The organism is Pseudomonas sivasensis, assembly GCF_013778505.1.
Taxonomy (GTDB): domain Bacteria; phylum Pseudomonadota; class Gammaproteobacteria; order Pseudomonadales; family Pseudomonadaceae; genus Aquipseudomonas; species Aquipseudomonas sivasensis.
The window spans coordinates 1-57671 of record NZ_JAAOWU010000013.1; the positions used below are offsets into that span (position 1 = coordinate 1).

At 57.9% G+C, this 57671-nt stretch carries 45 protein-coding genes and 2 pseudogenes (1 of these 47 running past the window's edge); 23 read left to right on the plus strand and 24 right to left on the minus strand.

Annotated features, from left to right (window positions below):
* The first annotated feature begins 128 nt into the window (after window positions 1-128).
* Genes G9Q84_RS19900 through G9Q84_RS19910 form a run of 3 tightly spaced genes read left to right on the plus strand, consistent with a single transcriptional unit; the run spans window position 129 to window position 1997 of the window.
* Window positions 129-1037 carry a fimbrial protein gene (locus G9Q84_RS19900; protein WP_242461465.1) on the plus strand — a complete coding sequence of 303 codons (909 nt, stop codon included), beginning with the start codon at window positions 129-131 and terminating at the stop codon, window positions 1035-1037.
* A gap of 7 nt (window positions 1038-1044) precedes the next feature.
* Window positions 1045-1512, plus strand: a complete 468-nt coding sequence (locus G9Q84_RS19905) for a fimbrial protein (protein ID WP_181643963.1) — start codon at window positions 1045-1047, stop codon at window positions 1510-1512.
* Window positions 1509-1997: a fimbrial protein gene (locus G9Q84_RS19910; RefSeq protein ID WP_181643964.1), complete on the plus strand. Its 489-nt coding sequence runs from the start codon at window positions 1509-1511 to the stop codon at window positions 1995-1997. The genes G9Q84_RS19905 and G9Q84_RS19910 overlap by 4 nt, the downstream gene beginning before the upstream one ends.
* 5 nt (window positions 1998-2002) lie before the next feature.
* On the opposite strand, the gene G9Q84_RS19915 is transcribed toward G9Q84_RS19910, so the two are convergent.
* The 4 genes from G9Q84_RS19915 to G9Q84_RS19930 all read right to left on the minus strand — a co-directional run bounded on the left by G9Q84_RS19915 (window position 2003) and on the right by G9Q84_RS19930 (window position 9711).
* A complete protein-coding gene (locus tag G9Q84_RS19915) occupies window positions 2003-2650 on the minus strand; it encodes a response regulator (RefSeq protein ID WP_032888855.1) in 648 nt (215 codons plus the stop codon).
* A 28-nt stretch (window positions 2651-2678) separates the two neighbouring features.
* Window positions 2679-5576, minus strand: a complete 2898-nt coding sequence (locus G9Q84_RS19920; RefSeq protein ID WP_181643965.1) for a hybrid sensor histidine kinase/response regulator — start codon at window positions 5574-5576, stop codon at window positions 2679-2681.
* 125 nt (window positions 5577-5701) lie between these two features.
* Entirely contained in the window at window positions 5702-6901 is a 1200-nt protein-coding gene (pvrR, locus tag G9Q84_RS19925) for a response regulator cyclic di-GMP phosphodiesterase PvrR (protein ID WP_032888851.1), read from the minus strand.
* Entirely contained in the window at window positions 6898-9711 is a 2814-nt protein-coding gene (locus tag G9Q84_RS19930; protein WP_099601419.1) for an ATP-binding protein, read from the minus strand. The genes pvrR and G9Q84_RS19930 overlap by 4 nt, the downstream gene beginning before the upstream one ends.
* A gap of 163 nt (window positions 9712-9874) precedes the next feature.
* On the opposite strand from G9Q84_RS19930, the gene G9Q84_RS19935 reads away from it, so the two are divergent.
* The 5 genes from G9Q84_RS19935 (at window position 9875) to G9Q84_RS19955 (ending at window position 20507) form a co-directional block, all read left to right on the plus strand.
* Window positions 9875-11062 (plus strand): MFS transporter, encoded by a 1188-nt coding sequence (locus G9Q84_RS19935; protein WP_032888847.1) that lies wholly within the window; start codon window positions 9875-9877, stop codon window positions 11060-11062.
* Between the two features lie 160 nt (window positions 11063-11222).
* Window positions 11223-12062 carry a lipopolysaccharide kinase InaA family protein gene (locus G9Q84_RS19940; protein WP_122755759.1) on the plus strand — a complete coding sequence of 280 codons (840 nt, stop codon included), beginning with the start codon at window positions 11223-11225 and terminating at the stop codon, window positions 12060-12062.
* A gap of 852 nt (window positions 12063-12914) precedes the next feature.
* The gene (locus G9Q84_RS19945; RefSeq protein WP_181643966.1) at window positions 12915-14243 is read left to right on the plus strand and encodes a hypothetical protein; all 1329 of its coding nucleotides are present in this window, start codon (window positions 12915-12917) and stop codon (window positions 14241-14243) included.
* A 61-nt stretch (window positions 14244-14304) separates the two neighbouring features.
* Window positions 14305-16545, plus strand: coding sequence for a hypothetical protein (locus tag G9Q84_RS19950; protein WP_181643967.1), 2241 nt, complete (start codon window positions 14305-14307; stop codon window positions 16543-16545).
* A gap of 989 nt (window positions 16546-17534) precedes the next feature.
* Window positions 17535-20507 carry a TrlF family AAA-like ATPase gene (locus G9Q84_RS19955; RefSeq protein WP_181644020.1) on the plus strand — a complete coding sequence of 991 codons (2973 nt, stop codon included), beginning with the start codon at window positions 17535-17537 and terminating at the stop codon, window positions 20505-20507.
* Between the two features lie 95 nt (window positions 20508-20602).
* Here G9Q84_RS19955 and G9Q84_RS19960 read toward each other — a convergent pair.
* Window positions 20603-21007 (minus strand): annotated as a pseudogene (locus G9Q84_RS19960) (phage portal protein); the annotation flags it as partial.
* 333 nt (window positions 21008-21340) lie between these two features.
* Window positions 21341-21655 (minus strand): annotated as a pseudogene (locus tag G9Q84_RS19965) (site-specific integrase); the annotation flags it as partial.
* 103 nt (window positions 21656-21758) lie between these two features.
* Here G9Q84_RS19965 and dusA point away from each other — a divergent pair.
* Together dusA and tal are read left to right on the plus strand one after the other, a co-directional pair.
* Window positions 21759-22769, plus strand: coding sequence for a tRNA dihydrouridine(20/20a) synthase DusA (gene dusA / locus G9Q84_RS19970; protein ID WP_181643969.1), 1011 nt, complete (start codon window positions 21759-21761; stop codon window positions 22767-22769).
* Between the two features lie 313 nt (window positions 22770-23082).
* Window positions 23083-24009 (plus strand): transaldolase, encoded by a 927-nt coding sequence (gene tal, locus G9Q84_RS19975; protein WP_032888840.1) that lies wholly within the window; start codon window positions 23083-23085, stop codon window positions 24007-24009.
* A gap of 183 nt (window positions 24010-24192) precedes the next feature.
* Here the strand turns inward: tal and rssC are convergent, their stop codons facing one another.
* Window positions 24193-24675: an anti-sigma factor antagonist RssC gene (gene rssC / locus G9Q84_RS19980; RefSeq protein WP_032888838.1), complete on the minus strand. Its 483-nt coding sequence runs from the start codon at window positions 24673-24675 to the stop codon at window positions 24193-24195.
* The gene (rssB, locus tag G9Q84_RS19985; RefSeq protein WP_181643970.1) at window positions 24675-25856 is read right to left on the minus strand and encodes a two-component system response regulator RssB; all 1182 of its coding nucleotides are present in this window, start codon (window positions 25854-25856) and stop codon (window positions 24675-24677) included. The genes rssC and rssB overlap by 1 nt, the downstream gene beginning before the upstream one ends.
* A gap of 278 nt (window positions 25857-26134) precedes the next feature.
* Here rssB and G9Q84_RS19990 point away from each other — a divergent pair, with 278 nt between their 5' ends.
* Complete coding sequence (locus G9Q84_RS19990) at window positions 26135-26431, plus strand: PilZ domain-containing protein (protein WP_095184124.1); 297 nt, start codon at window positions 26135-26137, stop codon at window positions 26429-26431.
* Between the two features lie 62 nt (window positions 26432-26493).
* Here the strand turns inward: G9Q84_RS19990 and G9Q84_RS19995 are convergent, their stop codons facing one another.
* Window positions 26494-27183 carry an MlaA family lipoprotein gene (locus tag G9Q84_RS19995; RefSeq protein ID WP_032888832.1) on the minus strand — a complete coding sequence of 230 codons (690 nt, stop codon included), beginning with the start codon at window positions 27181-27183 and terminating at the stop codon, window positions 26494-26496.
* A gap of 195 nt (window positions 27184-27378) precedes the next feature.
* Here G9Q84_RS19995 and G9Q84_RS20000 point away from each other — a divergent pair, with 195 nt between their 5' ends.
* Window positions 27379-27987: an HAD superfamily inactivated hydrolase PcrP gene (locus tag G9Q84_RS20000; RefSeq protein ID WP_032888830.1), complete on the plus strand. Its 609-nt coding sequence runs from the start codon at window positions 27379-27381 to the stop codon at window positions 27985-27987.
* A 110-nt stretch (window positions 27988-28097) separates the two neighbouring features.
* A complete protein-coding gene (locus G9Q84_RS20005) occupies window positions 28098-28364 on the plus strand; it encodes a DUF4404 family protein (RefSeq protein ID WP_032888829.1) in 267 nt (88 codons plus the stop codon).
* 125 nt (window positions 28365-28489) lie between these two features.
* On the opposite strand, the gene queF is transcribed toward G9Q84_RS20005, so the two are convergent.
* Both queF and copI read right to left on the minus strand, forming a co-directional pair.
* Window positions 28490-29320 (minus strand): NADPH-dependent 7-cyano-7-deazaguanine reductase QueF, encoded by an 831-nt coding sequence (gene queF, locus G9Q84_RS20010; RefSeq protein ID WP_095184123.1) that lies wholly within the window; start codon window positions 29318-29320, stop codon window positions 28490-28492.
* A 66-nt stretch (window positions 29321-29386) separates the two neighbouring features.
* Window positions 29387-29899: a copper-resistant cuproprotein CopI gene (gene copI / locus G9Q84_RS20015; protein WP_032888825.1), complete on the minus strand. Its 513-nt coding sequence runs from the start codon at window positions 29897-29899 to the stop codon at window positions 29387-29389.
* A gap of 157 nt (window positions 29900-30056) precedes the next feature.
* Between copI and G9Q84_RS20020 the strand changes: the two genes are divergently transcribed.
* Both G9Q84_RS20020 and G9Q84_RS20025 read left to right on the plus strand, forming a co-directional pair.
* Window positions 30057-30737: a heavy metal response regulator transcription factor gene (locus tag G9Q84_RS20020; RefSeq protein ID WP_032888823.1), complete on the plus strand. Its 681-nt coding sequence runs from the start codon at window positions 30057-30059 to the stop codon at window positions 30735-30737.
* Complete coding sequence (locus G9Q84_RS20025; protein ID WP_099601502.1) at window positions 30734-32089, plus strand: heavy metal sensor histidine kinase; 1356 nt, start codon at window positions 30734-30736, stop codon at window positions 32087-32089. The genes G9Q84_RS20020 and G9Q84_RS20025 overlap by 4 nt, the downstream gene beginning before the upstream one ends.
* A 104-nt stretch (window positions 32090-32193) precedes the next feature.
* Here the strand turns inward: G9Q84_RS20025 and G9Q84_RS20030 are convergent, their stop codons facing one another.
* The 3 genes from G9Q84_RS20030 to G9Q84_RS20040 are packed head-to-tail and all read right to left on the minus strand — an operon-like array spanning window position 32194 to window position 35440.
* Window positions 32194-33438, minus strand: a complete 1245-nt coding sequence (locus G9Q84_RS20030) for a lipoprotein-releasing ABC transporter permease subunit (protein WP_032888822.1) — start codon at window positions 33436-33438, stop codon at window positions 32194-32196.
* 60 nt (window positions 33439-33498) lie between these two features.
* Window positions 33499-34182, minus strand: coding sequence for a lipoprotein-releasing ABC transporter ATP-binding protein LolD (lolD, locus tag G9Q84_RS20035; protein WP_024074097.1), 684 nt, complete (start codon window positions 34180-34182; stop codon window positions 33499-33501).
* A 7-nt stretch (window positions 34183-34189) separates the two neighbouring features.
* Window positions 34190-35440 carry a lipoprotein-releasing ABC transporter permease subunit gene (locus G9Q84_RS20040; RefSeq protein ID WP_032888819.1) on the minus strand — a complete coding sequence of 417 codons (1251 nt, stop codon included), beginning with the start codon at window positions 35438-35440 and terminating at the stop codon, window positions 34190-34192.
* Between the two features lie 94 nt (window positions 35441-35534).
* On the opposite strand from G9Q84_RS20040, the gene G9Q84_RS20045 reads away from it, so the two are divergent.
* On the plus strand, window positions 35535-36113 hold the full coding sequence (locus tag G9Q84_RS20045; RefSeq protein WP_032888817.1) for a PilZ domain-containing protein: 579 nt from the start codon (window positions 35535-35537) through the stop codon (window positions 36111-36113).
* Window positions 36114-36157: 44 nt separating this feature from the next.
* Window positions 36158-36880: a glycerophosphodiester phosphodiesterase gene (locus tag G9Q84_RS20050; RefSeq protein ID WP_181643971.1), complete on the plus strand. Its 723-nt coding sequence runs from the start codon at window positions 36158-36160 to the stop codon at window positions 36878-36880.
* A gap of 42 nt (window positions 36881-36922) precedes the next feature.
* On the opposite strand, the gene sthA is transcribed toward G9Q84_RS20050, so the two are convergent.
* Window positions 36923-38317, minus strand: coding sequence for a Si-specific NAD(P)(+) transhydrogenase (gene sthA / locus G9Q84_RS20055; protein ID WP_032888814.1), 1395 nt, complete (start codon window positions 38315-38317; stop codon window positions 36923-36925).
* A gap of 259 nt (window positions 38318-38576) precedes the next feature.
* Here sthA and G9Q84_RS20060 point away from each other — a divergent pair, with 259 nt between their 5' ends.
* The gene (locus G9Q84_RS20060; RefSeq protein ID WP_032888812.1) at window positions 38577-39110 is read left to right on the plus strand and encodes a chalcone isomerase family protein; all 534 of its coding nucleotides are present in this window, start codon (window positions 38577-38579) and stop codon (window positions 39108-39110) included.
* Between the two features lie 194 nt (window positions 39111-39304).
* Here G9Q84_RS20060 and G9Q84_RS20065 read toward each other — a convergent pair whose 3' ends face one another.
* Window positions 39305-40768, minus strand: a complete 1464-nt coding sequence (locus G9Q84_RS20065; protein WP_032888810.1) for a glyceraldehyde-3-phosphate dehydrogenase — start codon at window positions 40766-40768, stop codon at window positions 39305-39307.
* Between the two features lie 340 nt (window positions 40769-41108).
* Between G9Q84_RS20065 and mfd the strand changes: the two genes are divergently transcribed.
* Genes mfd through G9Q84_RS20080 form a run of 3 tightly spaced genes read left to right on the plus strand, consistent with a single transcriptional unit; the run spans window position 41109 to window position 47833 of the window.
* Window positions 41109-44558 (plus strand): transcription-repair coupling factor, encoded by a 3450-nt coding sequence (gene mfd / locus G9Q84_RS20070; RefSeq protein ID WP_032888809.1) that lies wholly within the window; start codon window positions 41109-41111, stop codon window positions 44556-44558.
* A gap of 11 nt (window positions 44559-44569) precedes the next feature.
* Window positions 44570-45136: a CsiV family protein gene (locus G9Q84_RS20075; RefSeq protein WP_032888806.1), complete on the plus strand. Its 567-nt coding sequence runs from the start codon at window positions 44570-44572 to the stop codon at window positions 45134-45136.
* A gap of 9 nt (window positions 45137-45145) precedes the next feature.
* Window positions 45146-47833: a DEAD/DEAH box helicase gene (locus tag G9Q84_RS20080; RefSeq protein WP_181643972.1), complete on the plus strand. Its 2688-nt coding sequence runs from the start codon at window positions 45146-45148 to the stop codon at window positions 47831-47833.
* An 87-nt stretch (window positions 47834-47920) separates the two neighbouring features.
* Here G9Q84_RS20080 and nagZ read toward each other — a convergent pair whose 3' ends face one another.
* Both nagZ and G9Q84_RS20090 read right to left on the minus strand, forming a co-directional pair.
* Window positions 47921-48931 (minus strand): beta-N-acetylhexosaminidase, encoded by a 1011-nt coding sequence (gene nagZ / locus G9Q84_RS20085; RefSeq protein ID WP_032888802.1) that lies wholly within the window; start codon window positions 48929-48931, stop codon window positions 47921-47923.
* Between the two features lie 144 nt (window positions 48932-49075).
* Window positions 49076-49783 (minus strand): TetR/AcrR family transcriptional regulator, encoded by a 708-nt coding sequence (locus tag G9Q84_RS20090; RefSeq protein ID WP_032888800.1) that lies wholly within the window; start codon window positions 49781-49783, stop codon window positions 49076-49078.
* Between the two features lie 263 nt (window positions 49784-50046).
* On the opposite strand from G9Q84_RS20090, the gene lexA reads away from it, so the two are divergent.
* Together lexA and sulA are read left to right on the plus strand one after the other, a co-directional pair.
* Window positions 50047-50655, plus strand: coding sequence for a transcriptional repressor LexA (gene lexA, locus G9Q84_RS20095; RefSeq protein ID WP_003172575.1), 609 nt, complete (start codon window positions 50047-50049; stop codon window positions 50653-50655).
* A 10-nt stretch (window positions 50656-50665) separates the two neighbouring features.
* The gene (sulA, locus tag G9Q84_RS20100) at window positions 50666-51139 is read left to right on the plus strand and encodes an SOS-induced cell division inhibitor SulA (RefSeq protein ID WP_095184114.1); all 474 of its coding nucleotides are present in this window, start codon (window positions 50666-50668) and stop codon (window positions 51137-51139) included.
* 258 nt (window positions 51140-51397) lie between these two features.
* Here the strand turns inward: sulA and G9Q84_RS20105 are convergent, their stop codons facing one another.
* The 6 genes from G9Q84_RS20105 to fadB all read right to left on the minus strand — a co-directional run.
* Window positions 51398-51631, minus strand: a complete 234-nt coding sequence (locus tag G9Q84_RS20105) for a hypothetical protein (RefSeq protein ID WP_032889274.1) — start codon at window positions 51629-51631, stop codon at window positions 51398-51400.
* 118 nt (window positions 51632-51749) lie between these two features.
* Window positions 51750-52271 carry a DUF6586 family protein gene (locus tag G9Q84_RS20110; protein WP_095184113.1) on the minus strand — a complete coding sequence of 174 codons (522 nt, stop codon included), beginning with the start codon at window positions 52269-52271 and terminating at the stop codon, window positions 51750-51752.
* A gap of 127 nt (window positions 52272-52398) precedes the next feature.
* On the minus strand, window positions 52399-55020 hold the full coding sequence (gene topA / locus G9Q84_RS20115; RefSeq protein WP_032888794.1) for a type I DNA topoisomerase: 2622 nt from the start codon (window positions 55018-55020) through the stop codon (window positions 52399-52401).
* Between the two features lie 114 nt (window positions 55021-55134).
* Entirely contained in the window at window positions 55135-55371 is a 237-nt protein-coding gene (locus tag G9Q84_RS20120; RefSeq protein WP_010212074.1) for a DUF1653 domain-containing protein, read from the minus strand.
* 97 nt (window positions 55372-55468) lie between these two features.
* Window positions 55469-56644: an acetyl-CoA C-acyltransferase FadA gene (gene fadA / locus G9Q84_RS20125; protein ID WP_024074080.1), complete on the minus strand. Its 1176-nt coding sequence runs from the start codon at window positions 56642-56644 to the stop codon at window positions 55469-55471.
* Window positions 56645-56673: 29 nt separating this feature from the next.
* A protein-coding gene (fadB, locus tag G9Q84_RS20130) for a fatty acid oxidation complex subunit alpha FadB (protein WP_032888792.1) crosses the window boundary here: on the minus strand, window positions 56674-57671 show its 3' portion. The gene runs 1150 nt beyond the window's last position; the window shows 998 of its 2148 coding nt (coding positions 1151-2148); the start codon falls outside the window, past its right edge — the gene reads right to left on this strand; the stop codon is at window positions 56674-56676.

Below are 57671 nucleotides of genomic sequence, written 5' to 3' on the forward strand. Positions count from 1 at the left end.
ATAACCAGCCGTGGTGCAGCCGCGAATTGAAACTGGACGATAAAGGGCCTGCCGAGGGTGGGATTACACAACTGAACATTCAATGTGAGCGCGCGGCCGGTGGGTCGGGTGCCAAGGATTCGTAAGTAATGATCATGAAAATCAAGCCTGGAAACTGCTTGCTGAAGCTCATGACACTGGTGGTACTGGGTTGGCTGTCGCCTCAAGCACAGGCTTTCATCAGTGGAAGCATAAAATGCTCTCTCTCGGGCTATCCATCCAACGGTTACGAATTCGCCGCCGGAGCCGAGATGAAAGTCCCATTCAGCGGTACCTGCACAGCGGTACGTACCTACCCGTCTGGCGCAGGTACCAATTTGGAAATCACGGCGATTTCCGGAACGTCCCCCGCTAACCTGCAGGTCCTGGACCCCTATAGCAACACCTATATGCTTCAACTGCCGCTGGGCAGTTGGGGAGCCGCATGCTTGGGTGGGACTTGCGCGCCCATACTCGCCGGACGCTCGGTTTCTTACGTGTACTACGTAGTGGGAACCGCCCCGAGTACGCCGGGCCGGCGCACCGCGAGAGTGAAGCTTGGCATGACCTCTACAGGTGGTTGGCAGGCCTATGCGGAATGGTTCCATGAGTGGCTATTCATCTACAACGTCCGCGCCGTCAGTTGCAGCTTGAGTTCTCCGAGCGCCGTCAACTTGAAATTCGGCACTATCAGCAGCGCTAATCTCAGCGCCGTTTCGCAGTCGACCAGCGTGTCACTCAATTGCCCATCGTCGATGCGCGCCAACGTGACCTTGACGCCGAGCCAGTCAGTGGTCAGCGCCAATACCGGTGTGTCACGCACCACGCTTGCGGGGCTGAACATGCAGGCTATCTGGACCGACAGCGGCAACCCGGTGGTTTTTACCAGCCCGCGCGCGATGCAACTGAGGGCCGGCAGCAACAGCGTGAATTTGAGTTTCAAGCCGCAACTGGAGGCTGGGAAATCGCCTGCCGGTGCGTTCCAGAGCCAATACACCCTGAACATCAATTACCAATGAGGCTTTCATGAAAACGTCATTGCTCGCCCTGGTACTGCTCGGCACTGCCGCCCAGGCCGCCGACACCGTGAATATCACCGTAAGCGGCACCCTCACCCGACCGCCCTGCGTACTGACTTCTGGCACCTCCCTCACGGCAGCATTCGGTAATGTGCGCACCGACCAGGTCGCCACCACCGATACCGTAGCGGTTCCCGTGAAAATGACCTGCCCGGCTGGCTCATCGCTGAACGTAAGCTTCGCTTCCAGCAAAGGCACGCACACCGACACGGTGGCCAAGACCACGGTCGACAACCTCGGCGTTTCGCTGTTGTGGGCAGACAATACGGTGGCCAACCTTAAAGGCACCGCCAAGGCCTACAGCAACCTGAGCGGCAACGTCGACATCAGCCTCAAGGCGAAGCTGATCGCACAAGGCACCCTGACGCCGGGCGCGTTCACCTCGTCGATCGTCATGACCATCAACTACCTATGAAAGCGCTTATCTGGATACTGCTGGCGGTGACCGGCACGGCGGTTGCGCAACCGGCGGATGAGGCGAAGATCGATGTCAGCGGCAAGTTGATCGCGCCGCCCTGCACACCACGTTTTCCCACCTCGCAACAGTTGAAACTGGGTGACGCCAACCTCAACCAGTTGGTCGATGACAGCGTCGCCGCTACCGACGTACCGCTGATCTTCGACTGCCAAGCTGACAGCCAGGTGAGCCTGACGTTTTCAGCGGGGTTGGGCAGCGCTGACAACCAGACCCTGCTCACCAATCGCGCTGGTCTGGGACTGCGCCTGGGGCTGTTGAATAAAAGCGCGAAGGCCGATTTCAGTCTGGGAGAAACCAGCAACTGGACGGTGGAAAAAGAACCATTGGAACTGACCCTACGAGTCAAGCCGGTGACCGTGGGCGAACTGCCCGAAGCGGGCAGCTACAGCGCAACGCTGTTGATGCAGATGACGTACCGCTAACCCCCCTACTGAAACTGCCGGGCCTCGATGCAATAGGTCAGCAGCGCCTGATCACTGTCCACATCCAGCTTGCGCATGGCCGAGATCTTCTGTGCGCTGACGGTCTTGTTGCTGCGGCTCAATTGCCTGGCAATGTCGCTGACACTCATCCCCGTGACGAATAAACGCAGCACCTCCATCTCCCGCGGCGACAAGCTCTGGAACCGCTCCTGCACCTGAAACCCGTTGCCCACCACCGACGTCGCCGCCGGCATCGGTGCCCGGTAACTGCGCTGGGCACTGATGGCGCCCAGGGCTTTCTCGATTTCACCGTGCAGGTGGTTCTTCTGGATCACGCCGGCCACGCCCAACTCCTGCAAACGCGTGAGGATCAGGCTGTTGGAGATCATGGTCAGCACCAACACTTGGGTCTCGGGGAAGTGGCGCAGGATGTACTCGATCAACTTCAGGCCATCGCCATAAGTGTCATCGCCGGGCATGTTGAAATCGGTGATCAGCACTTGCGGCCGATGGCTGCGCAACTGCTCGATCAACTGCGTCGAACTGACCGCCTCGCCCACCAGGCGGTAGCGGGCGTCGCGCTGCACGATTTCGCGCACGCCCACCAACACGATGGGATGGTCATCGGCTATGACGACGTTCATGTCTCGCATGGTTCAGCTCTCTTGTAGGGGGCGTTCATCAGGTGGATGACTCGGCCAGCAGGCACTGCGCGACGGCCGTCAAGCGCGCGCACAACACACGGATCTGCGTGGTGGCATGGCTGTCCAACGGGCCATCGTAGAGGGTGTTTTCCCATGTCTGACAGGCGTTGGACAACAGCCCGGCGCGCACGCTGGCCAGCGCGCCGTTGAGGCTGTGCAGGCGTTGGCGCACCCGATCGGAGTCGCCGGCGTCCAGGCCCTGTTCAATGAGTTGCACGTCGACCAGCAGGGTCTCGCCCATCAGTTTGCGCATGGACGGCGACAGCTCGATCCAGCCTTCGCGGTCGCGGTCCGGCGCCGGTGTCGTCAGGGCCGTGGCGCGCCTGCAGTGCGCCATCAACGCCTGGCGCAACATGCTCAGGCTCAGCGGTTTGACCACCCAGGCATTCATGCCCACCGCGAGGCAGCGTTCGCCTTCCTCGCGCAACGCATTGGCGGTGACGCCGATAATCGGCACCTGCACGCCCTGTTCGCGCAAGGCGCGGGCCAGGTCGTAACCATTGAGGCGCGGCATGTTGATGTCGGTGATCACCAGATCAAAAGGCTGCGAGCCCCAGATCTGCAACGCATGCTCGCCGTCCCGCGCCACGGTGGCCTGGGCCCCGAGCGCTTCGAGCTGCTCCTGCAATACCGCCTGGCTGACCGGGTTGTCTTCGGCCACCAGCACCCGCACGTTCAGGCACGGCGCATCCAGACAGGGCGAGGCCAGCGCCGGGCTGATGGCTGAGGGTACAGAAGTGAGAATCGGCAAGGTAATGAACAGCGAAAAACTGCTGCCAAGGCCCGGTTCGCTGACCACGCGCATGCTGCCGCCCATCAATTCACTGAGGCGCGAGCAGATCGACAGCCCAAGGCCCGCGCCATTGCCATCCTGGCCGCCGGCCACTTGGTAGAACGGTTTGAAGAGCTGTTCCACGGCCTTTTCCGGAATGCCCACGCCGGTGTCGGTGACTTGCCATTGCAAGGCGACTTCCTGCTCGAACAGCTGTTGCACGGTGAGGCGCAAACGCACGCGGCCGGAGTCGGTGAACTTGATCGCATTGCCCAACAGGTTGTGCAGGATCTGCCGAATGCGCCCGGCATCGCCGCGCAGTTGCTGTGGCACCTGCGGGTCGATCTCGGCGTCAATCTGCAAGCCTTTGTTGCGCGCCGTGGCGGTGAACGCCAGCACCGACTCGTCCACCAGTTGATGGGGGTCGAAGGCAGCCGCCTCCACCGCCATTTGCCCGGACTCGATCTTCGACACGTCGAGCACGTTGCTGATCAACTGGAACAGCACAGTGGACGAGCCCTGGATGATTTCCAGGTACTGACGCTGGCGCTCGCTCATGTCGGTCAGGGCCATCAGCTCTAGATTGCCCAGCACGCCATATAAGGGGGTGCGGATCTCATGGCTCATGGTCGCGAGGAACACCGTCTTGGCCTCGTTGGCGGCGGTGGCTTCCTGGCGGGCCTGGTTCAGTAATTGGGCTTCGTCCACATGCCGCGTGATGTCGTTGCAGCCGCAGAGAAACACGTCATCGCCCTCGTAGCGCGCGGCCACCACCACAACCTGCAAATAACGGCCGTCCACCGCCAGGCACATTTCGCCGGGGGTGTCGGCGCCGTCGTTGGCCTTGAGTACCGCCAGCAAGGACGCGGTGCCGCCCAATTGCAGGGCGCGCTGGTTCTCCAGCAGCAGTTGCGTGTCGCTGCGCCGCACCACGCACAGCCCGGCCGGGGCGTTGTGGAGCATGATGCGGTTGAACGCTTCGCTCTCGAACAGCCGCTCCTGAGCGCGCTGCGCCGGGATGACGATGCGCGTCTTGTACCAATGATTGATCCACCAACCCAGCAGCATGGCGGCGAGGAACGTGAGGCCGAGACCGAGCAGCGGCCATTTGGCGTAGCGCAGGAAGTCCTGATAGGTGATGGCGTACAAGCCGGTCCAGCGTTCACCGCCCGCGCTGGTCATCTTGAAGCGCAAGCCCTGGCGGCTGAAGCTCAAGCCCATCGGCGCCATCCGTTCGTCGCCGAGGCTGCCGAGCAACACGTCGCCCTCGGGCGCGATCAGGGTGAACTGGTTGTAGACCGACAGTCGCAACACCCGCTCGAACTCATCGACCTGGGACGTATCCACCACCGCCGCCAAGGCCAGCAAGCCCTGGCCTTGAGCAGCCGGCAACACAGCGCCGGGCACATCAAGACCGATCATGGCGACCACGCTGCGGCTGTCGTGATACAGCTGCGACGGCGCGCGCATCCAGCGCACGCGGCTGTCATTGAGCAAGGCGGCCTGACGCTGTTGCAATTCATGCAAGCGCCCGACCACCTCGCGGTACTGTCCGGGCAACAACGGCTGATGCTGGCGTAGGCCGCCAATGCCGGGCACAGCTAGGCTGGTGAGGTTGTCAGGGGTGAGCACGAACAGCTGTGGCGATGCATAAAACGAGCTGGCCCAATATCCGCCGTAGTAGTCGGTCAATTGCACGCCAAATGCCAGCGCGCGCCGTGTGTCATCCGCCGATAAGCCGGGATCATGGGACAAGGTGAACGGCAGCGAGAGCGCAAACCCCTTGGCCTGCAACACCACCTGCCCTGCGTCGCGCTGCACCTCCACCACCGACGTCGATTGCACCGCCGGCAACGGCGGCGAGTTGCGCTGGCTGTAGCCGCTGGCCACATTGCGCAGAAACGCCTCATGCTCATGGATGATTTCCACCACACGGGCAAAGTGAAACTGGATCTTTTCCTGTTCGGCTTCCAACAAACGCGACACTGCCCAATAGCAACTGCTGGACAGCAGCAAGGCGAGCCCGGTGAGCAACAACAGGGCTTTGTTCAGGCGTTGAGAGCTTTGCGCCAGCTTGTCCAGGCGCAGACTTGCATGTTTCATCGTCAGTACCGCGAAAAGCCTGGAATCAGGACGTAGGGCCTATGCTTCATCCGGCATTGACCGATAACACCCGGCTGACCGGATGACCCTTCCTCTGGGCTTCTTGACTGTGTGACCCCGGCCGTTCAGATAAGTGCTGGCGCAGGGCCATCTTCGATCAACAGCGCGCTGAATTTTTCGGCAGCGACGCCGTGGGAAATCAAGAAGCCTTGCACCTGGTCGCAGCGAAAACGCCTCAGCACCGCCAGCTCAGCCTGGGTTTCGGCGCCTTCGGCGATGGTCGTCAGGCCCAGTTTGCGGCCCAGTTCGATGATGCTTTGCAAGGCCGACGCCAGGTGTTCGTTGTCTGCACAACCGTGCACCAGTGAGCGGTCGATCTTGACCTCGTTGAACGGCGTAGACACCAGGTTGAAGTAAGAACTGAAGCCCTTGCCAAAATCATCCTGGGCCAGACCGAAGCCCATCAGGCGCAGGCGACATGCTCCAGCGTAGTAGTTGCTGGCCAACTGTGTGGTGGAGCTTTCCATCAGTTCGAAGGTGATTTGCCGGGGCTCCGCGTCGCGCTGCAGCACTTGGGCCAGCAAGCGATCGACCAGGTCGCACTGGTCGAGCAGATGGGTTGGCAGGTTGATCGATACCGGCAACCGGTAGCCGAGCTGCGCCCACTGGGCCTGGGCGGTCAGGGTCTGGGCGAGGATGCAGGACAGCAGTTGGGTTTCCAGGCCCTGGCGTTCGATCTCGCCGAGAAACTCGGCGGGCATCAGCAGGCCCTCCTGCGGGTGGACCCAGCGAGCCAGGGCTTCGGCGCCGACAATACGCCCGTCGTGCAGGGATTTCTTGGGCTGGAACCAGGCCTGGATCTCACCGTTGGTCAATGCGCGGGCCAGGGTGTCCCGCGCCAGGTTGACGCCGCGATGGCAACACGGCGTGCGCGCCTGTTCAGCCAGCCGGTCGAGGCAATCGCGCAGGCTGCGCACCTGCGGATCGCTGATCGGTTTGGACAGTAATCCAGCCACCGTCAGGCCCAAGTTGCCCGCGACCTCCCCGGCCCCCACCAACATGCGCCGCGAAGCCACACTCATCAGCGCCAACGCGGGCGGCGCCTGCAGGCCGGCCAGTTGCTGGATCAGTTGCACACCGTCCATCCCCGGCATCATCAGGTCGCTGAGCAACAGGTCGTAATGCTGGCTGGCCAGGCGCTGCAACGCGGTGGCGCCATCCCAGACCGCGTCGACGTCAAACCCGCCGATGGCCTGGAACACGTTGATCAGGTACTCATGCTGAAAGGGATGGTCTTCCACGATGAGCACGCGATAGGCACTCAAGGCTCGCTCCTTTGAAAGCGCTGCAGGCACTGATAGAGCGCGCGCAGGGTAAACGGCTTGACCAGGCAGTGGTCCATGCCGGCGCTGAGGCAACGCTCGGCTTCGTCGAGCATCGCGTTGGCCGTGGCGCCGATGATCGGCAGCGAACAGCCCAAGCGGCGAAGTTGTTCGGTGAGTTCGTAGCCGTTCATGCGCGGCATGTTGACGTCGGTGAGAACCATGTCGAACGGGCGTTCGCCCCACAACGACAGCGCTTCGATACCGTCGCCGGCGAGCACCACGGTGCAGCCGAGTTCTTCCAACTGATCGCGCAGGATCAATTGGTTGATCAGGTTGTCTTCAGCCACCAGCAGACGCAGGTTCAGGCTGACCTCGGCGGGCGCCTCGCGGGGGATGGGCGACAGGTGTTCCTCGATGCCCTGGGCGCGGCTGACGGCACGATTGAGCGCGTGCAGGTTGTTCAAGCCGATCTGCCAACACGCGCCCGGTCCCAGCGAGACGCCATGCTCATCAGCCGACGCAACTACCCGTGGGCCCGACCAGCGAAGCCGCGCAGCATCGACCGCGCCAGGATAAAGCTCGACCAGCACCGCGCCGGGGTCTGTGGCGACGGATTCGGGCACGCCCAATTGCGCCCGCGCACCCCAGCGCCGCAACCAGCCGCCGATGCTCTCGGCCAGTTCGCGTACCGGTGACACCACATAGACCCGCTCGCCCAACAACGGCAAGGCCCAGGGTTGATCGTCGGTGACCTGCTCCAACGGCAAGTTGAAGGTAAAACTGCTGCCCAGGCCCGGCTCGCTGACCACACGCAACGTGCCGTTCATCAAGTGCACCAGGCGCTTGCAGATCGACAGCCCGAGCCCGCTGCCCGCCACCACATTGGCGTTGCCGCTGGCCTGGAAGAACGGCTCGAACAAATCGGGCTGGTCGTGCGCCGCAATGCCTTTGCCGGTGTCGACCACCTGCCACTGCAACATGCTGCGCTCGCCCTCACGGCTTTCCAGGCGTAAACGCAGGACGATGCGCCCGCTCTCGGTGAATTTGAGCGCGTTGTTGAGCAGGTTGTTGAGGATCTGCCGAATCCGTGTGACATCGCCGCGCACGCGTTCGGGGGTGTGCGGGTCGAGGCAACTGAACAATTGCAGGCCCTTGCTCTGGGCGGCACCGGCGTAGCCTTGAATCACTTCCTGCACCAGTTCCAGCGGAGAAAACACCGTGAGTTCCAGGGACAACTGCCCGGCTTCGATCTTGGAGACATCCAACACGTCGCAGATCAATTGCAGCAGGTTCGCGGAGGAACCTTCGATGGCATTCAAGTAGCCGCGCTGCTGGTTGTTGAGCTCGGTGCGGGCAAGCAACTCCAAGGTGGCCAGCACGCCATACAACGGCGTGCGGATCTCGTGGCTCATGGTTGCGAGGAACAGGGTCTTGGCCTCGTTGGCCGCATCCGCCAGGGTTCGCGCCTGCTCCAGCGCCAACTCGACCTGTTTGCGCTCGCTGATGTCGCTGAAGGCACAGATCAACACTTCTTCACGTTGGTAACGGGTAGGTGCAAAGCTCAGGAACAGGTGGCGACCATCGGCCATCTGCAACTCGTCGGTGCTGCCGTGTTCGGCGTCATGGAAGGCACGGCGAACCCAGTCGAGACACAGTTGTCGGCGCTCCTGGCCCTTGCCCAGCCATTGGCGCGACAACGGGTTTTCCAGCACCACTTCGCCGTCACTGCGCCGCAGCACGCACAAGGCCACCGGGGCGATCCGAATGACCGCACTGCTGAACGCTTCGCTCTCCACCAACGCTTCGATGCGATTGGCCGCCGGGATGATCAGGCGCTGGTCGATGCGCCGTACCAGGCGCACCATCAGCAGGCTCGCCAGCGCGCACAGCAGCAAGCAGACCAGCAACGGCAGCGCCAGGCTGGGCAACAGCGAGCTCAACTCCAGGCTGTAGACGATCTGCCAGTGCGAATAGCCCAAGTGCTTGCGGATCGCCAGGCGGTCGGGCAACCAGCGGCTGCCTTCCCAGCCGAAACTGGCGGTGGAGTGATACTGGCGCAACACCTGCGCCGCCGCCGGTTGATGGGGCGCGCTGCTGAAAATCAGCTGGCCCGCGCCGTCGAGCAACATGAAGTCGCCGGCCTTCTCATGCTGCAAGGCGTTGATCAGGTCCGGTCCGTCCACCTCTAATCCAAGCCAGCCCGATGAAGGACTGCGCTCGTCCAGGCGCGTAAAAATGTACAGCGATGAATCCAGGCGACTCTGCTCGGTCAGCCACAGCTCATCGCTGACCGACACCTTGCCGGTATCCACCGCCATCAAGCGTTTCAACACCGACTCCGGTACGGCTCCCGGCGCTTCGCCCACGGTAAACAGGCGCTCGACCAGCGGCGTGGCACGCTGCGGCACGTAAATCAGGTTGACCTGGTTGGCCTGCAAGTAATCAAGCATGCGTCGGGTCAGCCACAGGCTCCAGATATTGCCTGCTTCACCGAGGGTGATATGCACTTCTTCGGCCGGCACTTCATTGAGATTGCCCACAGGCGGCGTCTTATGGCTGACGGTGGACAGGCCGAGGCTCTTCAACAGCGTCTGGCGGCTGACGAAAAAACTCTGTGCGTCGGAAATCGCCTCGTTCATATAACTGCGCCGCAGCGAAATTTCCTCGCTGAATGCCGCACGCAGATAACTGTAAGCCCCCACATAAACGCCGAGCACCAACGCAAAGGCAAACAAACGCAACAACTTGCGGGCTGCCTTGGGCGTCGAGAAGGTTGAATCGAGGGGTTGCAGGAAATGTTTGAGTTTCATCGCCCAAAGGTTAGGGATGAGCAGGAGCCGGGTGAATAAGACGGATCTCAAAGGCCGGCGCCGCGATGGGATGGAACTCAGGCGTAATCCGCTGTTCTAGACTCCTTCGTGGCCGCCTCGTTAGGATCGGCGGCTCGTCTTTCCCTCCTGCACAGAGCGATCCATGTCTATCCAGCAAACACCCGGGCACGTATTGCCCGCGCGCAGCGCCGCCAAAATGGAAGCCGCCATGGCCGTGGGCGCTTTCGCGATCGGTACCGGCGAATTCGCGATCATGGGCCTGATGCCCGACATCGCCCAGAACCTGGGGTTGAGCGAACCTCAGGTCGGCCACGCCATCAGCGCCTATGCGCTGGGCGTGATGGTCGGCGCGCCGCTGCTGGCGATCCTCGGCGCCAAGCTGCTGCGCAAACATATGTTGTTGCTGTTGATGGGCTTGTACGCGCTGGGCAACTTCGCCACGGCATTCACGCCCACCTTCGGTTCGCTGGTGGCGTTCCGCTTTATCAGTGGCCTGCCCCACGGCGCCTATTTCGGCATCGCCGCCGTAGTCGCCTCCAGCATGGTGCCGAACGACAAACGCGCCGGTGCCGTCGCCCGCGTCATGATGGGCCTGACCTTGGCCATGCTGCTCGGCAACCCTATCGCCACCTTCCTCGGCCAACACCTGGGCTGGCGCTCGGCGTTCGCGCTGGTCAGCGTGATTGCGCTGTGCACCATCGCCCTCGTCTGGCAATTCGTGCCGCACCGCCATGACGAAGAACGCAGCGACCCACGCAAGGAACTGCGTGCCTTCACCAAACCCCAGGTGTGGATGGCACTGTCCATCGGCGCAATCGGGTTTGCCGGGATGTTCTGCGTGTTCAGCTACCTGGCACCGACCATGCTCGAAGTGACCAAAGTCTCGCCACAGTGGATTCCCTTTGGCCTCGCCGCGTTTGGCGTGGGCGGGATCATCGGCAATATCGCCGGCGGCAAGCTGTTTGATCGCATGCAGTTTCGCGCGGTGGGTTGGATCCTGGTGTGGTCGATTGGCGTATTGCTGTTCTTTCCGTTCGCAGCGGCATCGCTGTGGGGCGTACTGCTGAGCATGGGCCTGGTCGGCACCATGGTGGCGTTGGCTGCACCGTTGCAGATCCGCCTGATGGACATCGCCCACGAAGCGCCAAGCCTGGCGGCAGCATCCAACCACGCGGCATTCAACCTGGCGAACGCGCTGGGCCCGTGGTTTGGCGGCATGGCGATCACGGCCGGGTTGGGCTGGACCAGCACCGGCTATATCGGCGCAGTCACAGCGTTGGCCGGGTTGGGGATCTATCTGATTGCACGACGGATGAAAGGCGGGGAATAAACGAATAGAACTCCTTGAAATCAGGCATCAACGCCAGGAAACGCTCAGATAACCCTACGTGAAAAATATTTCATTTCCAGACAGGTTACGTTCAGGTTGGATCCAATAGATCGTGCATGTAACATGTCTGTAATACTTTTCCGAATGACAAGGATGTGTTTTGAGCTTTCCCGATAGAAATGTGCTTGAGAATTTTCCCGCAACGCTCAATCACGGCAACGCGACGGTGTTCACCACACACACCAGCGACGACGGAGTCCACCAAGCGATTCAGGACCTGATCGACACTCGCCATCAACTCAAAAACCGCATCAGCGCGCCGTTGAAAGGCATGGAGAACGATCTGTTCGCCAAGTCCCAGCCGTTGGACAGCCTGCGTCCTAAACTGCGCGTCACCTTCGGACGCTCCAAACGCGACGGCACATTCGACTGGCCCGTTGAGGAAGTCATCAACACCCTGGGCGCGCAGAAGCGCGGCGCACCGGTCGCCGGACTGCGTGGTTTCGGTTACAGAAAATCTGCGCTTGGCCTAATCCAGGAATTCTTCATCTTCACCGAGATGCTCGACGGTTACCTCAGCGGCCTGGAATGGCTCAAGCAGGAACGCGGCGTCCTAAGCCTGATCACCGCGTCATTCAAATTGCTGCGCGCCCTGCACAGCAAACACATCATCCACATGGACTTCTGGGCCAACAATGTGATGGTCGACCCGCAGCACCCCACGTGCGCCAAGGCGATTGACCTGGAGAACTGCTTCCTCACCCAGACTGACTACCTCACCGAAGTGCTGGCCTTTCAATTCGGCTTCTATTATCGACGCGAGGTCTTCCGCTTTGTGATCGAGCAGGATTACGACCGCATGGTGATGGAAGAACTGGTCAACTATCCCGGTATCGACCGTGCGCGCTTTGACGAGATGTACACACTCAGCAAGCACGAAAACATCAGCCGCCGGGCACGGCGTGAGATTTTCCATAAAGGCACTGTCGAAGTGGGCTGACACAGCCCTGCCTGTAGTAGCAGGCTTGCACAGGGCCGGGCGAGAACGTGTGGGAAATTTCCTGAGGGATTTAGCGGTCTGAGCTGCACAGCCGCCTCAATCTGTATTTACTGAATTCCCAACTCTGTCGAAGGGCCCACTGTGAAATTCATTTGCGCATTCACGCTTCTATTGCTCGCCCAGGCTGCCTATGCGGCCGATTCCCCCGCGAACCCTGATCCCTACGGCGGCCCTGATAAACGCCCAGAGAACAGTGAAAATGTCACAACGTACTTGAACGAAGATGGCTCCTCCACCACCTCGGCAGTGATGGTTTATGGCGATGGCCATAAGGAACACTGCATTATCCAAATGGCACCGCCTGCAGCGACACATCGGCTACCGAAAGTCACCAGCAAGACGTGTAAAAGGATTCACTCGTACTTTAAATAGCGGGCTCGCTGACAACGCTCAGCTTGGTAAAGGCAAGCCAGGCGCTGCGGGTTGGGTCATGCCTGGCCGACAGCTGAGATACATCCCTGATAATCTGCGCGCCATTCGCCTCGTTGGCTCAGATTTCCATGTTGTTACAAATCGCTCTACTTACCCGCCGTTTTTCCGTTGTTCTGATGATGGATTGGAATTACTAATCCTACAGGCCTTGCATTACGTGCATCACAGAGCAGCAATTAAAATCGGGTACCACATTCGTACCATCGGCGCATGAACATTGGCTGGCTTCCTCTTCCATTCACCTAGCCGTGATGGCATCTTGCCTATTTGTGATAGATCTGTAGCGGCGAAATTGGCCCTTTGGAGCCTATCAAGGATTAAATCGGCCACACCACAACAACTCGAATGGATTCATTAGCAATGAAAATGCTTGAAGATATAATTTCTTCCATCACTGGAAACACTAAAACGAGAATTCACGACCCACTAATCGGTGCATTCTTAATTTCCTGGATCACTTGCAACTGGAATCATCTAGCAATTTTAATATGGGGCGAAGGAAAATTATCGGATAGGGTTAATATATTTCATCTTTTTCTATCCGAGAGCAGATTTTTTGAATTAAATACGCTGTTCTTCATTCCCGCGCTTTTAACTACCTTCTATCTTTTTGCGCTTCCTTGGATATCACTCCTGTCAAAATCATCACTAGAGTTTGTCAACAGCAAATTACACAACCAAGCAGTCCATGCAGAACTTAATCAAATAAACTCTCAAAAACAACTCGATGAAGTCAAACTATTATCAAATCCAAACAAACCTTTTTTAGAGGAAAGCGTCAAGCTTAGCTTGAAACGCAGGTTCGAAATTATTGAAAATATTAAAGAACGGAGAATTCGGCTTGCAGCTAAAGCCGCCGCAGCAAAGTCTTCATCGGAAGAAGCCGCGGCCAGAGCGGCAGAAATGGCAAGCAAAGCGAAAATCACTCAGTTAGAAGAGGCTAATAAAACTCGTCAAATAGATTTAGAGCTCAGTCGATTTCAGGTGGAGAGTACAAGATTGAGAGCCCTGCAGGAGTCTCACCGATTCCCCTCGGCATATTTATATATGTCAATGCTTGAAAGCGCCATGAAACTAGACAAAATCTACTTATCTTTAACTACATCAGCAGAAATAGTTGCAGCCATATTCAACTACGAAAACTTTGAAGAGCTAATTAGAGATCAAAGCTTTAACAACGAAGACCTTTCGAAAGTCGAATATTTACTTTGCGACCAAAAGAACTTTGCACTGAAACTGCAGGACATTATAGCTGAAGAACCGACTAAGAATGACGCTCTAACTTCGGACGCTATTTTTGAATATACCAAGCGAATGCTCGATAAATTATCAATAGAATTCGTAACCATTGAAAGCATGGCAGAAAAATGCGTTGATTTTTTTGAAACCAACAAAGATGAACTACTTGCAAACGACGAACTCTCTTCGGAAATTTCAATTTCAAATACAGTCTACGAAGAGATTGAGCTCGAAGACATAGAATTCATAACACATTCAAAAGGTATTACTTCCCTCATCAACGCAATGGCTCGCGGCACGCATTATAAACACGAAGGTGGTCAAGGCCAAAATTTACGAATTTCAGCGGAGGTTAAAAGCGAAGCTGTTGTTGGCAAGAATGCACTGGGAGTTCTCAGCTTTGGAAGCATAGCCGGCAAGTTAGTTGATAGCTATGCAGAAGAGTATTAAGATCCTTTCTCCGATGCAGGGGGAAAACGACTATATGCCTCTAAATTCCAGGTATTAAGGGATGAACATATCAACGCTGCACACCCGATACAAGAAGATTTACGCAGCGAATGTGCTGCGTTTTTTTCGGGTCAAGATTCAATTCGTACAATGGCGAATGCGTCATGGTTTCAAGCTAATGACGCTTTGCTTGCTGGCCGCAGCGCTTTTTACTGTGTTATTGACGCCACACCTGCAGCGCATGACCGGAGACTACTTCAGTCATGAAGACAATTTCGCCGCACTGAGGTCCCTACTTGGCGGCACAGGCGCAGCGCTGATCGGTGCAGCAGCTATTGCATTCTCCCTCATCGTTTTCGCGATGCAAACCAATGTCGAGCGCATGCCACATGGTTTGTTCACGCAACTGAGCTCCGACAAAAGGTTGCTCAGTTCGTTTCTCGGATCATTCCTAAGCGCAATAGCCGTCGCTGGGATGTCACTTATCCCAGATGGAAGCTGGGGCGTTCCCGCAATAGTTGCTGCTATTTGGGGGATCACGCTGATAGTACTGTTGTTTCTGTTTGCATACCGGCGAGCGCTCCAACTCATCAATCCGATCGAGCAACTCGCCATAATGTCGATGACAGCCCAACAGGACTTGCAAAGATGGAGCAGGCTGGCAGATAACGCTGCTCTCCTTTTGGCGGAACTGCTGCCCTCTCCCATCGTTGCAGCTGGAGCGGAACTACCTTTAAACACCGCCAAGGCCAAGTTCTACAAAATCAACTCCAATTGGAATAACAAAGCCAGACAGGCAATCCCTTACGCGATTTCTTACGCCAAGCGCTTCGCGGAACAGGGCGACTATGAGGTAACGGATCATGCCTTCTTGCACCTAAAACTTATAAATACAGCCTATTGCGAAGCGAAACACGGCACCTTCGCCGGAAGCAATCCCCTCTTCGATATACATGGCACCACCGACGGTTTCATCAATACCTCACTAGAACAACTTAGGCAGACTATGAAAGCCGCATTGGCTAAGGGGGACGAACGATTGGCAGAGAGCACGCTGCGTGCAATTGGAGGGCTCTATGAGGTGTACCTAGAGATTGATTATCGAGGGCCCAACAAAAGTAAGCACCATGCGTTAATTGCGTCTAGCTACATGGTATCGGCTGTTAAGACCATAATCCCGCACAACATGCCTGACCTTATGATGGAAGGCATTCGTCTGATGGGTCGCGCATCGAGAATTGCTCTAGACCACACCAGTCCGACCGAAATTATCAGCATTGCTCAAGCAATCGCTACTCTTTCCTACATCGGCGCTGCAAATCCCAGCCATCAGCCCGTAACACTGACTGCATTCGAGCAGCTCGCAGACCTTACGTACGACCTTTTGATAAAGGGAAAGCACGACATTCACGACCCTATCCTTCAACTGCGTTCGGCTGTAACAGAGGCTGCGAAAATGTTTCTGAATACACCCGATACCCCGCTAAGCTCTATGCACCGTAGCACTCTCGGTCCGTACTTTTCGTGTACTAGCGGTTCTTCATTCCGTGGAAAATTCACCCTACTAGTCAAACAACTGCTGGGGGCTCCTGTAGAAGATGCGCACGCCAGCGAAATTATCGACAATATCGAAACGTGGGCAGAGCAGATCTATATCCCGCAGAAAGAACTCTTACTTATTGCTATAGATAAACGATCGTCCTTTACCTTTGATGCCATCGATTGGGTTATTGGGGTGGCTCAAATGCTAAATGAACTATCGAATGCACCCGCTTGTTCAGAGCACGCTCAGGACAAACTGAGAACGCACGCTGTCTGGCTTGTTTCGACGTTGTCATGGCTACCGGACGAGAGGGAATCCGTAATATTTACTCAAAACCACAATCTCTCCGAAGGCCTTTTTGAGGCAGCGTTGGACGGATATCGACAGAATTTCTTAGCGTTCTACGAGGCATGTAAAGAGCTCTTGATGGGATGGGCAAAGAAGGGTGGAAAATACGAAACAGGTTGGGGAGTTCTCGAGACCACAGTCGAAGCGCTGATCGCCTTAGCGATTGAAGAGGGAACCCCTGAGGCCATGGCTACGCTCAAGATAAAACTCCGTCAAATGCTCGCAAGCGAAGGCGCGCCGTCTCTGGAAATACGTACCCGAGCCGCAACCAATTTGGTGGATAACGCCAATAAATTGAGGCGCGCGAGTGGTTTTTGGTCGATCGATCGTACTCTCGCACGTCAGGACAATGTCACAGTGCGCGAAGCGCTGATTGAGATGGCAGGCATTATCAATGTTGAACAGCCCTGACTAAAGGGAACCACATTGAGGACGTTAACTTACGGTCGCTTATCACCGACGCTGGATCGGAACTGCTAATTCTGCGGGCTTTGCACTCCGGTCATTACTGAGCCGCACAGAAAATCCCGTACCACTTTCGTACCCACCCTCGAAACTGGCTCTTCACACCCATCCGCGCACACCACCACGCTGACGTCGTGCCTCAAGGTTCTGTCGCTCCAACCCCAGCACTACTGACAAGCGCATCCTGGCGGCCACAGCCATGTGAGCAAGAGCATCCGCGCGTGCCGGTTATGATTGCATAGAGAAGCTCGCGCAGGCGCCGCGTGCATAGCGACTGCGTTTTTTGGGTTCGTCATCGGAAAAAGGTAAGAGAAGAAATTTCAGCAACTAAATCGGCCATAGGCCTTTATTTCTGCGGTTTTGAGAATAAAGCGGAAAGGTAATATCTAAGTAATAAACAGATTATATAATTACCTCTTATCAAGGTAATATCAATAAATAATAAAAACCTTTAAAATCAACAACCTGATGAAAAATTACTTGAACTATTACTAAAAATAACTAACCCAAGTAATTCACAACCCCCAATGAATCCGGGGCTCACAGGCAACTGCCCAAATCCACATTTCCTAATTACTTTTTTCCGACGTATTTCCTGAAAACGCTTACAGACATCACCAACCCCCTTCAGTTATTCCGCTACCATCGCAGGATTCCGCAGGTTCTCACCCCTCCCAAAACGCCAAGCAAACGCCCAGCCTGATACGCCTGGAGTGGTCCGCGGGCGCGCAGAAAAAACGACCCATTTAGCCCGCAGGCGAGGTGGGGGGACGACGGCGCGCGCCAAGTGCCACTCGAATAACACAATCGTGATGGCTAAGAAAAATCAAAGCGTCCACAACCGAGCGGTGAGTGCTTTGAATGGGATTTCAGTTTCAGTTGCACACCTGCTAGTGGCACATCAGAATCAGTTCTTTTTCAACAAGGATGTCAAAATGCAGGACATACCAGCACCTCCTCTGAGCTCCGGATCCCGATGGCTACGTTGGGATCCACACGTGCATGCTCCTGGCACCTTGTTCAATGATCAATTCAAAGGTGACTGGGGGGCTTATCTAACGGCTCTCGAAACAGCTACTCCGACCATTAGTAGCATCGCTGTTACTGATTACTACCTACTCGATACCTACCGTACGGTTCAAGAGCACAAATCGAAAGGCAGACTGCCCAATTGCCATCTAGTTTTCCCAAACGTTGAACTACGGCTCAGCGTTGGAACGGCGAAATCTTGGGTAAATGTTCACTTACTTGTAAGCCCCGAACAGGCGAATCATGTAAGCGAAATCGAACGATTCCTTTCCGGACTAACATTTAAAGCCCATCAGGATGAGTTCAGGTGTAATCCAGCAGATCTCACTCGTCTCGGATACAGAGCCAACGCAGAGATAGTGGACGATCGCACCGCACTGAAACACGGAGCGGAACAATTTAAAGTTTCGTTTGATGAGCTAAAGTCAAAGTACGAAGCCAGCGCTTGGGCGCAAAACAATGTTCTTGTCGCAATCGCCGCTAAGCAAAATGATGGTACATCCGCATTGCGTGACAGTGCGGATGAGACTCTTCGGCAGGAACTGGAGCGTTTCGCTCACATAATGTTCGCAGCCAACCCCAACCAACGAGAGTTCTGGTTGGGTCGAAAAGGTCTTTCCCAAGAAGTCATAAAAGAGCGTTATAACGGCCTGAAACCTTGCCTGCATGGCTGCGACGCGCATAGCGTTCCCAAGACAGGTATACCTGATGGCGACCGCTTTAGCTGGGTCAAGGGTGCCCCAACGTTTGATACGTTACGTCAAGCATGTATAGATCCTGAGGGACGTGCATTTGTGGGTGAAGAACCGCCACCGTCAGCAATGTCTTCGGAAACCCTCTCTCGAATTTCTATCAACAATGCACCATGGTTGAAGACACCCTATATCAATCTAAACCCAGGGCTGATCGCGATTATTGGTGCGAGAGGATCAGGAAAAACAGCATTAGCCGACATGATTGCTGCCGCATGTGATGCGCATGCAGGGCATGTCACGAAACAATCATTTCTTGTGAGAGCACGAGAACATCTTGAAGGTGGTTCCGCTGATATAACATGGCAAAACGGCGATGTAGAAAGTAGGGACTTCACGGAAGCACTTCAGCTTAAAAGTGAATCTTACCCGCGAGCCCGATACCTATCTCAACAATTTGTAGAGCAACTTTGTTCATCTGACGGCATGACAGATGGTCTACTATCTGAAGTTGAACGTGTTATTTTCGACTCCCACACTGTCACTGAAAGAGAAGGAGCTGTGAATTTTGCAGACCTTCGCGAAATAAAATCTTCTCGACATGTGCAAGCCAGAAAACACGGTGAAGAATCACTTTCCATTCTTTCCGAGCGTATCAGCATAGAGCTTGAAAAACGTAGTCTTGTTGAGACACTCAAGACCCAAACTCAAGAAAAAGAGCAGCTTTTAAATCGTTTGATCGAGGACAGATCGAAACTTGTTGCCAAGGGCTCACAGCATCGCGCATTAAGATTAGAAGAGTTAAGCAAAGCGGCTGAAACAGTCGGAGGCTATGTTCGCTATTACACAAACCAAGAAAACCAAATATTGCTCATGCAGGACGAAGTTTCAAACGTACGCAACATTATTGCCCCTGAAGATTTACGAAAAATCAAAGAGCGGCATGCGGCGAGCAAAATGGGAGAGGAAGAATGGAAAATCTTCTTTAGAGACTACAAAGGAAACGTCGATGAAGTATTAGAAAAAATGCTCACCACTGCACAATATAATAAAAACTGGTGGATAGGAACGCCTCCACCGCCGAGCGACGATCCCTCAGTGCAGTTCGTTGTCGATAATGCAGAATTATTGAAGTTACCACTCGCACAAATTCAAGCTGAAATCCGGCGCCTACAACAACAAATCAGCATTGACAAGGAAACATCTACCCGTTTTACAGCAGCTTCAACGAAGATTACGGCAGAAACCGAACTTCTGCGCGCAATTAAGGAGAAGCTAGCCGACTATGAAGGAGCGGCCCTTCGTCTCGAAAGTTTAGTACGAGATAGGGAAACAGCCTACCAGCAGGTGTTTGCTGCAATTCTTTCTGGACAGCAGATATTAGCTGAACTATACGCCCCGATTAGAGCCAAGCTTGAAATGGCATCTGGCACGTTGAAAAAACTTTCATTTTCTATCACGCGCACGGTGGATATTGACTCTTGGGCAACTGACGGCGAAGCGCTTTTAAATCTGACAAAAAAGGGTCCTTTTCGAGGGAAAGGTACCCTCAGAGAAATTGTTGGTGCTTATTTTCAAAAGCCATGGATGGAAGGCAATGAACTAGAAGTATTAGAAGCGATGCGCGCATTTAAGGACGCTTTTCAAAAAGATTTTCAAGCTCATTCCCCTGTAGTCTCAACGGACCCAGCTGAATACCGACGTTGGACAAAGAAACTTGCTCAATGGTTATATGGAACAGACCATATAAACATCCAATATGCAGTCAATTACGACGGAATAGATATTCAGAAGCTCTCTCCTGGAACACGTGGAATCGTGCTACTACTTCTTTACCTATCTCTTGACAACTCAGACACCAGACCTCTAATAATTGACCAGCCCGAAGAAAACTTGGATCCCAAGTCAATTTACGATGATTTAGTATCACTATTCTTAGCAGCTAAGACTTCACGCCAAGTAATAATGGTAACGCACAATGCGAATCTCGTAATAAATACCGATGCTGATCAAATCATCGTGGCGAGCTCCGGCCCGCACGCATCGGGTGGCTTACCTCCCATCACCTATGTGTCAGGGGGGTTAGAAGACAAGAAAATTAGAGAGATGGTGTGCGAAATACTTGAAGGGGGAGAAACGGCATTTAAAGAAAGAGCTCGCAGGCTCCGAGTGCGTCTATCGCGCTGACTGTGGCTCATTGGACTTCAATGACGCTACCTGTACGAGCAACAAGCTGGTGTCGAAAGCACCAGCTTATTGTTTTTATTACACGGCAGAACGTTTTATGACTCCCCTGTAATTTCATAGGGTTTGAAGCGTACAACCTCCTCCCCAAGCCAGTCATTCACCTGCGCCATACGCGCCTGAATCGGCTCCAGTTCATTGGCCGCATAAATCTGCGCAGCTTCCCTAATCGACCCAAACCCACCAGCGTTCTGCGGCACGATGCCCATCAATTGCGGCGGAATGCGCAAGCTGGCCAGCACGTCGTCGCGGGTCTGGTTTTTGATCGAGTTGAACTCGTCCTTCGCCGTCACTTCACTGACCGGGATGATCTGCAACCCGTCCTTTTTGCCGTTCGGCGAATACACGAACAAATTGCGGAAGTTGCCAGGCCCCTTGGAGTCCTTCAGCGCCTTACGCAGTGAATCGACGTCCGCTTCGTTCTGCGCGGCGTCGGTCATGTACCCGATCCCGAGTGGGTGCGGCCAACCGTGCCTGTTCCAGATCCCGAGTGGGCTCGGCCAACTGTGCCTGTCCCAGATCCCGAGTGGTTTCCGCCAATGATTTCAGCGCCTAATCCGGCGTGGGTTGCGGGTGAGGAATCAGAGTCTCAATCTGAGCCTGAAACTATTCAGATTATTGATCCTGATGCTGTCCAGCCAACGATTAATGTGCCTGATCCTGACGCTGTCCAGCCAATGATTGAAGTGCCGGATGAGCAAGCCTCGGCCCCGCTCATTACCCTGCCTAACCCCGCGTGCTTGCTTCCACCCGAGTCTGAGCTTGTCGACGTATCGCAGGATGCCGATTTCCATCTTGCCGATCGCTTCGAGCGTGGCCTTTTTGGTTTTGCCTAGCGGGCGGGCCTTCTCCACTTCCACCAGGTACTGATCGATCATGTCTTTGACGGTGACGCCCTTACGGCTCGCCCGCTCGATCGCACCAGGTTCATCCAACTCCGATTCACGCTTGCGCGTCCACGCTTGGGCAGCCTGTTTCCGGGCGAAGGTCTGGCTCTCTTGGTAGACTTGTACTCCGTCACGTTTGATGCGGATTTGAGCCGTGTAGCTCACAGTCCCATCCGCCAGTTTTCTTGCCCTGATAGTCGCCATATCGAAAGTGGTACGCGTCTGTTTTGAGGTGGTACATCGTACCACCGAGCCTCCAAAAACGCCTGAAAACGCCCTAAAACTCGTCAAGAACACGTTGAGTAAAATGCTAGATAAACAAAGCTTTAGCCCAGCAGAATCAAGCCCCGCACTGTCTCGGCGCTTTAGCGTTGCACCCATGATGGATTGGACCGACCGCCACTGCCGGTTCTTCCTGCGCCTGCTCTCCAAACACGCCCTGCTCTACACCGAAATGGTCACCACTGGGGCGATCCTCCATGGCGACCATGAGCGTTTCCTGCGTCACAGCGAGGCCGAGCACCCGCTTGCGCTGCAATTGGGCGGTAGCGTTCCGGCGGATCTGGCGGCCTGTGCGCGCATGGCCGAGGCCGCCGGTTACGACGAAGTGAACTTGAACGTCGGCTGCCCCAGCGATCGGGTGCAGAACAATATGATTGGCGCGATCCTGATGGCTCATCCGGCGCTGGTGGCCGATTGTGTGAAGGCGATGCGTGATGCGGTGTCGATTCCGGTGACGGTGAAGCACCGTATCGGGATCAATGGCCGGGACAGTTATGCGCAGTTGTGTGATTTCGTCGGGACGGTGAAGGACGCCGGTTGCACCAGTTTCACCGTGCATGCGCGGATTGCGATTCTGGAGGGGTTATCGCCTAAGGAGAATCGGGACATTCCGCCCTTGCGCTATGACGTGGCGGCGCAGTTGAAGCAGGACTTCCCTGAGTTGGAGATTGTGCTCAACGGGGGCATCAAGACGCTGGAGCAGTGCCATGAGCACTTGCAGACGTTTGATGGCGTGATGTTGGGGCGGGAGGCTTATCACAATCCGTATTTGCTGGCGGAGGTGGATCAGCAGTTGTTTGGCAGTGCACAGCCAGTGATCAGTCGAGCGGACGCGTTGGCGCAGTTGCGGCCTTACATTGCTGAGCATTTGGCCGGTGGCGGGACGATGCATCATATTACGCGGCATGTGCTGGGACTGGGCACTGGGTTCCCCGGGGCACGCAAGTTCAGGCAGTTGCTGTCGGTGGATATTCATAAGGCCGCGGATCCGTTGGCATTGTTGGATCAGGCTGGGGCTTTGTTGGAAGGGCGTTGATTGGGTGGCTTCCAGGGGAGTCCGTTGATTATTGGCTGAGCTGGCACACCGTCATCGGGGGCAAGCCCCCTCCCACATTTGGTGCGGTGTGTGCCGGGGAAGGCATCAGTAGGCATGAAGGCGATATCCAAGTGTCATCGGGCAGTTGGGTTGAACCTGCTGGCGAATTTGCCCTCCTATTTAGCACCACGGCCGGTCATTCAAACGGCTGTTTTCAGGTTGTTGCCCTCGCAAACGATCGAACGCATTTGCGCCCTTGAGCGCCTCTCGGCGCTCGGGTAATGTCATCAGACCCATAGGACAGAGCACGCTCATGACTTCCAAGCTGGAACAACTCAAGCAATTCACCACTGTCGTAGCCGATACCGGCGATTTTTCCACCCTCGCCAAGCTCAAGCCGCAGGATGCAACCACCAACCCTTCCCTACTGCTCAAGGCCGCGTCGATTCCGGGCTATGCCAAGCTGCTGGACGAGTGCGTGCAGGACTGCAACGGTGATGTGGGCCTGGCCAGCGACCGTTTTGCGGTCGCGGTGGGGCAAGAGATTCTTAAAGTTGTGCCGGGCCGCATTTCCACCGAAGTGGATGCCCGCCTGTCGTTCGACGAGGCCGCCATTCTCAAGCGTGCGCACCGTCTGATCGACCTGTACGAAAAAGCCGGCGTTGGCCGCGACCGTGTACTGGTCAAGATCGCCTCTACCTGGGAAGGCATCCGCGCGGCAGAGAAGCTGGAGAAAGAAGGGATTCAGACCAACCTGACACTGTTGTTCTCCTTTGCCCAGGCTGTGGCGTGTGCTGAGGCAGGGGTATTCCTGATTTCGCCGTTCGTGGGCCGCATATACGATTGGTACAAGAAGGCCAACGGTAACGACTACACCGGCTCCGATGATCCGGGCGTGCAGTCGGTTACGCGCATCTACAACTACTACAAGGCTAATGGTTATAAAACGGTAGTGATGGGTGCGAGCTTCCGTAACCTGAGCCAGATTGAAGAATTGGCCGGGTGTGATCGCCTGACCATCAGCCCGGACCTGCTGGAGAAGCTGGCGGCGGATGAAGGCAAGCTGGAGCGTAAGCTGTCGCCTGGCCATGCCGGTGAAGCGCGAGTGCATATGACTGAAGCGCAGTTCCGTTGGGAGTCCAACGAAGATGCGATGGCGACTGAGAAGCTGGCGGAGGGCATTCGTCAGTTTGCCCGTGACCAGGAAAAACTTGAGGCGCTGTTGTCCGCCAAGCTGTAAACAGCGGGGACGGCAAAAAGGGCGGTACCTGTGAGGGTACCGCCCTTTTTTTGTGTCTCAAACCGATCTCAGTTCAACTGCGGGAGCGGCTGCTCCCGATAGCGGTGAGCCAGTTGTGAATGTACTGACTGACACTGCGCTATCGGGGCTCCTCCGACATTTGGAATGTATTCGACAGAAGGATCAGTGACGCTCGAGGGCGTTGACGAGGTCGTGAAACGCTTCGCGATTGGACTCATTGAGGCCCATCAGGATCTTGTGCGCTTCCAGCACCTTAACCCGCACCATTTCTTCGGACTGATCCTGGGACGGCAGGTCGGTAAGACATTCCGGGCAAGGAATCGGACGATCAACGATGTTGAACACCTGATCAAACCCCATGGACTGCAGCAGCCGGGTGATGTCTTCGTGGGTGGTGACGACGGTCGGCAACAGGCCAACCTTCTGCCGAGACAGAATGGACAACTTGGCTAATAGCCCAAGGGTGGTGCTGTCAATGCTGCGAGTTTCAGTCAGATCGATCACGATCGCCGAGAAGTTCAGCGCAGTGAAGATCCGCTCAATCGTCGCATCCAGCGCCGAACATAAGGTCAGGCGCACTTCACCGACAAACTTCAGGACGAAGGTCCCGTCTTGCTCAGCGAATTGGATTCTTCCGGTACTCATCAAAGATTCCTGCTCAACACCAATAGGGCGATATCATCCGGCATCTCCGCTAGCGTGGCCAATCCAAAAACCTGCCGCAGGCCATCCAGGCTGCCGCCAGCTGCCTTGACCCGTTGGGGCAAGGCGGCTTCTTTCTCTTTGAGTGTAGGCTCTGGAAGAAGGTCCAGGATGCCATCGGACATCAGCGTCAGGCTGAAGGTCGGCGGCAGTTCCAAAATGTGGTCTTCGTAGGTGGCTTCATTGAACAAGCCGACGGGCAGACCACGCCCTTCCAGGTAACGCACACTGTCTGGAGTGTATAAAACAGGCATCGGCAGGTGACCGCCAATGCTGTAGGTCAAAAGACCGGTTTCTTCATCGATCACGCCGCCTACCATCGTCACGTGCTTGCCCAGCTTGCAGCTGATCAGGCCTCGGTTGATGTGGCCCAGCACCTCGGAGGGAGTGAATTCCGGCAAGGTGCCATTGCGCTTGGATTCAAACAACAGCCGTGTGGTCATGAATTTCAACAACACGGTGACAAAAGCAGAGGAAGCACCGTGGCCCGAAACGTCGGCCAGATAGAACGCCACACGTCGCTCATCCACACGGAAGTAGTCCACAAAATCACCCGACAGGTACAGCGAAGGGATGATCTGGTGCGCAAACTTGAACTCGTCGATGGTCCATGGGCTGACCGGCAGCATGTTCATCTGTACCTGGCGACCGGCGTTCTGGTCTTCCTGGAGCAGGTTCAGGCTGGCTTCGAGCTCGCGGTTGGCGGTTTCGAGCTTTTCGCGGTAACGCTGGTTCTCGACCAGTAGACGTGCACGATCCAGCGCGCGGCGCACTGAGTGCTCCAGCACCGCAAGGTCTTCCAGGGGTTTGATCAGGTAGTCGGCGGCGCCCAGGCGCAAGGCCTCAACGGCGTCGTTCATCACGCCGGCACCGGACACAACAATCACCGGAGTCTGCGGGGCAAGCTCAGTCACCTGGCGAATCAGCTCCAGGCCGCCCATCTGGGGCATGCGCAAGTCGCAGATCACGAGGTCGGGCTGGTCGCGCTCGAATACCTGGAGACCCTGTTGGCCATTACTGGCCTGCAGGACGCTGAAGCCACTGTCTTCCAAATAGGCCGCGAGACTCGCGCGCACTACTTCGTCGTCATCGATTATCAGCAGCGTGGCACTGGTTTTTTGCATGTGGGCAAACGGCGCCAGAATTAGGTTGGCGTAGGCAACTCGGCAATGGCCGGGGTCACACTACTGGATTCGCTTTCTAGCCTCTCTGTCCTACAAAAGCGTAGGCGTTTTGCCCACGCACAACTGTAAAGCAGAGGTGCCCTTCTAAGGCGCAGACGGTACTCCCATCCGCCAGGTGTTTCAAGCTCATGCCGATGGTCGCCAGGCGTCTTTACATCGCAAATCACCGGGAGTTATAAGAACAGCCACGACCACAACACAAAGTAAGGATGGAACCCATGAGCGAACACGAGCGCGACTACGCCGAGAAACGCGATTTCATCCGCATGCGAGTGGATGCCGATGTGTCTTTGATCCACGAAGGCCAAGAGATTGCCGGGGTTTGCGTGGATCTTTCCAGCTCCGGAATGCAAGTGCAGGCACCGCGCCAGTTCAACGTAGGAGACCTGCTGACCGTGCGCATTGATTCAGAACATGCGGCCCTTAAAGGCCTGGAGGCAGATACCAAAGTGGTGTGGGCCAAAACGGTGGGCAATGATCAGCAATTGGGCCTCAGCATCCTGAAAATGCGCTGAAACCCGCGCACAAAAAAGGCGATCACTCAGGATCGCCTTTTTTCATTTCAAACGATCACCTCTTAAAAGTCGTCGACGACCTTGCCATCTTTGACCTTGAACTCACGGTTCTGCAGGTAGGCGTTACGAATGAAGGTGTATTTGTCGCCGGTGATCAGCTTCTCACTGTCGAGCAAGCTGGCACGGGCGTCGACGATGCCAAGGCCCATGACGCTGTTGCGCAGGGACACATCATCCATATAGCGATAAGGCTGGGTGTAGCTGTCGACGTACTTGGACGGCGCATCACGCAGGGTGCTTGGACCCAGCAGAGGGATCATCACGTACGGACCGCTGCCAACGCCCCAGTAGCCGAGTGTCTGGCCGAAGTCTTCATCGCTGCGTTGCAGCCCCATTTTGGTGCCTACGTCGATGAAGCCCAGCACACCAAACGTGGTGTTAACCAGCAAACGGGCAGTATCGACACCTGCATTGTGAGGTTTGAGCTGCAGCACATTGTTGGCCAGGTTGCCGACGTCGCCGATGTTGCGGAAGAAGTTGTGGATACCGTCTTCAACAAATTGCGGAGTGATCCATTGATAGCCTTGGGCCAATGGCTTGAGGGCATAGGTATCAACAGTGTCGTTGAAGGTAAAGATCGGGCGGTTGACGCTTTCCCATGGATCATCTTCCGACGCAGCTTGCACAGCGAACGGGGCCAGCAGAACGGTGGCACACACCGACAGCTGAGCGAAGTAGTGGCTCCAGCGCATAGCTTTTGCTCCTTGAATGGTCTGTCATGGGCGCTATGCCCTGAATAAGGTAGCCAGTATATGACGGAAGTGCCCAATTAGGCAGCCGCCGGGAAAACTCATACCGCAAATGGACAAAATTCCTACAATTGAGCCAACTGTCATCGGACTGTCATCCTGCCTCGATAGCGTCACAGCTATTTCAGGGATGTCGACATGCCTCAAGCCGAGATTGCAATCACCAGCGCACCCGCCTTGACCGCCGTGCTGTTTGGCCTGAGTGGCTGCCTAGTGGATTTTGGCTCACAGGCGCGCACCGACTCTCCTTCCCCGGATTCACAAGCCACGCCGGGCGCCCTGAAAATCCTGCGCAACCTCAAAGAGCTGGGCGTGCCCTGCGCTTGGCTGGATGAGCTGCCGCCTGCGGTGACCACTCCTTTGGCCGCCACCTTGCCCACCTGGCTCAAAGCAGCCTCGCCCTCCTCCATCCGCTGGCCCGCCCCCCACGCGTGCTGGCAAGCGCTGATGGAATTGAATATCGAACGCCTTGAAGGCTGCGTCCTGGTCAGCGGCGAGCCGCGCTTGTTGCAATCGGGACTTAACGCCGGGCTGTGGACCATCGGCCTGGCCTCCTGCGGTTCGCTGTGTGGCTTAGCGCCCGAGCAATGGCAGGCACTGAGCGACAAGGAACGCGAACACAAGCGCGGCAAGGCCACCGTGACGCTGTATGGGCTGGGAGTGCATTCTGTGATCGATCACTTAGGCGAACTCGGCACCTGCCTGGCAGACATCAGCCGGCGCCAGCTCAAAGGCGAGAAGCCCTGATCGAGATCATGCACAGTCGGCGCCGGTGGATTAATCTACAGTTCATCCCGTAGACCTTTCTCAGCGTGCCGTGGTCTATGCCAGTGCCTATCGATAAAAGGAAGAACGTCATGCCTGATCGCAAAAAACTGGAAGAACAGGTCAATATCCTGCGCGGGCAATTGGAGCAGGAGCCACCGCTATCGGAAGAAAAACGTGAAGCGCTGGAAGGGTTGATTGCCAAATTCGAAGTGCAACTTGAATTGGAACCGGCCACCCAGACACCGAGCATCGCCGATGATGTGAACCGTGCAGTGGAAGGTTTTGAACTGGACCATCCGGGCATTGCCGGGACACTGCGCAATATCGTGATCACCCTGGGCAACATCGGCATTTAACCCGAACCCAAGCCAGACACAGAACCAGAATGTGGGAGGGGGCTTGCCCCCGATTGCGGAGTGTCAGTCACCGAACCTGTGCCTGAACCTCTGCTATCGGGAGCAAGCCCCCTCCCACATTTGTTTTACTGGCGGGCCAGGCGCACGTTCTGGAACGCCACATCCTCGGTACTGCGATAAGGGTTGATATCCAACCCGCCGCGCCGCACATAGCGCGCATACACCGTCAATTTCTCCGGCTTCAGCAGGCGCTGCAGGTCGAGGAAGATGCGCTCCACACACTGCTCATGGAAGTCCGAGTGCTGGCGAAAGCTCACGATGTATTCCAACAGGCTGGCGTGATCCAACGCTTGACCACGGTACTCCACCACTACGCTGCCCCAGTCCGGCTGACTGGTAACCGGGCAATTGGACTTGAGCAGGTGGCTGTGCACGCTCTCCTCGACAATCCGCGAGTCGTCGCAACGCAACAACTCGGGGCGCGGATGTTCGTAGCTGCTGACGTTAATATCCAGATCGTCAATGCATACGCCCGGCAGTGCCATCACACCCTCGGCCTCGATCTCTGCAAGCCTGCGGATGCGTACGGTCACTGGTTTGCCGGCGGCAGCACTCAGGTCAGCGCGCAGTGTCGACTCAAGGCTTTGCGTATCGGCAAAGGCGGTCTGGTTCAGCGAGTTGAGGTACAGCTTGAATGACTTGGACTCGATGATATTCGGCGAGTCGGCCGGGATACTGAACTCACCAATGGCCACCACCGGCTTGCCCGACGGCAACAGCCAGGACAGTTCGAAGCAGTTCCAGAAATCCACGCCCTTGTAAGGCAGGGTCTCGGCACTCAGGCCCAGCTCGGCCCACTTGGCGGCGCGAGGAATCGGGAACAGCAACGAAGGCGTGTACGTGGAGATGTATTCACTGGACTTGCCCAGCGGCGAATGTTCGGCTGCGGGATGCATGGCGGAAACCTGGCTAAATAAACCGCGCCAGTCTACCAGCCTTTGCCCCCGCCCTTAAGAAACGCCTTACTCAACGGTCAGCTTGCCGACCATGCCTGCCTGGTAATGCCCGGGCAGGTTACAGGCGAACTCCAGGCCGGTGGCCTGGGTGAATGTCCACGTCAGCTCAGCAGTTTTACCGGGCTCGACCAGCACACTGTTCGGGTCATCGTGCTTCATTGCACCATGGCCCATGGCGCTGTGGTCCATCTTGCCCATGCCGGTAGACGTGAGCATGCCGCTGGCCTGCATCTGCAACATTTCCTTCTGATGCGCCGCGTGCATCGCCGCGTCACCGAGGTTGAATTCATGCAGCAACTGGCCCTTGTTGACCAGCACGAAGCGCACCGTCTCACCGGCTTTTACATCCAGGGACTTGGGCGCAAAGGCAATATCCTGCAGCGTCACTTCTACGGTGCGCGTGGCCTTGTCAGCCGCCGCTGGTTGACCAAATGCATAGCTGTGGGATGCATCAGCCATTGCATTGAAACTCAACGCCAACAGGCAACCCGCCAACAACTGGGGTGTACGCAACGTCATCTCTCTTCTCCAAAATGTATAACCGGCTTGAGCCGCACTCTAAGATTACGCCGCTGCCAGCCAACTGACTGCTAGATTACAACTTTGTCAGGTTGCGCCCCGCACCTGGTCCCCACGGTATAAAGCCCCCTCGCCACCCGTTGCCAAGAGCTACCCCATGAAATTGCTGATCGTCGAAGACCAACCGAAAACCGGCCACTATCTGCGTCAAGGCCTGGCCGAGGCTGGCTTTACCACCGAACTGGTGGCCGACGGCACCAGCGGCCAGCACCTGGCGCTGACCGGCGATTATGACCTGCTGATCCTGGATGTAATGCTGCCCGGTCGCGACGGTTGGCAAATCCTGCAAGCGGTGCGCAGTGCCGGTCTGGAGATCCCGGTGCTATTTCTGACCGCCCGGGATGCCGTAGAGGACCGCGTGCATGGCCTGGAATTGGGCGCCGACGATTACCTGATCAAACCCTTCGCCTTCTCCGAATTGCTGGCGCGGGTGCGCAGCCTGTTGCGCCGTGGCAGCAGCACGCCCCAGGAAACCGCCCTGCAAGTGGCCGACCTGCGTTTGGACCTGATCCGCCGCCGCGTCGAGCGCGACGGCCAACGTATCGACCTGACCGCCAAGGAGTTTTCTCTACTGGAACTGCTGCTGCGCCGCCAGGGCGAAGTGCTGCCCAAAACGCTGATCGCCTCCCAGGTGTGGGACATGAATTTCGACAGCGACACCAACATCATCGAAGTAGCGATCCGCCGCCTACGCCTCAAAGTCGATGACAACTTCCCTAATAAGCTGATCCACACCGTTCGCGGCATGGGCTATGTGCTGGAGGAGCGGTGCAATTGATCAAGCGCCTGTCCCTCGCCAGCCGCCTGGCACTATTGTTTGCGGCTTGTACGGCAGTGGTGTCGCTGATTGCAGGCGTGCTGTTCAACCAAGCCAGTGAGGCGCACTTTGTCGAGTTGGACCAGCAGCAACTCGACAGCAAACTTGTGGCGTTGCGCAGCACCTTGCAGGGTGTCGACTCACCTCAAGCGTTCAACCAACGCGAGGCGCAACTGCGCGTCGAACTCAATAGACAGCCCGACCTTGCACTGCGCATCACTTCAGCCGGCCAGCGCTGGCTGGACGATGCGCCGAACGTCGCCCTGCCCACCGCGCCCGGCCTGCATAGCCTACAAAATGCCGGCACCGATTACCGCGTCTACAATGCGCCACTGAACGCTGGCCAAGCTGACTCACCGCAACTGAGCCTGATACTCGACATCACCCACCACCAGCACTTCCTGCAACGCATGCAGCGTTTGATCTGGCTCACCGTTGGCCTCTCTGCCCTCGCCACCGCGCTGCTGGGCGCCTGGGCCGCACGCAGCGGCTTGCGCCCATTGCGGCGCATGGGCGAAGTGGCTGCCAGCGTATCGGCCCACTCCTTGACCCAGCGCCTGCCACAGCAACACATGCCGGCGGAACTGGCTGAACTGGCCCAGGCCTTCAACGCCATGCTGGGACGATTGGACGACGCGTTCCAACGCCTGTCGGCCTTCTCCGCCGACATTGCCCATGAACTGCGCACGCCGCTGTCGAACCTGCTGACCCAGACCCAAGTCATCCTCACCCAGCCACGCCCGCTGGAGGATTACCGCGAGGCGCTGCACAGTAATTTGGAAGAGCTGCAATGGATGGCCCAACTGGTCAACGACATGCTGTACCTGGCCAAGGCGGACCACGGTTTGCTGATGCCCAAGCGTGAGCCATTGGCCCTGGCCGATGAAGTGGAGGCGTTGCTGGAGTTCTTTGCGTTGCTGGCCGAGGACGCGCACGTATCGCTGGTACGAGAAGGCAGCGCTCATACAGCCGGGGATCGCGGCATGTTGCGCCGGGCTTTGTCGAACTTGCTGGATAACGCCCTCAGGTTCACCCCGGCAGGCGGCGAAGTGCGGGTAAGAATAACCGAAGGCGCAATGGGCGTGACGCTAGCGGTGGAGAACACCGGTGAAGGCATCCCCGGGGCGTTGCTACCGAGGCTGTTTGATCGGTTCTATCGGGCCGACCCGGCGCGCCATGAAGGCAGCAGCGAACATGCGGGGCTGGGGCTGGCGATTACCCAGTCGATCGTGCGCGCCCATGGGGGGAGGATTTTTTGTGAGTCCGGGGCTGGATGGACGCGGTTTGTGATTGAGCTGCCAGCTGTAGATTGATGCAAGCTGCACCGGCCCTATCGGGGGCAAGCCCCCTCCCACACTTTGATCTATGAATACCTCAAATGTGGGAGAGGGCTTGCCCCCGATAGCGGTCTCAATAATTACGAGTATCTCAGCGCATGCGCCGGTTCAATCTTCGCCGCCCGATACGCCGGATACAGCGTCGCCAAAAAGCTCAACACAAACCCGGCGGTGCAGATCAACACCACATCGCCACCTTGCAGCTCCGAAGGCAGGTTGCTGACGAAGTACACATCCGAACTAAAGATATGCTGCCCGCTCACCCGCTCGACCCAGCCCACCAACTCGCTCACGTTGAGCGCTGCAATCACCCCCAGTACGCCGCCGATCAAGGTACCGACAATGCCGATCACCGTGCCCTGCACCATGAAGATCGCCATGATCTGCCGGGGCGTGGCGCCGATGGTGCGCAGGATCGCGATGTCCGCGCCTTTGTCATTCACTACCATGATCAAGGTGGCGATGATGTTGAACGCGGCCACGGCGACGATCATCAGCAGCAGCAGGCCGATCATGGTCTTTTCCATTTTCATCGCGCTGAACAGGCTGCCCTGGGTGTGGGTCCAGTCATCTGCCTTGTAGGCCGCGCCGAGGCTGGTGGCAATGTCCGTGGACACCTTGGGCGCTGCGTACAAATCTTTAACCGCCAAGCGCACACTCTGCACCTGGTTCGGCTGCCAATGCTGGATTTCCGCCGCGTCGGCCATGTGTATCAAGGCCATGGAACCATCCAACTCGGCGCCGACCTTGAAAATCCCCACCACGTTCAACCGCTGCATACGCGGGGTGATGCCGCCCGGCGCAGTGCTGATTTCCGGAACGATCAGGGTGAGCTTGTCGCCCACGTTCAAGCGGAAACGCCGGGCGGTGATTTCACCGACCACCACGCCGAACTCGCCGGGCTTCAGGTCGTCCAGTTTGCCCTGAACGATGTGCTGGGCCACGATCGACACCTTGCCTTCTTGGGCCGGGTCGACGCCGCTGATCTCGATCGGCTGCATCGCACCCTTGTAGGAGAACATGCCGTCCATCTGCGTGAACGGTACTGCAGCGGTCACTTGCGGATTCTTCATCGCCGCCGCGGCCACCGGCTGCCAATCATCAATCGGCTTCACGCCGACGATGGTGGCGTGGGGCACCATGCCGAGGATGCGCGAGCTCATTTCGCGCTGGAAGCCGTTCATCACCGACAGCACCACGATCATCGCCAACACGCCCAGGGCGAGGCCGATCATCGAGGTCATCGAGATAAACGAAACAAAACGGTTGCGGCGCTTGGCGCGGGTATAGCGCGTGCCGATGAAAATCGATAACGGTCTGAACATTCGCTTGCACCGCCTGAAAAATTAAAAAAGCCCGACGCCAGGCGCCAGGCTTGAAACGGGTCAGATGGCGACCAGATGACCTTCCTGCAGGTGCAGCACGCGGTCCATCTGGCGGGCCATGCTCATGTCATGGGTCACCACCAGGAATGCAGTGCGCATCTGGGTGCTCAGCTCCAGCATCAAATCCTTGATGCCCTGGGCGGTGTGGGAGTCGAGGTTGCCGGTGGGCTCGTCGAGCATCACCAGGCCTGGGTTGTTCACCAGGGCGCGGGCGATTGCCACACGCTGGCGCTCGCCACCGGACAGTTCGGCCGGCTTGTGCTCAAGGCGATGGCCCAAGCCGACACGCTCCAGCAAGGCCTTGGCACGCTGGCGTGCTTCCGGGATTGCGGTCTTGCCGATCAGCAGCGGCATGCAGACGTTTTCCAGTGCGGTGAATTCCGGCAACAAGTGGTGAAACTGGTACACAAAACCCAACGAACGGTTGCGCAACTGGCCACGGGCCTTTTCATTCAAGGCTGACAATTCTTCGCCAGCCAGCCAGACGCTGCCCTGGGACGGCGTGTCGAGGCCGCCCAACAGGTTCAGCAAGGTACTTTTGCCGGAACCGGAACTGCCGACGATCGCCACGCGTTCGCCCGGATGGAGCTCAAGTTGCAGGTTGGACAGCACCACCACTGACTCAGGGCCTTCCTCGTAGGATTTGCCCAGGTTGCGGCAGCTCAGGATTGCTTTTTCACTCATGCCCGATTCACTCATAACGTAAGGCCTGTGCTGGCTGGGTACGTGCCGCGCGCCAGGCTGGATACAGGGTGGCAAGGAAACTCAGGACCAACGCAGCGCCGCCCACCATCAACACGTCCTGGGCCTGAACCTGGGACGGCAAGTAGTCGATGAAGTAGACGTCTGCATTGAGGAACTTGTGGCCGATCACTTTCTCAAGCAAGGCGATGGCTGCGCTGACGTTAAGCGCGGCCAGGATGCCCACGGCGGTGCCGATCAAGGTACCCACCACGCCGATCACGGTGCCCTGCACCATAAAGATCGCCATGATCTGCCCCGGCGTGGCGCCCAGGGTACGCAGGATGGCGATGTCGCCTTTCTTGTCATTTACCACCATCACCAGCGTGGAGATGATGTTGAACGCGGCCACAGCGACGATCAGCAGTAGCAGCAGGCCGATCATGGCTTTTTCCATGCGGATGGCCTGGTACAGGTTGCCGTGGGTACGGGTCCAGTCACGGGCGTAATACTCGGTTTCACCCAAGTGCTGGGCGATATCCCAGGCACCGCGCGGGGCGTCGAACAAATCGCTGAACTTCAGGCGCAGGCCCTGCACCTGATCCGGCTGCCAGCGCTGGAGGCGGGCCAGATCGGTGAGATTGGTCAGCCCGAGGTAGCCGTCGATTTCGCCGGCGCCCACATGGAAGGTGCCGACCACGGTAAAGCGTTTCATGCGCGGAAACATGCCCGCCGGGGTCACGGTGACTTCCGGCGCGACGAAGGTCAGCTTGTCGCCGAGGCCAACGCCGAGCTTGGCTGCGGCCTTGTCGCCGATCACGATGCCGAAATCGCCAGGCGCCAGATCATCGAGTTTGCCCTGCAACATGAACTTGTCGATGATCGACACGTTGCGTTCCTGGGCGGGGTCGATGCCATTGAGCAAGATCTTCTGCACCTTGCCATCATGGGTCAGCAGCCCCTGCATCTGGGTAAACGGCGCAACGGCCACGACCTTGGGGTTCTGCTTGACCTTGGCGGCCAGGTTTTGCCAATCGTTGATCGGCTCGCCCGACTCGATGGTCGCGTGGGGCACCATGCCCAGCACGCGGGTGCGCATCTCATGATCGAAGCCGTTCATCACCGACAGCACCACAATCATCACGACTACGCCCAAGGCGAGCCCGATCATCGAGGTCAAGGAAATGAACGACACAAAATGATTGCGGCGCTTTGCACGGGTATAACGCGTGCCAATAAATACGAAGAGAGGTCTGAACATGTCGGGGCTTGTTCGGAGGAAAAGAAGACGTCCCGGTGGCGGGGTCTGGTAAGCAGCTTTACACTCTGACCATTACCGTTACCTGGGGTTCGCCATGTCGACATTAGATGAAGAAGAGCGCCGCGAATACTACCGTATCGACGACATGATCGCACTCCAAATCAAAAACCTGTCGGCCCCCGAAGCGGCGAGCAAGGAAGTGTTGCTGGATGATTCACCGCTGTTCAACCTGCTCAGCGAATTGCACCTCAGCGAATTCGAAGCCCAGCACCTGCTGCGCCAACTGAGCGAGAAGGACCGCACCCTCGCCGCCTTCCTGCGCGTGCAGAACAAGCGCGTAGACCTGCTCAGCCAGATCATGGCACGCGGCCTGCTCGATGAGGTGGGCGCACCGCAGCCGGTGATCATCTCCGAAGGCGGTATCGACTTCCAACACCCTACCTCACTGGTCACCGGCGCTCACTTGGCCGTCAAGCTGGTGCTGATGCCCCAGGCGCTCGGCCTGCTGTTGCGGGCGCGGGTCACCCATTGCGATCCCAAGGGCGATGGCTTTGACGTGGGTACGGAATTTGAGTCCATGACCGATACCCAACGCCAACTGCTGGCGCGCTACATCCTGCAAAAGCAGGCCCAGGAACGCCGCCTGGCGCGGGAACAAAGCGACGACATCTGAATTCGTATTCACTACGCCAGCCAGCCTGGCGCAAAGGAGCAACTGTGACCCTGATTTACGGCCACCGCGGTGCCAAAGGCGAAGCACCGGAAAACACCCTGACCAGCTTCCAGGAGTGCCTCAAGCACGGTGTACGCCGCTGCGAACTGGATCTGCACCTGTCCATGGACGGCGAGTTGATGGTCATCCACGACCCGACCCTCAAGCGCACCGCTGACCGGCGCGGCAAGGTCGTCGAGTATTCGGCGGCGGACCTTGTGAAGATGGACGCACGCAAAGGCGGCCCAGGCTGGATCAAACCGTGCCCGATCCCGCGTCTGGAAGAGCTGTTCGAGCATTGCGACTTCGATCACTGGCAACTGGAAGTCAAAAGCGCTTCGCGCACCCGCGCCGCGACCACCGTGCTGGCAATCCGTGAGATGGCGGTACGTTTCGGCCTGATGGACAAAGTCACCGTGACTTCAAGCTCGCGGGAAGTATTGAAAGCGGCGGTTGAACTCACCCCGGACCTGTCACGCGGACTGGTCGCCGAATACGCCTGGCTCGACCCGCTGAAGGTCGCGCAAAACTACGGCTGTGAGTATCTGGCATTGAACTGGACGCTGTGCACCCCGGAGCGTCTGGAAAAAGCCCAGCGCCAGGGTTTGCACGTGTCCGTATGGACGGTCAACGAACCTGCGCTGATGCGCAGGCTCGCCGACTTCGGCGTAGATAGCCTGATTACAGACTTTCCCGGTTTGGCCACTGCCACCCTCGGGAATTACTGAAATCGGTCTCCCCGGCCGGCTCAGGCCACCGGCCGGAGCCGCTCAAAAAAGCCGGTTGAGGCCGTCGTAGGCCGCTACCCGATAGGCTTCAGCCATGGTCGGGTAGTTGAACGTCGTGTTCACAAAGTACTTGAGGGTATTTTGCTCGCCCGGCTGGTTCATGATGGCCTGGCCGATGTGCACGATCTCCGACGCCTGGTAGCCGAAGCAATGCACACCGAGCACCTCAAGGGTCTCGCGGTGGAACAGGATCTTCAGCATGCCTTGGGGCTCACCAGCGATCTGCGCACGCGCCATGCTCTTGAAGAACGCCTTGCCGACTTCATAAGGCACCTTGGCCTTGGTCAGTTCGTGCTCGTTCTTGCCGATCGAGCTGATCTCGGGAATCGTGTAGATCCCGGTCGGCACGTCGTTCACGTAGCGCCAGCTGCCGTTGTCGACGATGCTGCCAGCAGCCGAACGGCCCTGGTCATGCGCCGCACTGGCCAGGCTTGGCCAGCCGATTACGTCACCAGCGCCGTAGATGTTGGTTACACAGGTGCGATAGTTCTCGTCCACCTCGATCTGGCCACGGTTGTTGACCTTGACCCCGATGTTTTCCATGCCCAGCTTGTCGGTGTTGCCGGTACGGCCGTTGCACCACAACAAGGCGTCGGCCTTGATCTTCTTGCCGGACTTGAGGTGCAGGATCACACCGTTGTCCAGGCCTTCGACCCGCTCGTACTCTTCGTTGTGGCGCACGGTGATGTTGTTGTTGCTGAAGTGGTAGCTCAACGCCTGGGAAATTTCCGAGTCGAGGAAGCTCAGCAATTGGTCGCGGTTGTCCACCAGTTCCACCAATACACCCAGGCCGCTGAAGATCGAGGCGTATTCACAGCCGATCACGCCGGCGCCGTAGATGATCAATTTGCGTGGGGTGTGGCCCAGGCTCAGGATGGTGTCGCTATCGTAGATACGCGGATGGTGGAAATCGATATCGGCCGGGCGATACGGGCGCGAACCGGTGGCGATGATGATGTGTTTGGCCACCAGCTTCTCGACCACGCCGTTGGCGCACACCACTTCGACGGTTTGCTCGTCGGCGAAGCTGCCGGTTCCGAAGAACAGGTCGACACGGTTACGGGCGTAGTAGCCGGTACGCGAAGCCACTTGTTTGGAGATAACTTTCTCGGCGCTCTTGAGCACATCCGGGAACGAGAACCAGCGCGGCTCACCAATGGCCCGGAACATCGGGTTGGTGTTGAACTGCATGATCTGGCGGACCGAGTGACGCAAGGCCTTGGACGGGATGGTACCCAGGTGGGTGCAGTTACCGCCGACCTGGCGACGGCTATCGACCATCGCCACCTTGCGCCCTGCCTTCGCGGCGTTCATCGCCGCACCTTCTCCAGCCGGGCCGGAACCCAGTACCACCACGTCGTAGTTGTAGACAGCCATGCGTACTCCTCAGAACAGGCCAGGCGTACGGTTGGACGCCTGGCTAAATCATGCCGCGGCCAGCGGTCATGAAGGACAATTTGGCTCAAGTGTGTGAACCGGGGCACAGTCTATATAAGGCTCAACGCCGCGCACATTAACCCTTGGTCGCGTCGTAGGCCAGTATTGCCTTTACTACACGGCGCATTACCGCTAAATCCTGACACGGCCAGAAATTGAATTACCCTGTAGGCACGTACGTTTTTCAGGACGGGGCATTATGCGACATATAGTTATCTGTTTGATGATGATGCTGTCGATCACGGCGCATGCTAATGAGGCGGATCGATTGAAGCAGGCCGATTTCCCGGCACAGTCCCAGGAACTGGTCCTGAAAAACCAGGCGGTGCTCACGTACCTCTGGGCGGACGTGTACGCGGCGGCGCTATATGCCCCTGCGACGCTGAGCGCCAGACAGGCCTGGGACCAGCAAAAGGCGCTGCGCCTGGTGCTTTATTACTATCGCGACATCGACCGCTCCGACGTAATCAAGGCCGCCACCGCTACGCTGGAGCGCCAGCAAGCCAGCGCACGCTTGAAGCCCGAGCTGGATCAACTGCATGCCAGCTTTCGCAACATACGCAAAGGTGATCGATATGCCTTGGACTTTCATCCAGGGCGCGGCTTGAACCTTGAGATCAATGGCCAAGTGGTGTTCAGCAGCCGTAATGAGGCACTGGCCAGGGCTTACCTGGGTATCTGGCTGGCGCCCAAAGGGCTGTCTGATGAGTTGCGCGGCAAATTGTTGAAATGAAAATGGCCTGCCGTGGGGTATGCATCCACTGAACGACCGCTATCGGGGGCAAGTCCCCTCCCACATGTCGATTTGTGAGTACATTCAAATGTGGGAGGTAGCTTGCTCCCGGTGAGGCCCTGATCGACAACACAAAACCTGCAGCCATAAAAAAGCCCCGAACCAGTCGGGGCTTTTTCATTCAACGCAGAGGCTTAGCGCGGAAACGCAGGCGGGTTAACCCCAGCCATGTCTTCCATCACGCGAACCACCTGGCAGCTGTAGCCGAACTCGTTGTCGTACCACACGTACAGCACAACACGGTTGTCCTGGGTAATGGTCGCTTCCGCGTCCACCACACCGGCGTGGCGCGAGCCAACGAAGTCGGTGGACACCACTTCCTGGGAATTGACGTAGTCGATTTGCTTGTGCAGATCGGAGTGCAGCGCCATGTAGCGCAGGTACTCGTTCATCTCTTCACGGGTGGCGGCTTTCTCAAGGTTCAGGTTGAGAATCGCCATCGACACGTTAGGCGTCGGCACACGGATCGCGTTACCGGTCAGCTTGCCGGCCAGCTCAGGCAAAGCTTTGGCAGCAGCGGTGGCAGCACCAGTCTCGGTGATAACCATGTTCAGCGCGGCGCTACGACCACGGCGATCGCCTTTGTGGAAGTTGTCGATCAGGTTCTGGTCGTTGGTGTACGAGTGAACGGTTTCAACGTGGCCGTTAACGATGCCGAACTTGTCGTTCACAGCTTTCAGCACCGGCACGATGGCATTGGTGGTGCAGGAAGCGGCGGACACGATCTTGTCGTCAGCAGTGATTTCACCGTGGTTGATGCCGTGCACGATGTTCTTCAGCTTGCCTTTGCCAGGTGCGGTCAGAACAACACGGTCGACACCCGGGCAGGCCAGGTGCTGGCCCAGGCCTTCGGCATCACGCCATACGCCGGTGTTATCCACCAGCAGAGCGTCCTTGATGCCGTACTGGGTGTAATCCACCTCAGACGGGTTCTTCGCGTAGATCACCTGGATCAGGTTACCGTTGGCGGTGATGGTGTTGTTTTCTTCGTCGATGACGATGGTGCCGTTGAACGGACCGTGTACCGAATCGCGACGCAGCAGGCTGGCGCGTTTGGTCAGGTCGTTGTCGGCGCCTTTGCGCACGACAATGGCACGCAGGCGCAGGCCGTCGCCGCCACCGGTTTTTTCGATCAGGATGCGTGCCAGCAGGCGGCCGATACGACCGAAGCCGTACAGAACCACATCAGTGCCTTTGCGGGCAGCGGCGTTTTGCTGGCCAACCACATCGGCCATTTCTTCACGCACGAACTGCTCGGCAGTGCGGCCCGCGCCTTCTTTGCGGAATTTGTACGCCAACTTGCCCAGATCTACCGAGGCCGCACCGAGCTTGAGCTCGCTCATGGCCTTGAGCAGTGGGAATGTTTCGTGGACGGAGAGTTCGCTGTCGTCGGCAGAGCGATGGCGCGCAAAACGGTGCGCCTTGAGAATCGCGATGACGGACTGGTTGATCAGGCTGCGGCCATAGATCGAGCTCACCACATTGTTATTGCGGTACAGCTGACCGATAAGCGGGATCATCGCTTCTGCGAGTGCTTCACGGTCGATCCATTCACCAAGACACTGGTCGGGCTTCTGAGTCACGGGAACCTTCCACATGTAGGGGCTGAAAAAAGGGGCTACATTATGCCGCCCGACTGTCCTCGTCGCAATGCGCGCCAGGCAACAAAAAGTCCTTGCTAAAAAATACCGCCCCGCTGCAGCCCAGTAAATACGCGGGTTCCAGAAGGCCACTAGTTCAACGAGTCGGCCGACTTGTCCGTAACCCTCCTAAACATTCACGCTTTTTGGCACTACATATTGAGTCAAAACACGCCATTGTTTGTCTTAGCCACTACATTTCCTACAAACCGTAATAGGCTCAGTCAGCAACTGACAGGCGGCACCTCGGGCCGTTACAATTACCGACTTTGTCGCAACGCTTGGAGCTCAACCTTCCGTGCCCGTTCTGCGTCTACCGCTACTCCCTGCCGCGGCAGGTAAACAGCACTGGGGCAACCTGCCCGGTGCCGCCCTGAGCCTGGCCATTGCCGAGGCTGCCAGCGCAGCCAAGCGCTTTACCCTGCTGCTCACCGCCGACAGCCAAAGCGCCGAACGGTTGGAGCAGGAGCTGAGCTTCTTCGCCCCCGATTTGCCGGTGCTGCATTTTCCCGACTGGGAAACCCTGCCCTACGACCTGTTCTCGCCGCATCAGGACATCATTTCACAGCGCATCGCCAGCCTGTACCGCTTGCCGGAACTGGCCCACGGTGTGCTCGTGGTGCCGATCACAACGGCCCTGCACCGTCTGGCACCGACCAAGTTCCTGCTGGGCAGCAGCCTGGTGCTGGATATCGGCCAGAAACTCGATGTGGAACAAATGCGCACGCGCCTGGAAGCCAGCGGCTACCGCTGCGTCGATACGGTGTATGAGCACGGTGAATTCGCGGTGCGCGGCGCCCTGATTGACCTGTTCCCGATGGGCAGCAAGTTGCCGTACCGCATCGACCTGTTCGATGACGAAATCGAAACCCTGCGCACCTTCGATCCGGAGAACCAGCGCTCTATCGACAAGGTCGACTCGGTCAAGCTGCTACCCGCGCGGGAATTCCCGCTGCAAAAAGACGCGGTGACCCGCTTCAAGGCGCGCTTCCGCGAACGCTTCGATGTCGACTTCCGTCGCTGCCCGATCTTCCAGGACTTGAGCAGTGGGATTACCCCCGCCGGTATCGAGTACTACCTGCCGCTCTTTTTCGACGAAACCTCCACGCTGTTCGATTACCTGCCCCAGGACACCCAGGTGTTCTCGCTGCCGGGTATCGAGCAAGCCGCGGAAAACTTCTGGAACGACGTGCGCAACCGCTACGAAGAGCGCCGCGTCGACCCGTCCCGTCCTTTATTGCCACCCGCCGAGCTGTTCCTGCCGGTGGAAGACTGTTTCGCGCGCCTGAAAAACTGGCCGCGCGTTGTCGCCAGCCAGCAGGACGTGGACGCCGGCAGCGGCCGCGAACGCTTCCCAGCCGGAACGCTGCCGGATTTGGCGATTCAAGCCAAAGCCACGCAGCCCCTGGAGGCTTTGTCCAACTTCCTCGGCGACTTCCCCGGCCGCGTGCTGTTTACCGCCGAATCCGCCGGCCGTCGCGAAGTGCTGCTGGAATTGTTGGAACGTCTGAAACTGCGGCCAAAAACCGTCGACAGTTGGCCGGACTTTGTGAAAAGCAAAGAACGCCTGGCGATCACCATCGCACCGCTCGACGAAGGCCTGCTTCTGGATGATCCGGCCCTGGCACTGATCGCCGAGAGCCCCCTGTTCGGCCAGCGCGTGATGCAGCGGCGCCGTCGCGAAAAACGCGCCGACGCCAACAACGACGCCGTGATCAAGAACCTCACCGAGCTGCGCGAAGGCGCGCCGGTGGTGCATATCGACCACGGCGTGGGTCGCTACCTCGGTCTGCAGACGCTGGAGATCGATAACCAGGCCGCCGAATTCCTCACCATGGAGTACGCCGAGGGCGCGAAGCTCTATGTGCCGGTTGCCAGCCTGCACCTGATCGCCCGCTACACCGGCAGCGACGACGCACTGGCGCCGTTGCACCGCCTGGGGTCCGAGACGTGGCAGAAAGCCAAGCGCAAGGCCGCCGAACAGGTGCGCGATGTCGCCGCTGAACTGCTCGACATTTACGCCCGTCGCGCCGCCCGCGAAGGCTATGCCTTTGCCGACCCGAAAGCCGACTACGCCACCTTCAGCGCCGGCTTTGCCTTCGAAGAAACGCCGGACCAGCAAACCACCATCGAAGCCGTGCGCGCCGATATGCTCGCGCCAAAGCCGATGGACCGCCTGGTGTGCGGCGACGTGGGTTTCGGCAAGACCGAAGTGGCGATGCGCGCAGCCTTCATTGCCGTCCACGGCGGCCGACAAGTCGCGATCCTGGTCCCGACCACCCTGCTCGCCCAGCAGCACTACAACAGCTTCCGCGACCGCTTTGCCGACTGGCCGGTAACCGTCGAAGTGATGAGCCGCTTCAAGTCCGCCAAGGAAGTGAACGCCGCGATCGCCGACCTGGCCGAAGGCAAGATCGACATCGTGATCGGCACGCACAAGCTGCTGTCGGACGATGTGAAGATCAAGAACCTGGGTTTGGTGATCATCGACGAAGAACACCGCTTCGGCGTGCGTCAAAAGGAACAGCTCAAGGCCCTGCGCAGCGAAGTCGACATTCTTACGCTCACTGCGACGCCGATCCCCCGCACCCTGAACATGGCGGTGTCGGGCATGCGCGATCTGTCGATCATCGCCACGCCGCCGGCACGCCGGCTGTCGGTGCGCACCTTCGTGATGGAGCAGAACAAAAGCACGGTCAAAGAAGCACTGCTGCGTGAGCTGCTCCGTGGTGGCCAGGTGTACTACCTGCACAACGACGTAAAAACCATCGAGAAATGCGCCGCCGACCTCGCCGAACTGGTACCGGAAGCACGCATTGCCATCGGCCACGGTCAGATGCGCGAGCGTGAACTCGAACAGGTGATGAGCGACTTCTACCACAAGCGCTTCAACGTACTGATCGCCTCGACCATCATCGAGACTGGCATCGACGTACCGAGCGCCAACACCATCATCATCGAGCGCGCTGATAAGTTCGGCCTGGCGCAGTTGCACCAACTGCGTGGCCGCGTCGGCCGTAGTCACCACCAGGCTTACGCCTACCTGCTGACTCCGCCGCGCCAACAGATCACTTCCGACGCCGAGAAGCGCCTGGAAGCCATTGCTAACACCCAGGACCTGGGCGCCGGATTTGTGCTGGCCACCAACGACCTGGAAATCCGTGGCGCCGGCGAACTGCTGGGCGACGGCCAGAGCGGGCAGATCCAGGCCGTCGGCTTCACCTTGTATATGGAGATGCTTGAACGCGCGGTGAAAGCTATCCGCAAGGGCGAGCAGCCGAACCTCGATCAACCCCTGGGCGGCGGCCCGGAAATCAACCTGCGCTTGCCGGCCTTGATTCCCGAAGATTACCTGCCGGATGTGCACGCACGGTTGATCCTGTACAAACGCATCGCCTCGGCCACCGACGAAGAAGGCCTCAAGGATTTGCAGGTTGAAATGATCGACCGCTTCGGCCTGCTGCCGGAACCGACCAAGAACCTGGTGCGCCTGACCTTGCTTAAATTGCAGGCCGAGCAGCTGGGTATTAAGAAAGTCGACGCAGGGCCACAGGGCGGACGCATCGAGTTCGAAGCGCAAACGCCGGTAGACCCGTTGGTGCTGATCAAGCTGATCCAGGGCCAACCCAACCGCTATAAGTTCGAAGGGGCTACGCTGTTCAAATTCATGGTGCCGATGGAACGTGCCGAAGAACGCTTTAATACCCTGGAGGCGCTGTTTGAGCGCCTCATCCCGAAATCTGTTTGAAGGACGCCCCAATGCGCCTGTTCCGCATTTTGAGCTTGTTGTTGGTGGTACTGGCGCCTTCGGCATTTGCCGACAGCCCGTACCAGGTAGAAATGATCCTGGTGCGCCAAAACGCAGAGCCGGTGATCAACAGCCGCGCCGCGCCGGAAAACTGGGATGCCGGGGCTGTGCGCCTGGGCGACAAGATGAGCCCGCCGCGCCTGAACAATATCGTCGACAAGCTCAGGGCCGATAACAGTTACACCGTGTTGGCGCACAAGGCGTGGGAACAGAACCTCGGTGAACAGCCGGTCAAAATCGCGATCACCGACGGCGAGGAGCAGTTCGGCCAGTTCCCTATCGAGGGCACGCTGAACCTGCAACTGGGGCGCTTTACCGATATCGATGCGCAATTCTGGATCAATCAGTTCGACAGCAAGGGCAGCGTGATTGCCAGCGAGCACCTGAACCAGACCGACGTGCGCACCAAGAACAACCAACTCAACTATCTGGACGGCGGCCATCTGGCACTGCTGATCAAGATCACTTCGCTGACCGCCAAGCCACCCAGCGCACCACCGCCCGACATTCAGGACTGATCCAGCGCCATGCCCCTGACATCGTCGCTGACCAAACCCCTGGCCCCTTCGTGGGCCAATCGCTTCAAAGAGCAGAGCCTGGAGCGCGGGCGACGTTACGCGCTGGAGAACCGGGTGCGCATCGTCGAATCCGGTGACAGCACCATCATCGCCAGTTGCGAAGGCTCGGGCGGCAACGTTTACCGACAAACCATCTCGCTGCGCGAATCGGCCAAGGGCTCGCTGATTCTGGTAGACAGCCGCTGCACCTGCCCGGTGCACACCAATTGCAAACACATCGCTGCCGTTTTGCTCAAGGTCCAGGAAACACTGGCGTATCCGGCAGCCGCACAGGACGCCGAATTGCTGGAAAAACTCCAGGCCGTACTGGATAACCGTGTGGTGTTGCCGCAGGTGGTGATGGAGGACGTGCCGCCGGTCCCGCGCCTGTGGCTGGCGAGTGTCGAGTTCAGTGCGTTCGAACCGCGCAATGGCAAGATGCAGCGCTATATCCAGCACCGTGCCGCGCTCTCGTTCAATTACTTGGGCAACTATGTCAGCGGGCAAAAGAACGCCGACATCATCGTGCGCCAGGAAACCCAGAGCCTGCGCATCAAGCGCCATCCGGAGCTGGAACAACCCTTTCGTGAACGACTGCGCCTGCTGGGTTTCAAGATCGCCACCCGCCAGAGCAAGGCACTGCCGGAAAGCGCTGGCGAGCTCTTCGAAATGGTCAATGACAGCGCCTGGCTGAACTTCACCCTTAACGTCTCACCCACCCTGCGCGCCGAAGGCTGGGAATTGCAGATCGATGAGGATTTCGGTTTCGACCTGAGCCCGGTGGACGACTGGTACGCCACTGTCGATGACGGGCCTGAGCGCGATTGGTTTGACCTGGAACTGGGCATCATCGTCAACGGAGAGCGGCTGAGCCTATTGCCGATCCTGCTGAATCTGATGCGCTCCCACACCGAGATCCTCAACCCGGAGAAACTCGCTCGGCGCCGCGATGACGAACTGATCCTGGTGAATATCCCCGGCCTGCCCAACGGCCACGGCCCACTACAAGTGGCATTACCTTACGGCCGCCTGAAACCGGTTCTGGCAACGCTTGGCGAGTTTTACCTACAGGACCCTGGCACCACGCTGCGTTTGGCCAAGGCCGATGCAATTCGGTTGAACCCGCTGGAAGACCTGCCACTGCAATGGGAAGGCGGCGAGAAGATCCGCAACTTTGCCCAACGCCTGAGGGATATCAAGGACTTCACCTGTGCGGCGCCCGAGGGTTTGAACGCGACGTTGCGCCCGTATCAGTTGGAAGGCCTGAGCTGGATGCAGTCGCTGCGGCAATTGGACGTCGGCGGGATCCTTGCGGATGACATGGGCCTGGGTAAAACCCTGCAGACCCTGGCGCATCTGCTCAGCGAAAAGATTGCCGGACGCCTGGACCGGCCCTGCATGGTGGTGATGCCCACCAGCCTCATCCCTAACTGGCTCGACGAAGCCGCGCACTTCACACCGCAACTCAAGGTGTTGGCGCTGTACGGCGCGGGACGCAAGAAACACTTCGCCAACCTGCAGGACTACGATCTCCTGCTCACTACCTACGCCCTGCTGCCCAAGGATATCGACCACCTCGCCGCCCTGCCCTTGCACGTACTGATCCTGGATGAAGCCCAGTACATCAAGAATCCCTCCAGCAAGGCGGCCCAAGCGGCGCGCGAGCTGAATGCTCGGCAGCGCCTGTGCCTGAGCGGCACGCCCTTGGAAAATCATCTGGGCGAACTGTGGTCGCTGTTCCACTTCCTGCTGCCAGGTTGGTTGGGCGACGTAAAAAGCTTCAACCGTGATTACCGCGTGCCCATCGAAAAGCGCGCCAGTGAGGTGCGATTGCAGCACCTCAACGGCCGGATAAAACCCTTCCTGCTGCGCCGAACCAAGGAACAAGTGGCGACGGAGTTGCCACCCAAGACCGAAATCATCCACTGGGTCGACCTCAACGAGGCACAGCGCGACGTGTACGAAACCATGCGCCTGGCCATGGATAAAAAGGTCCGCGACGAGATCACCCGCAAGGGCGTGGCGCGCAGCCAGATCATCATCCTTGAAGCGCTGCTCAAGCTGCGACAGGTCTGCTGCGATCTACGCTTGGTCAACGACGCCACTCTGCCTGCCCGCGGCAGCAGCTCGGGCAAGCTCGACAGCCTGCTGGAAATGCTCGACGAGTTGTTTGCCGAAGGTCGCCGGATCCTGCTGTTTTCCCAGTTCACCTCGATGCTGAGCCTGATCGAAGTCGAACTGAAAAAACGCGGCATTGCCTACGCGCTGCTCACCGGCCAGACCCGGGATCGGCGCACGCCGGTGAAGGATTTCCAGAGCGGCAAGTTGCAGATTTTTCTGATAAGCCTGAAGGCCGGTGGCGTGGGGCTTAACCTGACGGAAGCCGATACCGTGATCCACTACGATCCGTGGTGGAACCCGGCGACGGAAAACCAGGCCACTGACCGTGCGTATCGCATCGGGCAGGAGAAGCCGGTATTTGTCTATAAGCTGATTGCCCGAGGGACGGTGGAAGAGAAAATCCAGCACCTGCAGAAGGAAAAATCCGACCTGGCGGCGGGTGTGCTGGATGGACGAACCACCGGGGATTGGCAGTTGGGCAATGAGGAAATTGAAGCGTTGTTTGCGCCGCTGCCTGATAAGCAAGAGAAGCGCTGACCGTTAGATTGTTTGGTAGGCAAGCCACACACCCGGAATGAACACCCTGTGAGAGCTGACTTGCCTGCGATGGCCTCGCCGCGATGTTCAGCCGATCAACTGAGCCTTTCGCAACGCAGTGAGCGCCGCCAACCAACGCGGATCCTGCTTGTAATCGGTCGAAGCAATCGCCTTACCACGCATGCGCGCAATTCGGGGCGATGGAGTGACTTTCATCCGCTGCGCCGCAGTGAGGGCAAGCTCCGCAGCAGCACGGTCATTGCACACCAGCCCCATGTCACAGCCGGCCGTCAATGCCGCTTCGATACGACTGGCCGCATCGCCGACCACATGGGCACCGGCCATGGACAGGTCATCACTGAAAATCACCCCGTCAAATTGCAGCTCGCCGCGCAGGATGTCCTGCAACCAACGGCGCGAGAAACCAGCAGGCTGGGCGTCGACTTGCGGGTAGATGACGTGAGCCGGCATCACCGCCGCCAATTGCTTGCTCAGACGTGCGAAAGGCACCAGATCATTGGCGCGAATCTGTTCCAAGCTACGTTCGTCATTGGGAATGGCAACGTGGGAATCAGCCTCTGCCCAACCATGTCCCGGGAAGTGTTTGCCGGTCGCAGCCATGCCAGCGCTGTTCATGCCACGAATAAAGGCACCTGCGAGCACCGCAGCACGCTCGGGGTCGCCCTCAAAGGAACGGGTGCCGACCACCGCGCTGCGCTGGTAGTCCAAGTCCAACACCGGGGCGAAGCTCAAATCCAGGCCGACAGCCAACACTTCGGTGGCCATTATCCAACCGCACTGCTCGGCCAGGTATTCAGCGTTGGGGTTATCCGCCAGCGCACGCATAGCCGGCAGGCGCACGAAGCCTTGGCGCAAACGTTGTACACGACCGCCTTCCTGATCGACGGCCAGCAGCAAATCCGGGCGCACTGCGCGAATCGCCGCGCTCAGTTCACGCACTTGGCGCGGATGCTCGATATTGCGCGCAAAAATAATCAGGCCACCCACTTCAGGCTGACGCAACAAGTGGCGATCCTCGGCCGTCAGCCAGGTACCGGCAACGTCGACCATCAAAGAACCTTGCAGGGCAGCAGTCATAAACCTTCCTTAAATAACGCACACAACCCGGTGCACTTGCTTCGCGCGATACGCGCGGCAAGCACAACGGGTTGCGAGTAAATAGCTGAATTCGGCATGGCGGCTAGCTTAGCGGATGCAAGCAGCCGCGCACACCCGGCGTAGTCAAACCTTGGCAGGAACCGGCGCAGTTTTGCTGCGTGGACGCAACTGGGCAGCGGCCATGCCCGGATCGGTCACACCGGTTTCGGCACGCATGCCGGCGGCGAGGAACGGCACCATCAGGCGCATGACCTGTTCGATGGAGGTGTTGACGCCGAAATCGGTCTCGGCAATCGCACGCAGTGCCTTGATGCCCGACATGCTGAACGCCGCCGCACCCAGCATGAAATGCACGCGCCAGAACAGTTCGATAGGCGGGATACGCGGCGCCGCTTCGTTGACCAGCAACATATAGCGGCGGAACACCTTGCCGTACATGTCTTCCAGGTAACGCCGCAAGTGGCCCTGGCTTTGGCTGAAAGCCAGGCCCAACAGGCGCATGAAAATCGATAGGTCGTTGCCACTGCGAGGCTGGACCACCAGGGCTTGCTCGACGAGGATCTCCAGCAGCTCTTCCAAGCTGGGCTTGTTGTCTGCCTTCGCCTGACGGCGCTCTAGCTCACGATCGAGACTTGCGCAAAACGGCCCCAGGAAGCGAGAGAACACCGCCTGGATCAGGGCTTTTTTCGAGCCGAAATGGTAGTTCACAGCGGCGAGGTTGACCCCTGCCTTGCTAGTGATCAGCCGCAATGAAGTTTCAGCAAATCCTTTTTCCGCGAACAATTGCTCGGCAGCATCGAGAATGCGTTCAACGGTTTCCGACTGGGCCATGACTACTCCGCCTGACAAACACTTGTTTGAAACATACGTTTCAGGGTGTGTCTTGTCAAGCCTGCGGGTTCGCTTTCCGGCCGGTCAGTCATCTATTTCATCGCTATTTAATCACATCCCTTCAGGTCTGTAGGCAGTGCCATACCTGCGTTGTAGGAAGGATGGCGAATGACCGTCCAGCGGAGCCACAGAAAAGGATGATTGCCAAGCGCAGTTCACTGTATATAATCCCAGTCACTGTATAAAAAGACAGAGCGATCAACATGCTAAAACTGACGCCACGCCAAGCTGAGATTCTGGCTTTTATCAAGCGCTGCCTCGATGACAACGGCTACCCGCCGACACGAGCTGAGATTGCGCTGGAACTCGGGTTCAAGTCCCCCAACGCCGCCGAAGAACACCTCAAGGCACTCGCCCGCAAAGGTGCGATCGAGATGACCCCCGGTGCCTCGCGCGGTATTCGCATCCCTGGCTTCGAAGCCAAGGCCGACGAATCAACACTGCCGATCATTGGCCGCGTTGCCGCTGGTGCGCCGATCCTGGCACAACAGCACGTCGAGGAGTCCTGCAACATCAACCCGACTTTTTTCCATCCGCGTGCCGACTACCTGTTGCGGGTGCACGGCATGAGCATGAAAGACGTGGGCATCTTTGACGGCGACCTGCTAGCCGTCCACACCACCCGCGAAGCCCGTAATGGCCAGATCGTCGTCGCCCGCATCGGCGATGAAGTCACCGTAAAACGCTTCAAGCGCGAAGGCAGCAAGGTCTGGCTCCTGGCCGAGAACCCTGAGTTCGCCCCGATTGAAGTAAACCTGAAAGATCAGGACCTGGTGATCGAAGGCTTGAGCGTCGGCGTCATTCGCCGCTAAAGGAGGCATCATGCAGCTCGTACACACCCCACAACACACACAACTGTCGCTGTTCGAGGCCTTTATGGCTCAACCCCTTGCGCCCATCCTCAAGCAAACGGTAGAGGCGCCCTGGAGCGCTGAACCCGAGGCGTTCAGTGAACTGTCGTTGCGCGGTGCGGCCGGGAGCTGCCTGAGCCTATTGGCACCTATCCTGCGTGATCTGAGCGAAGATCAGGATGCACGCTGGTTGACCCTGATTGCCCCGCCCGCCAGCCTTACACAGGCCTGGCTGCGGGACGCCGGCCTCAATCGTGAGCGCATCCTGTTACTGCAACCGCGCGGCGCGCAAAGTGCCCAGCAGTTGACATGCGAAGCGTTGCGCCTGGGTCGTAGCCATACGGTGGTGAGCTGGTTGAATCCGCTGAATGCGTCGGCCAAGCAGCAATTGATCAGTGCCGCACGCACGGGTGATGCACAGAGTTTGAATATTAGATTGGGATAAAAAGCTGGGTTTGATGAGGGCGCGAAGAGGGCTGATTGTAGTGAGCATGCTCATTATGCTTAGCGAACTTCTGTGGCGAGCGAGCTTGCCCCGCGCTGGGCTGCGAAGCGGCCCTGAATAGATTGATGCGGTATATCGGATAATCCACGGCGCCTGGTTTTAGGGCTGCTTAGCAACCCAGAGCGGGGCAAGCCCGCTCACCACAACAAGTACACTCATCAAAAAATCCGCTCGCAATAAGCAGCGCTCGGCACAGACTCAGTGAAGAACCCGCGACCCATCCTCTTTCTCCGGCTCGCCTTCCGCCAGGCGACCAGCCATCTGCACACCTACGCTCAACATGGCTTTTGCCACTTCCACGTGCTGGCCTTGCAGGAACGCTTTTGCGTCCTCTGAAAAGTCCAGAATAACCAGAGAACCCTCGTCCTCAGCCCGACGCAGCTCGATTCGGCCGTCAGGCAACTCAACAATTTCCAGAAAGGACGTCGGCATAAAAGTCTGTTCTCCACGAAAGGCCGGGATTATATCAGTCATCCACCCAGCCTCGCTGAGGATCTAGGGAGGTTTCTTTACAGCTTGATGAACGGTGCTTTCCAAACCTACTCGGGGTTTAGCACTCGTTCAGGCCCTCACGAAAGCGCAGCGCCATCTTCTTCAGCTCCTGACGCCAGCCCTCCAACTCTTCCCGGCTCAATGACTTAGGCTCGTCCTCCTCCAGCGCAACTGCCAAGATCAATGGCTGCCTCACGTCACCCTTAGGCACATGGGGAACACGCGGCGGCTGAAACATATCGGCATGGGCCTTGAGCAGGCGCGCCACCCAGCTGTCTGGGCTCTGGGCCATCTCTACCAGTTCCGCCAGCTCAGGAATCGCCATGGTCTCCAGCACTTCACGGCTCATGATCATTTCCGCACGGGGCGAACCGGCCTGGGGCAAGCGGTAGAACCCGGCGATTTCATGGCACAGGCCCAGCAAGGCGCCGTACAGGTGGAATAAGGCTGCTTCACGCCCCGCCTGAACCAGCGCGATAGCATTCATCTCCTTCCCTTCCTCGGCACGACCAAGGGCTTCCAGGGACAAACCCGCGAAGTAAATTTTCTGATTGGTACGGGTATAGAGTTCGTTAGCCATGACGGCAATCTCCACAACGAATGAGGCGCGATGCTGGCTTAACAGTGTCACGGATCAACCGAGCCCGCTGCAAGCGCAAAAAAAGGCCGCCCATACAGGCGGCCTTTGTCTATCGCAAATTAGTCGATCAAGCGCCTTGGCGCTTGTCTTCGACCTTCCACTTGCCGCCGTCGTAGAACGCTTTCCAGCCGGTAGGCTTGCCGTCTACTTCGGTCTGTACGTACTGCTCCTTGGTCTTGCGGCTATAGCGGATCACGGCTGGACGACCATCCGGGTCCTTCTTCGGCGCTTCACACAGGAAGTGGTACTTCGGATCGATCTCGTCCTTGTGCGGAACGATTTCCAGCACCAACGGCGCGCGGGTCTCGCGGTTTTTCGGGAACTGGCTTGCCGCCAGGAACAACCCCGAAGCGCCATCACGCAGGATGTAGGTATCGTTGACCTTCTCGCACTTGAGTTCCGGCATCTTCACCGGATCCATCTTCGGCGGCGCCGCATCACCGCTTTTCAGCAGTTTGCGAGTGTTCTTGCAGGTCGGATTGGTGCAACCGAAGAACTTGCCGAAACGACCCGTCTTGAGCTGCATCTCGCTGCCGCACTTGTCGCATTCCAGGCTCGGCCCTTCGTAGCCCTTGATGCGGTAGGTGCCCTCTTCAATCTCGTAGCCGTTGCAATCCGGGTTGTTACCGCAGATGTGCAGCTTGTGCTTCTCGTCCAGCAGATAGGCGTCCATAGCCGTGCTGCAGATCGGGCAGCGGTGCTTGCCACGCAAGACCAGCGACTCGGACTCACCTTCGTCATCGGCGGCGATTTCATCACCCGGCACCAGATTGACCGTGGCCTTGCAGCGTTCTTTCGGCGGCAAGCTGTAGCCCGAGCAACCAAGGAACACGCCGGTGGATGCCGTACGAATCTGCATCGGGCGGCCGCACGTCTGACACGGGATATCGGTCATAACCGGCTGGTTGGCACGCATGCCGCTCTCAGGGCTCTCAGCTACTTCGAGTTTCTTCTTGAAGTCGCCGTAGAACTCGTCGAGTACATTTTTCCAGTCGCGCTCACCTTGGGCCACGTCATCGAGGTTCTCTTCCATGCCGGCGGTAAAGCCGTAATCCATCAGGTTGGAGAAGCTCTCGGACAGACGCTCTGTAACGATGTCGCCCATCTTTTCCGAATAGAACCGACGGTTGTGCAGCGCTACATAACCACGGTCCTGGATGGTGGAGATGATCGCCGCGTAGGTCGATGGACGACCGATACCGCGCTTTTCCATTTCCTTGACCAGGCTGGCTTCCGAGTAACGCGCCGGCGGCTTGGTGAAGTGTTGGGACGGGTCGAGCTTGATCAGCTTCAACGTATCGCCCTGGGCCATGTCCGGCAGTACATCGTCGTCACCAGGCTTGGCGATTTGCGGCATCACGCGGGTGTAGCCATCGAACTTGAGGATACGACCCTTGGCACGTAGTTCGAAGTCGCCAGCACCCACGCTGACGGTTGTCGACAGATATTGCGCCGGCAGCATCTGGCAAGCCAGGAACTGGCGCCAGATCAGCTCGTAGAGGCGCTCAGCGTCGCGCTCCATGCCACTCAGCTTGCTTGGCTCGGTGTTGGCATCGGAAGGACGAATCGCTTCGTGAGCCTCCTGGGCGCCTTCTTTGCTGCTGTAGACGTTCGGCTTCTCCGGCAGGTACTTATTGCCGAACTCGCTTTCAATATAGGTACGCGCCATTGCCACCGCGTCTTGCGACAGGTTGGTGGAGTCAGTACGCATATAAGTGATGTAGCCGGCTTCGTACAGACGCTGGGCCATCATCATGGTTTTCTTCACGCCGAAGCCCAGGCGGTTGCTCGCGGCCTGCTGCAGGGTGGAGGTGATGAACGGTGCCGACGGTTTGCTGCTGGTCGGCTTGTCTTCGCGCTTGACGATGCTGTAGCTGGAGGCCTTGAGCTTTTCCAGCGCGGCCATGGCCTGAGCTTCGTTCAGCGGCTTGAAGGCTTCACCTTTCTCGCGGGCCACTTCAAAGCGCACGTTGTTGCCCTTGGCAGTGCCCAGGTCGGCGTGGACTTCCCAATACTCTTCAGGGTTGAACGCACGGATCTCACGCTCACGCTCCACCACCAGCTTGACCGCTACCGATTGCACACGACCGGCGGACAGCCCACGGGCGATCTTGGCCCATAGCAGCGGCGAGACCATGTAACCCACGACGCGGTCGAGGAACCGACGGGCCTGCTGCGCGTTGACACGGTCGATATCGAGCTCGCCCGGCTTGGAGAAGGCTTCCTGAATGGCTTTCTTGGTGATTTCGTTGAACACCACACGCTTGTAGCGGCTGTCGTCACCGCCAATGGCTTCCCGCAGGTGCCAGGCAATGGCTTCCCCTTCGCGGTCCAAGTCCGTCGCGAGATAGATGGTGTCGGCATCTTTGGCGAGCCGGCGCAGCTCTTCGATGACCTTTTCCTTGCCCGGAAGGATTTCGTACTTGGCCTTCCAGCCATGATCCGGGTCCACACCCATGCGCGAGACCAGCTGCTTGCGCGCTTTCTCTTTAGGCGTGAGCACCGGACCTTCGCCCGCAGCCGCCTTGCCGCGCTTGGCGGCGGGCTCCTTGCTGGCGCTAGCCGAACCGCTGGTGGGCAGGTCTCGGATATGGCCGATACTCGACTTCACCACGTACTCGTTACCCAAGTACTTGTTGATGGTCTTGGCCTTAGCCGGGGATTCCACAATGACCAGCGATTTGCCCATGGATCGGAAAATTCCTGAATTCGAGAAGTGAAAGGCGGTTGGCGCCTGACGCGGCAACGCTATATATAGTGGCAACAAGGTGAGGTCAAGCGCAGCATTCTGCGCCGCCTGCCGTTATTGCCCTGAAAAAAGACTGGGTTCGGCCTGGACCAAAGCAAAGCGCGGGACCTGCTCGCCGTCAACTTCGACGGTCTCCAGAAACATGCTCAAGGGACGCACCCAAAAGCCGTAATCGCCATACAGTGCTTGGTAGAACACCACTTCTTCTTCGGTCTCGGAATGCCGTGCCACGCTGAAAACGCGGTACTGCGGACCCTTATAATGTTGGTAGAGCCCTGGTTCGACTTTCATGCTCTGGCCCCCTTACAAAATTTGTTGAAAAAAAATATTAAAAATTCCAAAAAACAAAAACCGGGGCACTTGGCCCCGGCTTCCGTCAACTCAACGCTTAGACGCGTTCGAAGACGGTGGAAATGCCTTGGCCGAGACCAATGCACATGGTTGCAACCCCAAGGTTACCGCCATTTTGCTTCATCACGTTAAGCAAAGTGCCGGAAATACGCGCACCGGAACAACCGAATGGGTGGCCCAGGGCAATCGCACCGCCGTGCAGGTTAACCTTCTCGTTCATCTTGTCGAGTACTTTCAAATCTTTCAGCACCGGCAGGGCCTGTGCGGCGAAAGCTTCGTTGAGCTCGAAGAAATCGATATCGGAGATAGTCAGGCCCGCGCGCTTCAACGCTTTTTGTGTGGCCGGTACAGGACCATAGCCCATGATTGCCGGGTCCACACCCGCCACTGCCATCGAACGGATCACTGCCAGCGGCTGGATGCCCAGGTCCTGGGCACGCTGCGCCGACATCACGATCATGCACGAAGCACCGTCGGTGATTTGCGACGAAGTACCCGCTGTCACGGTGCCGCCCTTTGGATTGAATGCCGGCTTCAGGGCCGCCAAGCTTTCCAGGGTGGTGTCCGGACGAATGGTTTCGTCGTAGTCGAACAGTTTCAAGAAGCCGTTCTCGTCGTAACCGTTCATCGGGATGATTTCATCCTTGAACTTGCCTTCCACGGTCGCCTTGTGGGCGAGTTGGTGGGAGCGCAAGCCGAACGCGTCCTGGGCTTCGCGGGTAATGCCGTGCATCTTGCCGAGCATTTCTGCAGTCAAGCCCATCATGCCAGAGGCTTTCGCCGCGTAGAGCGACATGTGCGGGTTTGGATCGACGCCGTGCATCATGCTGACGTGGCCCATGTGCTCCACGCCACCTACTACAAACACATCCCCGTTGCCAGTCATGATCGCTTGGGCGGCGGTGTGCAGCGCGCTCATGGACGAACCGCACAAGCGGCTCACGGTCTGGCCAGCAGCTGTGTGCGGGATCTGAGTCATCAGCGACGCCATGCGCGCGATGTTCCAGCCCTGCTCTAGGGTCTGGTTGACGCAGCCCCAGATTACGTCTTCGACTTCGTTCGGGTCGACCTTGACGTTGCGTTCCAGCAATTTGCTGATCAGGTGCGCGGACATGTCTTCAGCGCGGGTGTTGCGGTGCATGCCGCCCTTGGAGCGGCCCATCGGTGTGCGACCGAAGTCGACAATCACCACGTCTCTTGGATTCAAGCTCATAAATATTCTCGCTCTAGTCGTCTGGGCGCTTAACCGAAGAAGCTCTGGCCATTTTTGGCCATTTCACGCAGCTTCGCGGTCGGGTGGTACAGCGGGCCCAGATCAGCGTATTGATCAGCCAGGGCAACGAATTCGGCCACACCGATCGAGTCGATGTAACGCAGCGCACCGCCACGGAATGGAGGGAAACCAATACCGTACACCAAGCCCATATCGGCTTCGGCGGCGGTTTCAACGATACCGTCTTCCAGGCAGCGAACGGTTTCCAGGCACAGGGCAATCATCATCCAGTTGATGATGTCCTCATCGGACACCTCACGCTGTTCGTAGATGACCGGTGCGAGCACTTCGTGAACCGATGGATCGGCGACTTTTTTCTGCTTGCCCTTCTTGTCGGTCTCGTAGGCATAGAAGCCCTTGCCGTTCTTCTGGCCCAGGCGCTTGGCTTCATAGAGAGCATCGACAGCGGAGCGGCGGTCGTCTTTCATGCGGTCCGGGAAGCCTTCAGCCATCACGTCACGACCGTGGTGGCCGGTGTCGATGCCGACCACGTCCATCAGGTACGCCGGGCCCATCGGCCAGCCGAATTTTTCCATGACTTTGTCGATGCGCACGAAGTCAACACCGGCGCTCACCAGCTTGGCGAAACCACCGAAGTACGGGAACAGCACGCGGTTGACCAGGAAGCCTGGGCAATCGTTGACTACGATCGGGTTCTTGCCCATTTTCTTGGCGTAGGCAACGGTGGTGGCAATCGCCAGCTCGCTGGACTTCTCGCCACGGATCACTTCCACCAACGGCATCATGTGCACCGGGTTGAAGAAGTGCATGCCGACGAAGTTTTCCGGACGCTTGAGGGCCTTGGCCAGCAGCGAGATGGAAATGGTCGAGGTGTTCGAGGCCAGGATGGTGTCGTCTTTGACGTGGCCTTCAACTTCAGCCAGTACCGCCTGCTTGACCTTCGGGTTCTCGACAACAGCTTCGACCACCAGGTCGACATGGCCGAAATCGCCGTAGGACAGCGTAG

What these genes read in the sequence shown, in the direction of transcription:
- G9Q84_RS19900 (WP_242461465.1), top strand. Translation starts at nt 129, where the DNA reads ATGATCATGAAAATCAAGCCTGGAAACTGCTTGCTGAAGCTCATGACA.
- G9Q84_RS19905 (WP_181643963.1), top strand. Translation starts at nt 1,045, where the DNA reads ATGAAAACGTCATTGCTCGCCCTGGTACTGCTCGGCACTGCCGCCCAG.
- G9Q84_RS19910 (WP_181643964.1), top strand. Translation starts at nt 1,509, where the DNA reads ATGAAAGCGCTTATCTGGATACTGCTGGCGGTGACCGGCACGGCGGTT.
- G9Q84_RS19915 (WP_032888855.1), bottom strand. Translation starts at nt 2,650, where the DNA reads ATGCGAGACATGAACGTCGTCATAGCCGATGACCATCCCATCGTGTTG.
- G9Q84_RS19920 (WP_181643965.1), bottom strand. Translation starts at nt 5,576, where the DNA reads ATGAAACATGCAAGTCTGCGCCTGGACAAGCTGGCGCAAAGCTCTCAA.
- G9Q84_RS19930 (WP_099601419.1), bottom strand. Translation starts at nt 9,711, where the DNA reads ATGAAACTCAAACATTTCCTGCAACCCCTCGATTCAACCTTCTCGACG.
- G9Q84_RS19935 (WP_032888847.1), top strand. Translation starts at nt 9,875, where the DNA reads ATGTCTATCCAGCAAACACCCGGGCACGTATTGCCCGCGCGCAGCGCC.
- G9Q84_RS19945 (WP_181643966.1), top strand. Translation starts at nt 12,915, where the DNA reads ATGAAAATGCTTGAAGATATAATTTCTTCCATCACTGGAAACACTAAA.
- G9Q84_RS19950 (WP_181643967.1), top strand. Translation starts at nt 14,305, where the DNA reads ATGAACATATCAACGCTGCACACCCGATACAAGAAGATTTACGCAGCG.
- G9Q84_RS19955 (WP_181644020.1), top strand. Translation starts at nt 17,535, where the DNA reads ATGCAGGACATACCAGCACCTCCTCTGAGCTCCGGATCCCGATGGCTA.
- dusA (WP_181643969.1), top strand. Translation starts at nt 21,759, where the DNA reads ATGCTAGATAAACAAAGCTTTAGCCCAGCAGAATCAAGCCCCGCACTG.
- tal (WP_032888840.1), top strand. Translation starts at nt 23,083, where the DNA reads ATGACTTCCAAGCTGGAACAACTCAAGCAATTCACCACTGTCGTAGCC.
- rssC (WP_032888838.1), bottom strand. Translation starts at nt 24,675, where the DNA reads ATGAGTACCGGAAGAATCCAATTCGCTGAGCAAGACGGGACCTTCGTC.
- rssB (WP_181643970.1), bottom strand. Translation starts at nt 25,856, where the DNA reads ATGCAAAAAACCAGTGCCACGCTGCTGATAATCGATGACGACGAAGTA.
- G9Q84_RS19990 (WP_095184124.1), top strand. Translation starts at nt 26,135, where the DNA reads ATGAGCGAACACGAGCGCGACTACGCCGAGAAACGCGATTTCATCCGC.
- G9Q84_RS19995 (WP_032888832.1), bottom strand. Translation starts at nt 27,183, where the DNA reads ATGCGCTGGAGCCACTACTTCGCTCAGCTGTCGGTGTGTGCCACCGTT.
- G9Q84_RS20000 (WP_032888830.1), top strand. Translation starts at nt 27,379, where the DNA reads ATGCCTCAAGCCGAGATTGCAATCACCAGCGCACCCGCCTTGACCGCC.
- G9Q84_RS20005 (WP_032888829.1), top strand. Translation starts at nt 28,098, where the DNA reads ATGCCTGATCGCAAAAAACTGGAAGAACAGGTCAATATCCTGCGCGGG.
- queF (WP_095184123.1), bottom strand. Translation starts at nt 29,320, where the DNA reads ATGCATCCCGCAGCCGAACATTCGCCGCTGGGCAAGTCCAGTGAATAC.
- copI (WP_032888825.1), bottom strand. Translation starts at nt 29,899, where the DNA reads ATGACGTTGCGTACACCCCAGTTGTTGGCGGGTTGCCTGTTGGCGTTG.
- G9Q84_RS20020 (WP_032888823.1), top strand. Translation starts at nt 30,057, where the DNA reads ATGAAATTGCTGATCGTCGAAGACCAACCGAAAACCGGCCACTATCTG.
- G9Q84_RS20030 (WP_032888822.1), bottom strand. Translation starts at nt 33,438, where the DNA reads ATGTTCAGACCGTTATCGATTTTCATCGGCACGCGCTATACCCGCGCC.
- lolD (WP_024074097.1), bottom strand. Translation starts at nt 34,182, where the DNA reads ATGAGTGAAAAAGCAATCCTGAGCTGCCGCAACCTGGGCAAATCCTAC.
- G9Q84_RS20040 (WP_032888819.1), bottom strand. Translation starts at nt 35,440, where the DNA reads ATGTTCAGACCTCTCTTCGTATTTATTGGCACGCGTTATACCCGTGCA.
- G9Q84_RS20045 (WP_032888817.1), top strand. Translation starts at nt 35,535, where the DNA reads ATGTCGACATTAGATGAAGAAGAGCGCCGCGAATACTACCGTATCGAC.
- sthA (WP_032888814.1), bottom strand. Translation starts at nt 38,317, where the DNA reads ATGGCTGTCTACAACTACGACGTGGTGGTACTGGGTTCCGGCCCGGCT.
- G9Q84_RS20060 (WP_032888812.1), top strand. Translation starts at nt 38,577, where the DNA reads ATGCGACATATAGTTATCTGTTTGATGATGATGCTGTCGATCACGGCG.
- G9Q84_RS20065 (WP_032888810.1), bottom strand. Translation starts at nt 40,768, where the DNA reads ATGTGGAAGGTTCCCGTGACTCAGAAGCCCGACCAGTGTCTTGGTGAA.
- G9Q84_RS20075 (WP_032888806.1), top strand. Translation starts at nt 44,570, where the DNA reads ATGCGCCTGTTCCGCATTTTGAGCTTGTTGTTGGTGGTACTGGCGCCT.
- G9Q84_RS20080 (WP_181643972.1), top strand. Translation starts at nt 45,146, where the DNA reads ATGCCCCTGACATCGTCGCTGACCAAACCCCTGGCCCCTTCGTGGGCC.
- nagZ (WP_032888802.1), bottom strand. Translation starts at nt 48,931, where the DNA reads ATGACTGCTGCCCTGCAAGGTTCTTTGATGGTCGACGTTGCCGGTACC.
- G9Q84_RS20090 (WP_032888800.1), bottom strand. Translation starts at nt 49,783, where the DNA reads ATGGCCCAGTCGGAAACCGTTGAACGCATTCTCGATGCTGCCGAGCAA.
- lexA (WP_003172575.1), top strand. Translation starts at nt 50,047, where the DNA reads ATGCTAAAACTGACGCCACGCCAAGCTGAGATTCTGGCTTTTATCAAG.
- sulA (WP_095184114.1), top strand. Translation starts at nt 50,666, where the DNA reads ATGCAGCTCGTACACACCCCACAACACACACAACTGTCGCTGTTCGAG.
- G9Q84_RS20105 (WP_032889274.1), bottom strand. Translation starts at nt 51,631, where the DNA reads ATGCCGACGTCCTTTCTGGAAATTGTTGAGTTGCCTGACGGCCGAATC.
- G9Q84_RS20110 (WP_095184113.1), bottom strand. Translation starts at nt 52,271, where the DNA reads ATGGCTAACGAACTCTATACCCGTACCAATCAGAAAATTTACTTCGCG.
- topA (WP_032888794.1), bottom strand. Translation starts at nt 55,020, where the DNA reads ATGGGCAAATCGCTGGTCATTGTGGAATCCCCGGCTAAGGCCAAGACC.
- G9Q84_RS20120 (WP_010212074.1), bottom strand. Translation starts at nt 55,371, where the DNA reads ATGAAAGTCGAACCAGGGCTCTACCAACATTATAAGGGTCCGCAGTAC.
- fadA (WP_024074080.1), bottom strand. Translation starts at nt 56,644, where the DNA reads ATGAGCTTGAATCCAAGAGACGTGGTGATTGTCGACTTCGGTCGCACA.